The 57,052-nt window shown below is 59.7% G+C and carries 52 protein-coding genes (1 of these 52 running past the window's edge); 29 read left to right on the forward strand and 23 right to left on the reverse strand.

Annotation, left to right across the window (positions count from 1 at the left end):
* Positions 1 to 101: 101 nt before the first annotated feature.
* A complete protein-coding gene (locus tag IEX75_RS09205) occupies positions 102 to 653 on the reverse strand; it encodes a hypothetical protein (RefSeq protein WP_188793910.1) in 552 nt (183 codons plus the stop codon).
* A 441-nt stretch (positions 654 to 1,094) separates the two neighbouring features.
* On the opposite strand from IEX75_RS09205, the gene IEX75_RS09210 reads away from it, so the two are divergent.
* The 4 genes from IEX75_RS09210 (at position 1,095) to IEX75_RS09225 (ending at position 4,454) form a co-directional block, all read left to right on the forward strand.
* Positions 1,095 to 1,232, forward strand: coding sequence for a hypothetical protein (locus tag IEX75_RS09210; protein ID WP_188793911.1), 138 nt, complete (start codon positions 1,095 to 1,097; stop codon positions 1,230 to 1,232).
* Positions 1,233 to 1,268: 36 nt separating this feature from the next.
* Complete coding sequence (locus tag IEX75_RS09215; protein WP_188793912.1) at positions 1,269 to 1,529, forward strand: hypothetical protein; 261 nt, start codon at positions 1,269 to 1,271, stop codon at positions 1,527 to 1,529.
* Between the two features lie 124 nt (positions 1,530 to 1,653).
* On the forward strand, positions 1,654 to 3,450 hold the full coding sequence (locus tag IEX75_RS09220; RefSeq protein ID WP_188793913.1) for a chloride channel protein: 1,797 nt from the start codon (positions 1,654 to 1,656) through the stop codon (positions 3,448 to 3,450).
* A gap of 203 nt (positions 3,451 to 3,653) precedes the next feature.
* On the forward strand, positions 3,654 to 4,454 hold the full coding sequence (locus tag IEX75_RS09225) for an AIM24 family protein (RefSeq protein WP_188793914.1): 801 nt from the start codon (positions 3,654 to 3,656) through the stop codon (positions 4,452 to 4,454).
* 74 nt (positions 4,455 to 4,528) lie between these two features.
* Here IEX75_RS09225 and IEX75_RS09230 read toward each other — a convergent pair whose 3' ends face one another.
* Positions 4,529 to 7,639 (reverse strand): efflux RND transporter permease subunit, encoded by a 3,111-nt coding sequence (locus IEX75_RS09230; protein ID WP_188793915.1) that lies wholly within the window; start codon positions 7,637 to 7,639, stop codon positions 4,529 to 4,531.
* Between the two features lie 595 nt (positions 7,640 to 8,234).
* A complete protein-coding gene (locus IEX75_RS09235; RefSeq protein WP_188793916.1) occupies positions 8,235 to 10,406 on the reverse strand; it encodes a prolyl oligopeptidase family serine peptidase in 2,172 nt (723 codons plus the stop codon).
* Positions 10,407 to 10,581: 175 nt separating this feature from the next.
* On the opposite strand from IEX75_RS09235, the gene IEX75_RS09240 reads away from it, so the two are divergent.
* The gene (locus IEX75_RS09240) at positions 10,582 to 10,872 is read left to right on the forward strand and encodes a hypothetical protein (RefSeq protein ID WP_188793917.1); all 291 of its coding nucleotides are present in this window, start codon (positions 10,582 to 10,584) and stop codon (positions 10,870 to 10,872) included.
* A gap of 382 nt (positions 10,873 to 11,254) precedes the next feature.
* Here IEX75_RS09240 and IEX75_RS09245 read toward each other — a convergent pair whose 3' ends face one another.
* From IEX75_RS09245 to IEX75_RS09255, 3 genes are all read right to left on the reverse strand, one after another.
* Positions 11,255 to 11,644, reverse strand: a complete 390-nt coding sequence (locus IEX75_RS09245; RefSeq protein ID WP_188793918.1) for a DUF1801 domain-containing protein — start codon at positions 11,642 to 11,644, stop codon at positions 11,255 to 11,257.
* A 62-nt stretch (positions 11,645 to 11,706) separates the two neighbouring features.
* Positions 11,707 to 12,030 (reverse strand): carboxymuconolactone decarboxylase family protein, encoded by a 324-nt coding sequence (locus IEX75_RS09250; RefSeq protein ID WP_188793919.1) that lies wholly within the window; start codon positions 12,028 to 12,030, stop codon positions 11,707 to 11,709.
* Positions 12,030 to 12,440 carry a (R)-mandelonitrile lyase gene (locus tag IEX75_RS09255; protein ID WP_188793920.1) on the reverse strand — a complete coding sequence of 137 codons (411 nt, stop codon included), beginning with the start codon at positions 12,438 to 12,440 and terminating at the stop codon, positions 12,030 to 12,032. Before IEX75_RS09255 ends, IEX75_RS09250 begins: the two co-directional genes overlap by 1 nt.
* Before the next feature lie 202 nt (positions 12,441 to 12,642).
* Between IEX75_RS09255 and IEX75_RS09260 the strand changes: the two genes are divergently transcribed.
* The 7 genes from IEX75_RS09260 (at position 12,643) to IEX75_RS09290 (ending at position 19,683) form a co-directional block, all read left to right on the forward strand.
* Complete coding sequence (locus IEX75_RS09260) at positions 12,643 to 13,482, forward strand: SAM-dependent methyltransferase (protein ID WP_188793921.1); 840 nt, start codon at positions 12,643 to 12,645, stop codon at positions 13,480 to 13,482.
* A gap of 189 nt (positions 13,483 to 13,671) precedes the next feature.
* Entirely contained in the window at positions 13,672 to 13,956 is a 285-nt protein-coding gene (locus tag IEX75_RS09265; RefSeq protein ID WP_188793922.1) for a hypothetical protein, read from the forward strand.
* Between the two features lie 10 nt (positions 13,957 to 13,966).
* Positions 13,967 to 15,766, forward strand: coding sequence for a diguanylate cyclase (locus IEX75_RS09270; RefSeq protein WP_188793923.1), 1,800 nt, complete (start codon positions 13,967 to 13,969; stop codon positions 15,764 to 15,766).
* Between the two features lie 25 nt (positions 15,767 to 15,791).
* A complete protein-coding gene (locus IEX75_RS09275) occupies positions 15,792 to 17,546 on the forward strand; it encodes a sensor domain-containing diguanylate cyclase (protein WP_229720711.1) in 1,755 nt (584 codons plus the stop codon).
* Positions 17,547 to 17,766: 220 nt separating this feature from the next.
* Positions 17,767 to 18,171 (forward strand): ketosteroid isomerase-related protein, encoded by a 405-nt coding sequence (locus IEX75_RS09280; protein ID WP_188793925.1) that lies wholly within the window; start codon positions 17,767 to 17,769, stop codon positions 18,169 to 18,171.
* A 16-nt stretch (positions 18,172 to 18,187) separates the two neighbouring features.
* Positions 18,188 to 18,781, forward strand: coding sequence for a GNAT family N-acetyltransferase (locus IEX75_RS09285; protein WP_188793926.1), 594 nt, complete (start codon positions 18,188 to 18,190; stop codon positions 18,779 to 18,781).
* A 5-nt stretch (positions 18,782 to 18,786) separates the two neighbouring features.
* Complete coding sequence (locus tag IEX75_RS09290) at positions 18,787 to 19,683, forward strand: carbon-nitrogen hydrolase family protein (RefSeq protein WP_188793927.1); 897 nt, start codon at positions 18,787 to 18,789, stop codon at positions 19,681 to 19,683.
* Positions 19,684 to 19,757: 74 nt separating this feature from the next.
* Here the strand turns inward: IEX75_RS09290 and IEX75_RS09295 are convergent, their stop codons facing one another.
* From IEX75_RS09295 to IEX75_RS09305, 3 genes are read right to left on the reverse strand one after another with little or no spacing between them, the layout of a single operon-like run.
* Positions 19,758 to 19,949, reverse strand: a complete 192-nt coding sequence (locus tag IEX75_RS09295; protein WP_188793928.1) for a DUF1737 domain-containing protein — start codon at positions 19,947 to 19,949, stop codon at positions 19,758 to 19,760.
* 55 nt (positions 19,950 to 20,004) lie between these two features.
* A complete protein-coding gene (locus IEX75_RS09300) occupies positions 20,005 to 20,544 on the reverse strand; it encodes an RNA 2'-phosphotransferase (RefSeq protein WP_188793929.1) in 540 nt (179 codons plus the stop codon).
* A 60-nt stretch (positions 20,545 to 20,604) separates the two neighbouring features.
* Positions 20,605 to 20,964, reverse strand: coding sequence for a hypothetical protein (locus IEX75_RS09305; RefSeq protein WP_188793930.1), 360 nt, complete (start codon positions 20,962 to 20,964; stop codon positions 20,605 to 20,607).
* A gap of 297 nt (positions 20,965 to 21,261) precedes the next feature.
* On the opposite strand from IEX75_RS09305, the gene IEX75_RS09310 reads away from it, so the two are divergent.
* Together IEX75_RS09310 and IEX75_RS09315 are read left to right on the forward strand one after the other, a co-directional pair.
* A complete protein-coding gene (locus IEX75_RS09310) occupies positions 21,262 to 21,570 on the forward strand; it encodes a hypothetical protein (protein WP_188793931.1) in 309 nt (102 codons plus the stop codon).
* A gap of 74 nt (positions 21,571 to 21,644) precedes the next feature.
* Positions 21,645 to 21,914 carry a hypothetical protein gene (locus IEX75_RS09315; protein WP_188793932.1) on the forward strand — a complete coding sequence of 90 codons (270 nt, stop codon included), beginning with the start codon at positions 21,645 to 21,647 and terminating at the stop codon, positions 21,912 to 21,914.
* A gap of 260 nt (positions 21,915 to 22,174) precedes the next feature.
* On the opposite strand, the gene IEX75_RS09320 is transcribed toward IEX75_RS09315, so the two are convergent.
* Together IEX75_RS09320 and IEX75_RS09325 are read right to left on the reverse strand one after the other, a co-directional pair.
* Positions 22,175 to 24,184 (reverse strand): SPFH domain-containing protein, encoded by a 2,010-nt coding sequence (locus tag IEX75_RS09320; RefSeq protein WP_188793933.1) that lies wholly within the window; start codon positions 24,182 to 24,184, stop codon positions 22,175 to 22,177.
* Positions 24,185 to 24,929: 745 nt separating this feature from the next.
* Positions 24,930 to 25,718 (reverse strand): M15 family metallopeptidase, encoded by a 789-nt coding sequence (locus tag IEX75_RS09325; protein WP_188794399.1) that lies wholly within the window; start codon positions 25,716 to 25,718, stop codon positions 24,930 to 24,932.
* A 98-nt stretch (positions 25,719 to 25,816) separates the two neighbouring features.
* Between IEX75_RS09325 and IEX75_RS09330 the strand changes: the two genes are divergently transcribed.
* Complete coding sequence (locus IEX75_RS09330) at positions 25,817 to 26,710, forward strand: LysR family transcriptional regulator (protein ID WP_188793934.1); 894 nt, start codon at positions 25,817 to 25,819, stop codon at positions 26,708 to 26,710.
* A 66-nt stretch (positions 26,711 to 26,776) separates the two neighbouring features.
* Here the strand turns inward: IEX75_RS09330 and IEX75_RS09335 are convergent, their stop codons facing one another.
* Positions 26,777 to 27,445, reverse strand: a complete 669-nt coding sequence (locus IEX75_RS09335; protein ID WP_188793935.1) for a peroxiredoxin-like family protein — start codon at positions 27,443 to 27,445, stop codon at positions 26,777 to 26,779.
* Positions 27,446 to 27,591: 146 nt separating this feature from the next.
* The gene (locus IEX75_RS09340; RefSeq protein WP_188793936.1) at positions 27,592 to 28,083 is read right to left on the reverse strand and encodes a YkgB family protein; all 492 of its coding nucleotides are present in this window, start codon (positions 28,081 to 28,083) and stop codon (positions 27,592 to 27,594) included.
* A 123-nt stretch (positions 28,084 to 28,206) separates the two neighbouring features.
* Here IEX75_RS09340 and IEX75_RS09345 point away from each other — a divergent pair, with 123 nt between their 5' ends.
* A complete protein-coding gene (locus IEX75_RS09345; RefSeq protein WP_188793937.1) occupies positions 28,207 to 29,148 on the forward strand; it encodes an AraC family transcriptional regulator in 942 nt (313 codons plus the stop codon).
* A 506-nt stretch (positions 29,149 to 29,654) separates the two neighbouring features.
* On the opposite strand, the gene IEX75_RS09350 is transcribed toward IEX75_RS09345, so the two are convergent.
* Positions 29,655 to 30,197, reverse strand: a complete 543-nt coding sequence (locus tag IEX75_RS09350) for a carboxymuconolactone decarboxylase family protein (RefSeq protein ID WP_188793938.1) — start codon at positions 30,195 to 30,197, stop codon at positions 29,655 to 29,657.
* A 225-nt stretch (positions 30,198 to 30,422) separates the two neighbouring features.
* Between IEX75_RS09350 and IEX75_RS09355 the strand changes: the two genes are divergently transcribed.
* The 7 genes from IEX75_RS09355 to IEX75_RS09385 all read left to right on the forward strand — a co-directional run bounded on the left by IEX75_RS09355 (position 30,423) and on the right by IEX75_RS09385 (position 36,310).
* Positions 30,423 to 31,172, forward strand: a complete 750-nt coding sequence (locus IEX75_RS09355; RefSeq protein ID WP_188793939.1) for an SDR family NAD(P)-dependent oxidoreductase — start codon at positions 30,423 to 30,425, stop codon at positions 31,170 to 31,172.
* Positions 31,173 to 31,295: 123 nt separating this feature from the next.
* On the forward strand, positions 31,296 to 31,922 hold the full coding sequence (locus IEX75_RS09360) for an RNA polymerase sigma factor (RefSeq protein ID WP_229720712.1): 627 nt from the start codon (positions 31,296 to 31,298) through the stop codon (positions 31,920 to 31,922).
* Positions 31,919 to 32,557 carry a zf-HC2 domain-containing protein gene (locus IEX75_RS09365; RefSeq protein ID WP_188793940.1) on the forward strand — a complete coding sequence of 213 codons (639 nt, stop codon included), beginning with the start codon at positions 31,919 to 31,921 and terminating at the stop codon, positions 32,555 to 32,557. Before IEX75_RS09360 ends, IEX75_RS09365 begins: the two co-directional genes overlap by 4 nt.
* Positions 32,554 to 33,801 carry a S8 family peptidase gene (locus IEX75_RS09370; protein ID WP_188793941.1) on the forward strand — a complete coding sequence of 416 codons (1,248 nt, stop codon included), beginning with the start codon at positions 32,554 to 32,556 and terminating at the stop codon, positions 33,799 to 33,801. Before IEX75_RS09365 ends, IEX75_RS09370 begins: the two co-directional genes overlap by 4 nt.
* A 24-nt stretch (positions 33,802 to 33,825) precedes the next feature.
* Positions 33,826 to 34,503 carry a TorF family putative porin gene (locus IEX75_RS09375; protein WP_188793942.1) on the forward strand — a complete coding sequence of 226 codons (678 nt, stop codon included), beginning with the start codon at positions 33,826 to 33,828 and terminating at the stop codon, positions 34,501 to 34,503.
* Positions 34,504 to 34,634: 131 nt separating this feature from the next.
* Positions 34,635 to 35,723, forward strand: a complete 1,089-nt coding sequence (locus IEX75_RS09380; protein ID WP_188793943.1) for an NHL repeat-containing protein — start codon at positions 34,635 to 34,637, stop codon at positions 35,721 to 35,723.
* Positions 35,724 to 35,905: 182 nt separating this feature from the next.
* Positions 35,906 to 36,310 carry an RcnB family protein gene (locus IEX75_RS09385; RefSeq protein WP_188793944.1) on the forward strand — a complete coding sequence of 135 codons (405 nt, stop codon included), beginning with the start codon at positions 35,906 to 35,908 and terminating at the stop codon, positions 36,308 to 36,310.
* Between the two features lie 229 nt (positions 36,311 to 36,539).
* Here IEX75_RS09385 and asnB read toward each other — a convergent pair whose 3' ends face one another.
* The 3 genes from asnB to IEX75_RS09400 all read right to left on the reverse strand — a co-directional run bounded on the left by asnB (position 36,540) and on the right by IEX75_RS09400 (position 41,318).
* Entirely contained in the window at positions 36,540 to 38,429 is a 1,890-nt protein-coding gene (gene asnB / locus IEX75_RS09390; protein WP_229720713.1) for an asparagine synthase (glutamine-hydrolyzing), read from the reverse strand.
* Positions 38,430 to 38,543: 114 nt separating this feature from the next.
* Entirely contained in the window at positions 38,544 to 40,064 is a 1,521-nt protein-coding gene (locus IEX75_RS09395) for an ArnT family glycosyltransferase (RefSeq protein ID WP_188793946.1), read from the reverse strand.
* 138 nt (positions 40,065 to 40,202) lie between these two features.
* Positions 40,203 to 41,318 (reverse strand): glycosyltransferase family 9 protein, encoded by a 1,116-nt coding sequence (locus tag IEX75_RS09400; RefSeq protein WP_188793947.1) that lies wholly within the window; start codon positions 41,316 to 41,318, stop codon positions 40,203 to 40,205.
* A gap of 280 nt (positions 41,319 to 41,598) precedes the next feature.
* On the opposite strand from IEX75_RS09400, the gene IEX75_RS09405 reads away from it, so the two are divergent.
* Entirely contained in the window at positions 41,599 to 42,336 is a 738-nt protein-coding gene (locus tag IEX75_RS09405; RefSeq protein WP_229720714.1) for a response regulator transcription factor, read from the forward strand.
* Between the two features lie 11 nt (positions 42,337 to 42,347).
* Positions 42,348 to 43,754 carry a histidine kinase dimerization/phospho-acceptor domain-containing protein gene (locus IEX75_RS09410; protein ID WP_188793948.1) on the forward strand — a complete coding sequence of 469 codons (1,407 nt, stop codon included), beginning with the start codon at positions 42,348 to 42,350 and terminating at the stop codon, positions 43,752 to 43,754.
* 10 nt (positions 43,755 to 43,764) lie between these two features.
* Here IEX75_RS09410 and IEX75_RS09415 read toward each other — a convergent pair whose 3' ends face one another.
* A complete protein-coding gene (locus IEX75_RS09415) occupies positions 43,765 to 44,370 on the reverse strand; it encodes a phosphatase PAP2 family protein (protein ID WP_188794402.1) in 606 nt (201 codons plus the stop codon).
* 295 nt (positions 44,371 to 44,665) lie between these two features.
* Here IEX75_RS09415 and IEX75_RS09420 point away from each other — a divergent pair, with 295 nt between their 5' ends.
* The 4 genes from IEX75_RS09420 (at position 44,666) to chrA (ending at position 48,824) form a co-directional block, all read left to right on the forward strand.
* Positions 44,666 to 45,448, forward strand: a complete 783-nt coding sequence (locus tag IEX75_RS09420; protein WP_188793949.1) for a hypothetical protein — start codon at positions 44,666 to 44,668, stop codon at positions 45,446 to 45,448.
* 71 nt (positions 45,449 to 45,519) lie between these two features.
* Complete coding sequence (locus IEX75_RS09425; protein ID WP_188793950.1) at positions 45,520 to 46,140, forward strand: class I SAM-dependent methyltransferase; 621 nt, start codon at positions 45,520 to 45,522, stop codon at positions 46,138 to 46,140.
* 15 nt (positions 46,141 to 46,155) lie between these two features.
* On the forward strand, positions 46,156 to 47,625 hold the full coding sequence (locus IEX75_RS09430; RefSeq protein WP_188793951.1) for a multicopper oxidase domain-containing protein: 1,470 nt from the start codon (positions 46,156 to 46,158) through the stop codon (positions 47,623 to 47,625).
* On the forward strand, positions 47,622 to 48,824 hold the full coding sequence (gene chrA, locus IEX75_RS09435) for a chromate efflux transporter (protein ID WP_188793952.1): 1,203 nt from the start codon (positions 47,622 to 47,624) through the stop codon (positions 48,822 to 48,824). Before IEX75_RS09430 ends, chrA begins: the two co-directional genes overlap by 4 nt.
* An 89-nt stretch (positions 48,825 to 48,913) precedes the next feature.
* Here the strand turns inward: chrA and IEX75_RS09440 are convergent, their stop codons facing one another.
* From IEX75_RS09440 to IEX75_RS09460, 5 genes are all read right to left on the reverse strand, one after another.
* Complete coding sequence (locus tag IEX75_RS09440) at positions 48,914 to 49,945, reverse strand: extracellular catalytic domain type 2 short-chain-length polyhydroxyalkanoate depolymerase (RefSeq protein WP_188793953.1); 1,032 nt, start codon at positions 49,943 to 49,945, stop codon at positions 48,914 to 48,916.
* Between the two features lie 269 nt (positions 49,946 to 50,214).
* A complete protein-coding gene (locus tag IEX75_RS09445) occupies positions 50,215 to 50,397 on the reverse strand; it encodes a CsbD family protein (RefSeq protein WP_188793954.1) in 183 nt (60 codons plus the stop codon).
* Positions 50,398 to 50,649: 252 nt separating this feature from the next.
* Positions 50,650 to 52,860 carry a sensor domain-containing diguanylate cyclase gene (locus IEX75_RS09450; protein ID WP_188793955.1) on the reverse strand — a complete coding sequence of 737 codons (2,211 nt, stop codon included), beginning with the start codon at positions 52,858 to 52,860 and terminating at the stop codon, positions 50,650 to 50,652.
* 168 nt (positions 52,861 to 53,028) lie between these two features.
* Complete coding sequence (locus IEX75_RS09455) at positions 53,029 to 54,540, reverse strand: CehA/McbA family metallohydrolase (protein WP_188793956.1); 1,512 nt, start codon at positions 54,538 to 54,540, stop codon at positions 53,029 to 53,031.
* 222 nt (positions 54,541 to 54,762) lie between these two features.
* Positions 54,763 to 57,052 carry the 3' portion of a TonB-dependent receptor gene (locus IEX75_RS09460; RefSeq protein ID WP_229720716.1) on the reverse strand. It continues 509 nt past the right edge of the window, so 2,290 of the gene's 2,799 nt are visible here — the last part of the coding sequence; its start codon lies off the right edge, out of view — the gene reads right to left on this strand; its stop codon occupies positions 54,763 to 54,765.

Here is a 57,052-nt window from a genome sequence, read left to right on the forward strand (position 1 = left end):
CTTCGCCGGAATGACGGTGAGGGAAGATGAGCATCATCGCTAAATTTGCCTCTCTCTCCGGAAGGAGTAGGGGATTATTTCAGCAGCTTTCTACTGCTCGCTCAGGCCCTCTTTGCCACGCCAACAAGCATAGCGACGACACGCAACAACCCCGCTCGAACAAAGCAATAGATCACCATGGTGATGATCGCCACGACGGAGCCGACGATGCTCGGCAGCACGCCGCCGAACGTATAGGCCATGCCCAGCACCAAACCTAGCAGGTATTCGGCACGATAAATGGGCGCTACCAGTGCGATCACAAACAGTGATTCGAACATGCTGTTGCTAACCGTATCATCACCAAGCGTGAAAAAGACGGATAGCAATACGCCGAACAGCAATGCACAGACAAAGCCGATCAAGGCGTATCGCTTGGCGGCATCGCCTTGCGTGGCAATGCGCTTCTGCACACGGCCAAGCAGAAACCACGTCATCAGAGGAAGCAGCAGGCCTCCCCACCCGTTGGAAATCGCCGGCATGTCGGCGCGGTCAAAGAAATGGTGGCTGGGCACACCGCCGTGAAAATATTGCCAGGCGAGCAACATCAAGTCGGCCACAGCAACAAGTGTGGTCGATGCGATACGTAGACGTAGAAATGGTCGATCGTCCATCACTTCCTCCTGTTGATGCATTGACGGCGCCTCTTTCGGCAGCCGCACAGTCACGCAAGGGAAATGCTCTCTCGGACAAATCATCACGGCTGCACTTGAGCAGGCATAGTGCCAGTCGTCACTCGCTAATCATCGACCGGCTCGTTCAAGCCGCCGATCGACAGGTGGCTGTCCGGACAACGCGGACAAACGTCCGCGGACACGCTGATGTGTTCTGCCGATTTTCGAGAAATGGCTTTACCATGCGGTTTTCCGTGGCTGTGAGTGCTTGGCACGGGCTTTGCCATATCTATCTCGCAAAGCTCATTCACTCACGGAGAACCGCCATGAAATTCGAAACGCTGATGCTGCACAGCCTGTTCGTCGCCTGCTTGCTGGTCTGTGTCTCGACATTGGGCGCCATGCTCGTCTGAACGCGTTCGGCTAGAACAAGGACTCTTCATGCAAATCGTTGCACGCGTTATCGGCAGTCTGGCTTTGGCCCCGGCATGCACGCACGCCTTCGCGCAAAACGCCACATTGCCGATACCGCCATCGGGAGTTATCGGCGTGCAGGAGGCGATGCTTTCGCCCGACTAGTGGATTGCCAAGCTGCGTGCGCCGGACACCGTGCTGATGAGTCGCGCGCAAATCGATGCGCATAACCAGCGCATGTTTGAAGCCGATCCGAGCATGTATGACTTGCGCTGCATCGGCCCCACCTTGAGCCACGCGCAGGTGGAAACCTGGATCAGAAAGGTTTCCAAGATGCCGGGCAAGACCTTGCTCGACGAGCATGATCAGCCCATACCGGCAGCGACGCTCGACGCCATGGCATCAAACGTTGCCTTCGACACGATTCCCGCACAAGCGACGGCCAGGTCGATCACTAAGTAGGAATACGCTATTCTGTTCACGCCGCATCCGTGCCCGCCACTGATGGCCCGCGCAAGCATGCGTTGACTCCGAGCGGGTCGTGCAATACCGGTCGGACCGTGGTTGACAGTCATTCGGGATTCCCATGACCAGCATCACGCACTTCACCCGGCGCATTTATGAGCAGTGGAAGCGCGACACGCTCAGTCAAAGCGACTTCCGCCCGAGTGTCAGCATTCTCCGGCTTTCGTTGATGGCGGTGTTCATTGGCATCGCCGCCGCGCTGGTGGCGGTCGCGCTTTACCGCATGATCGGTTTCGTTACCAACCTGGCGTTTCTGCAGCGCTTGTCGTTCGACTTCGTTTCGCCTTCACTCGGCCATTCAAGGCTGGCGATCGTGATTGCGCCGATCGTGGGCGGCTTGATCATCGGGCTGATGGCGCGCTTCGGCTCCGATCGCATCCGTGGCCACGGCATTCCCGAGGCGCTGGAAGCGATCCTGTTCCGCAAGAGCAAGATGATGCTGAAGGTGGCGATCCTGAAACCGTTGTCCGCGGCCATCGCCATCGGCACGGGCGGACCGTTCGGCGCCGAAGGACCGATCATCATGACCGGTGGTGCGGTCGGTTCCTTGTTCGGCCAGATGTTCTACCTGACGTCGATCGAACGTCGCACTTTGCTGGTGGCCGGTGCATCGGCGGGTATGGCCGCAACGTTCAGCACGCCGATTGCAGCGACGTTGCTGGCGGTGGAATTGTTGCTGTTCGAATGGCGCCCGCGCAGCATCATTCCGGTGGCGATCGCCTGCTTCGTGGCGGACACCCTGCGGCCATTCCTGCTCGGTTACGGTCCGTTGTTCCCGCTGGCGATGGCATTCCACCTGAGCCTGGTGGATATGTGCATGGCCGCGGTCTGCGGATTTCTCGCCGGCCTGCTGGCGACGGCGCTCACCGCTGCGGTGTACAAGGCCGAGGACGGCTTCACCAAACTGCCGATCCATTGGATGTGGTGGCCAGCGATCGGTGCCATCGCGGTAGGCATTGGGGGATTGTTCGAGCCGCAGGCGCTGGGTGTGGGTTACGACGTGATCGGCCAGTTGCTGACCGGCAAGCTGGTAGGCGGCGCCATTCTGGTGTTCATGGTCGCCAAGTCGCTGATGTGGGTGATCTATCTGGGCTCGGGCACTTCCGGCGGCGTGCTGGCGCCGCTGCTGGCACTCGGCGCGGGCCTTGGCGGATTGGAGTCGATGGTGTTTCCCGGGAGCAACCCATTGCTGTGGCCGCTGCTCAGCATGGGTGCGATGCTGGCTGGCGTGATGCGCTTGCCATTTACCTCGATCATGTTTGCCTTGGAACTCACCCGCAACGCCAGTGCATTGCCTGCATTGCTGGTCGCCTGCACGACGGCTTATGGCGTCAGCGTATTCCTGATGAAGCGCTCCATCCTCACGGAAAAGGTCGCTCGTCGAGGTTTCGATATTTTCCGCGAATACACGGTGGACCGGCTCGAGCACATGGCTGTGAAGGATGTGATGAGCACCGAAATCATGACGGTCTCCGGCAACATCAGTGTGCGCGAAGCGGCGCAAAAGTATTTCGGGATCGACCAAAAATATCGTGCCTATCCCGTCGTCGATAGCGAAGGCCGGCTGCTCAATGTCATCAATCGGGAAGAGATGGCTCGTTTGTCACATGCTGATCCTGACGGCACCAGCCAACTCGCCGACGTTCTTGGCAAGGACCCGGTTGTTTCCTATCCCGATGAAAGCTGCAAGACGGTGGCGATCCGCGCGGCGGTGGAGAAACTTGATCGCATACCGGTGGTGAGCGCAGAGCGACAATTGCTGCTCGGGATGGTGACTCGATACGACTTGCTGAAGCCATATACGCACCATCATGAGGAAGAGCGGGTGCGGGAGCGGTTTTTTGGCAATAGTAAGTAGTATTGCGGAGAGTCCATGTGTGCGCCGTTGTCATTCCTTCGCCGCCCATTGCCACATAGCTTCTCCATTCCCGTCAATTGACGAGACCTTTCAGAACAGCAGGTTACAAAGGTCACTCGCTAAGCGGACAAACAATGCATAAAAATGTCCGCGGATCTGGGCCACGCGAGCGTGCCCGGCACACATAGAGGGGATGGGCAGCCATGAAGACTCGTACGGTGGGAACGACCTTGCCGGTTCTGGAAATTGGTCTGGAACAAGGTGACAGAATTATTTCGGAGCCAGGCCGATTTTCCTGGATGACACGCAACATCGTGCTGCAGACGTCCGCGCGGACGGCTGGTGCCAGCAGCTTTCTCGGTGTCATTGGACGCGCCCTTTCGGGCGGTGGCTTGTTCATGAATGAATATGCGACGTCGGGGTCGCCAGGCATGGTCGCGTTCGCGGCGAAAGTGCCCGGCTCGATCGTGGAGGTCCAGGTCAATCACGGACAGACCTACTTCATCCATCGCCACGGTTTTCTCTGCGGCACGGAGGGTGTGGAGCTGTCGATCGGTTTCCAGCGTTCGCTCGGTGCCGGCATCTTTGGCGGCGATGGCTTCGTGCTCGAAAAGCTGACCGGCAATGCGCGGGCCTGGGTGGAACTGGGCGGCGAAATTGTCACCTACACCCTTGCTCCCGGCGAAACGCTGCAGGTGCATCCCGGGCACATCGGCATGTTCGAAGGCACGGTCAATTTCGACATCACCATGATTCCCGGATTGAAGAACAAGCTCTTCGGTGGGGATGGTTTGTTCATTGCCCAGCTCACCGGGCCGGGCCAGGTATGGCTGCAAACGCTCACCATGCCGAATCTTGCGCACGCGCTGGAGCCCTATCTTGCCCGCGAAGGTGGATCGAGTTCGCCTGTCTTGAGTGGTGACTCGGGCAATTCGATCGGCGGTGCCATCGCTGGTGGCGTGATCGGTTCGGTGCTTGGCGGGCTATTTGGCAAGGACGATTAACCGCCTGTAGAACCCTGGGCGTTCATCTGCATGGGAAGCCCCTCTTCCGATAGGAAAGGGGCGTCACGCATCGATCACGAGTCGGCGGTGTCCGCACTTACCAGCACCTTCGCGCGACGCTGCGCCAAATAGTTCCTGGCGCGATCAAGGAACAGATAGATAATGGGTGTCGTGTAAAGCGTCAGCAGCTGCGAAATCAGCAAGCCGCCCACGATCGTGATACCCAATGGACGGCGCAATTCCGCGCCTGCTCCCGAACCGAACGCCAACGGCAACGCACCCAGCAAGGCGGCAAGTGTCGTCATCATGATGGGGCGGAAGCGCAACAGCGAAGCTTCATAAATGGCATCCACCGGAGCCAGACCACGCTCCTTCTCTGCGCTTATCGCGAAATCGACCATCATGATGCCGTTCTTCTTGACGATACCGATGAGCAAGATCACGCCAATCAGTGCGATCAACGAAAACTCGTCATGAAGCAACATCAAAGCGCCGAGCGCGCCGATGCCAGCAGACGGCAGCGTGGACAAGATGGTCAAGGGGTGGATGTAGCTCTCGTAGAGCATGCCAAGAATGATGTAGATCGCCAGGATGGCGGCGGCAATAAGCATGGGCTGCGTCGCCAGCGACGTCTTGAAGGCCTTGGCAGAGCCCTGAAATGTCGCTGTCAAACCAGGCGGCTGGCCCACTTCCGTGCCCTTGGCCTCAATCGCTTCGACGGCTTCGCTGAGGGAGTGCCCGGATGCAAGGTTGAATGAAAGCGTGACCGCCGGGAATTGCCCATCATGATTGACGGTAAGCGGTGCTACGCCGTGCTTGAGCGTAATGAACGTCGATAACGGCACCTGCTTTCCATCGTTGCCGGTCAGGTAGATCTGGCTGAGCGCGTTTTCATCCAACTGGTACGTCGGGTCAACCTCGAGTACGACACGATACTCATTGAGTTGCGTGTAATAGCTCGCAACCTGGCGCTGTCCGAAGGCGTCATTGAGCGTATCGTCCACCAGCTGAGACGTGATGCCGAGGCGGCTCATGGTGTCGCGATCGAACACCAGCGTCAGGCGTGGTGCTACCGGTTCGAGATCAGCCTCCACGTCCTGGATGACAGGAATCTCGCGCAGCGCCTTGAGCATGACAGGTGCCCATTGGTGCAATTCATCGACGTTCGTATCGCGCAGCGTATATTGGAACTGCGACTTGCTGACGCGAGCGCCGATCTGCAAGTCCTGCCGCGCCTGCAGCGACAATGAGATGCCCGGCACCTGAGCCACCCTGGGGCGCAGCCGGTTTATGACGTCGTATACCGATGCCTTGCGCTCGCCGAACGGCTTCAAGTCGATGGACATGCGACCGATATTGATCGACGGATCGCCCTCCACCCAGTAATACACATGCTCGATCGCCGGATCTTGCTCAACGACCTCAGCCAGCGCATGCATGCGCTCGACCATCGCCGGGTAGGAAATGTCCTGGGATGCCTCGGTCACGCCTGCAATGAGGCCATTGTCTTGCTGAGGAAAAAATCCCTTGGGAATGACTACATACATGATGATGGTGCCGGCCAAGGTCGCTGCAGCGACGGCCAACATCACATTCGGGTGACGCAAGGCACGGCGAAGCCCTTTGGCATAGACGTTTTGAACCGCATTGAAAAAAGCCTCGGCTGCCTGGTGGAAGCGCCCGCGCCCGTGAGCAGTCTGGCGGTTGAGCAGGAGCGCACACAGCGTCGGCGTCAAGCTCAGCGATACCGCGCCGGAGATGAGGATGGCCACGCCGGCGGTGACCGAAAATTCCCTGAAGAGACGCCCCACGACGCCGCCCATGAACAGCAGAGGGATGAACACCGCCACGAGTGAAAACGTCATCGACAGGATCGTAAACGCGATTTCGCCTGATCCTGAGAGCGCTGCCGTCCTGGGATCCTGGCCCTCTTCGATGTGCCGAAGAATGTTCTCCAGCATCACGATCGCATCGTCCACGACAAAGCCGATGACCACGGTCAGCGCCATCAGCGACACGTTGTCCAGGCTATAGTCGAGCAATGCCATCACGGCGAAGGTGCCGAGAATCGAAATCGGTATCGTGATCGCAGGAATGAGCGTGGCACGCGCGTCGCGCAGAAAGGCGTACACCACTGCCACGACCAGCGCGATGCTTAGCAGCAGTGTGAATTGCAGGTCGATCACCGATGCCCTGATCGTCTGCGTCCGGTCACCCAGTACGGTGACGTGAATCGTGGCAGGAAGATCGTGCGACAGGCGAGGCAGTTCAGCCTTGATCCGGTCGACGGTCTCGTCGATGTTGAAGCCTATCTGCTTATGCACATCAACGATGATGACCTGGCGACCGTCGTACCAGGCGCCCTGCCGCACATCCTCGACGCTTGCCACGACATTCGCGATATCGCGCAAATGAACGGGCGCACCGTTGCGATAAGCAACAATCAAATGCGAGTAAGTTGCCGCATCAACGACTTGATCGGTGGCATCCAGCGTCACGGCCTGGCGCACGCCGTTGAGGGTTCCCTTGGGCGAGTTCGATGTGGCATTGGCAATCGCAGCGCGAATGTCTTCCAGGCTTATGCCAAGCGAAGCGATCACCCCCGGGTTGACGCGTACGCGCACGGCAGGTTTCTGCTGCCCGTGGAAATCGACCACGCCCACGCCCTGGATACGGGCCATTTCGGGGGCGAGATAGTTCTCGACATAGTCGTCGACTTTGTCGATGGGCATCTGATCGGAGTACACCGCCACACTCATCAGCAGCGCATCCGCCGGATTGGCCTTTTCAAAGGTCGGCGGATGCGGGAGTGTCTTGGGCAGGTCGCCGGCCGCCGCGTTGATCGCCGACTGCACGTCCAGCGCCGCCCCGTCGATGCTGCGCGAGAGATCGAATTGAACGTCGATGGAACTCGAACCCAGCGAGCTCGTCGACGTCATTTCGGTGACGCCCGGCATGTTTACCAGGGCCCGCTCCAGCGGCGCGGTCACTGCCGTCGCCATCGTCTCCGCACTGGCTCCCGGAAGATAAGTGCTGATACTTATCGTCGGGATGTCGACCTGCGGTACGCCTGCGATAGGCAATGCCATGTAGCTGGCCATGCCCAGGAACACAATGCCCAGCATCAGCAGCGATGTGGCAACGGGGCGCTCAATGAAAATCGCCGAGATGTGGAAGGATCTCATGGGCTTGGCCTGTCAGCGCCCTTGGCGCGAGTCATCGACCACGCTCACAGGAGTGCCATCGTCAAGCCACTGCATCGGCGAGACAACGACAACCGTTAGTAATAGAAGCCACTTGCCCACTGTGCATGCCGCCCGCAAGAACCCACGGCAGCGTATAGAGGGAACCTTACGGCGTGATTAGGGACGGTGCCTGAGGTATCCCCACGTTTTCTGCTTGATGATCTGAAAAAAATCAGCAAGCTAGCCAGAATCTATTAAATGACCTCGGCGTCATTCCGGCGAAGGCCGGAATCCATGCTACGCATTCACCATGGATTCCGGCCTTCGCCGGAATGACGCCGAGGTAAAAATGCTAAGTATTGGCCGCGAAAAGCCCATCCTTGAACAGCTCGAAAAACGTGGGGATATCTCCAGGGACGGTGCTTGATCGAATATCAACGCTTGCAGCTGTTTTTTTGCCTGAAATATGAAGAACTGATTACTTTTATATGACTGGAGATTGACACTTTGGCGGCGATGCCAGGCCATTGAATTCCAGATCCATCGCCGCTCGATATTCGATTGATGTCATGCATATGCAAAGTGGATTGCTAGGCTAATGGCTCTTTGCTATCGCGATTCGGCCCGGTAGTTGTGTATCGAGAAATGCGTACATGTCGGTGCTGAGAGAGGCAGCAGCGGCTTCGGACCCCGCACCATGCCCTGCATTGTCATCCAGGCGAATCCAGACCGGCTTGCCGCTGCGTGAGGCCGCCCGCAGTCGCGCAGCGAACTTGCCGGTTTCCCATGGCTCTACCCGACTGTCGTTGAGCCCAACCATGAGCAGCACGGATGGATAGTTCACGCCATCACGGATGTGCTGATAGGCGTCCATCGCCGCAAGAATGTGCAAGCCCTCGGCGGTACGCGGATCGCCCGTTTCACCGATCTGATTCGCTCCGTTCTGCTGTTCAAGCAGCCTGACCGGGTTGAGCATCCCTACGTCGATCACGGCGGCACCAAATGACTGCGGCGATTGCGTCAGTGCATTTCCAGCCAGTATTCCACCAAAACTCTGGCCATACAGGGCCGTGCGATCAGAGGTCGTATAACCGAGCTTGACGAGTGTCTCGCCACAGGCGATCACGTCGTCGATACTTTTTCCCTTGTTTGCACCTTGCCCGGCCCGATGCCAGGCATCGCCTTTTTCTCCACCACCGCGAACATGGGCTATGGCGTAGACTCCGCCCTCTTTCGCCCATTCCAGCCGCCGTGGACTGAAGAACGGTTGCAGGCTGACGCCATATCCGCCGTAGCCTTCGAGAATGGAGCGGTTTTCCCGGTCCAGCACCACATCTCGACGATGAAGAATGGTCAACGGTACACGCGTACCATCCTTGCTCACGGCCTCTGTCTCCACGGCAACCACATCGCTGAAATCCAGAGGACTGATTGCTGTAAGTCCCGTATCTTGAAAACGGGATTGGCCAGGCTTGTACAGGAAAATAGCCGGCGAACGGACCCATCCTTCCAGCGTCGTTACAAAGCCATCACCCCGAGGGTCTGTGCTGAATTCCCAGGCACTACCCGCAAAAGGCGTGGTGCTCGCGGTAAGCACGCCCGTCTTGTAGTCAACGCGGTCAAAACTGTCGATGCCATCCGTCATGTGCTTTGCATACAGGGCATCGCATGCCGCCTGGATATTGGTCAATACCGAGCCGGACGCTTCGGGGATCACTTCACGGGCCTGCGCCAGCGATATCTCCGGCGCGGAGAGATCCATCGCCAATAGCCGGCCGTTCGGGTGATTCTGCATGGACATCACATACAACGTGTTTTTGTGCAGCGCTGCACCTTGCACGTTGTCCGCGTAATCGACGACGCAATGCCAATGAGTAGCACCTCTTACAACCCCGGCACGTGGGGCGTAACACAGGCGTTGTTCCTGGCGGGCTCCTCCTATCTCCGCAAGTGCCCAGGATGAATCTTCCTGCACATCAATCACGGGAAATTCGTTGCTTGCCAAGCGGAGACCATCGTTGCGGCCACGCTCTGCCAAAACCATGTCTTGTACCGACGGCGCTCCAAGGCGATGTAGCCGGGCATGCATATTCTGCATGGGGTCGCCCTTTACTTGCTCCGCAGGCGGTGCCAGTTGCGTGTAGGTAAATCCGGTCCCATCCGGTAACCAGAGCGCCGAAAATTCACCCCACACGGGTTCGACCACATCGGGCAACCAGGTGACATGGTCTACATCGAGGAGCTGGATACGGCTTATTTCGTTGCCTTCGTGATCGATATTGACGGCGATCCGCTTTCCGTCCGGCGAAGGCATGAACGTGGTGATGCCAGCTGCCCCCTTGCCATCCTTGATATCTGCCGCATCGACCAGCAACCGTTGTGAACCATCCGGCTCACGCACCATCAATTTTCCTCGACTGTTGCCTTCCCGCCGCAAATAGAAAAGACGCCCAGCCGCAAGTACGGGATGGTTGTTGAATTGATAGTCGTTGGCGGCGGCCCGCATGCGGTCCCGCCACAGTCCCATGGTTGGCATGGCATCCAGCCGCGAACGCGTGTATCCACCTTGTGCCTGCAACCAAGCTTGAAACTCGGCATTGTTCTTGCCCTCCATCCAGCGGTATGGATCGGGCAAGGTCAGCCCAAAGGCATGATCGACCACGTTGACCGTACGAGCGCTTGGCGGCGCCTGTGTCTGTGCGAAAACCATCCATGACATGCAAACACAAGTCAGCATGGCGCTCAGGCACACCCGTCGACTGTTCATGACGAAGCCCTCCAGAAGCGAGACACTTCCGAATCGGTGAATCGTTCGAGATCGCCTGGATGCCCCTGCCCAAGCTTCGGCGATGCTACGTCGAACCCATCACCGAAGTCGTCAAGATTCGTCCACAAAAGCGTGAATAACCTATTAAACAGGCGTACTTGAAGGGAGAGTGCTTATGAGCCGCAGCCTATTTTCACGCCCGAGTGCCTGGGTTCCTCTCGCGATGTCGTTCACGGCGCTGTGCATCGTCGTTGGCCACCTTGGCTTCTTTGGCACCGCTCGTGAGGCAGATGAAGGCGCCGCTGCACATCTGTTCCAGCTTTTCATGGCTGGACAAATTCCCATCATCGCGTTCTTTGCCATCCGATGGCTGAGGCGTAGGCCCAAGCCTGCCTTGCTGGTTCTGGCCTCGCAGGCTTTGGCGGGTGTGGCGGCATGTGTCCCTGTTTGGTATTTCAATTTGTAGTGCCGCCATGTGATTCGGATGGATGGTTTTCGCAGCGACGCGAACAACGTGTTCAAGGCGCTGCATATGCGCGTGCAGCGCGAGAACCGGGAGTTGTATCCGCTGGCGGAGCAGGTCTAGGGACTGAGATTTTCCCGCATTTTTGGCCCGCTATTCTGACGAAATCCAGGATTACTTCGACCCCGTTTCGAAGCGAATCGTCATTCCGGCGAAGGCCGGAATCCATAGCCAGTGCGAAGCATGGATTCCGGCGTTCGCCGGAATGACGACTCGCGCTGAAACAGCATTGTCGTGAACTTCGATTTTCCTGCCGGAATGACGGCAAACAACGAGAGAGAGGCTCATCTCATACGCTGATTTAGCCAATGAATGCTGGCATGGTTTATTTCTTGGCTTTGGACTTGTTCAATGCCACCGCCGCGCGAACAAGCGCCTTCAACGCCTTCTCGTTGATTTTCTCGCCTTCATGAAAATCGATGGCGCGTCGCGTATTGCCATCGAGACTGGCGTTGAAGAGGCGCGAAGGGTCCGGCAAGAAAGCCCCTTTGGCGAAGGTCATCTTCACGGCGCTCTTGTAGGTTTCGCCGGTGCAGATCATGCCTTCGTGGTACCACACCGGAACCCCTCGCCACTTCCATTCCTCGACGACGTTGGGCTCGGCTTCCTTGATCAAGGCACGGAGTCGACCGAGCGTCTCGCCGCGCCAATCGCCCAGCTCTTCGATTCTCGCGTCGATCTGTTGAGAAGGCGACTGCGGTGCGCTTTTTGCCATGTCCGTTTCTCCTTGTATCGACGGACTTTAATCCACACGAGGCCGGGATGCGCACGCAACCTCTAGGTCGTTTCCGCGAAGACTTTCCGAGCCACTTCGATAGCGGTATTGGCGCAGGGCCACCCGGCATAGAAAGCCAGATGCGTGATGAGCTCGATCAGCTCTTCTTGCGTCACCCCGTTCTGTTGCGCGAACTTCAAATGAAACGGCAGCTCGTTGAAGCGGTAGAGCGCCACCAAGGTGGCCACCGTGATCAGGCTCCGATCCCTCTTCGGCAGTTCGGCGCGCTCCCACACTTGCCCGAACAACACCTGCCGGGTGTAGTCGTTGAGCGCAGGCGCCATGTCCGCATAAGGACCGGCGCTGGGGTTGGTGTCGTTGCTCATCACAGGGCTCCTTGACCTGACGAATACTGTTCATCAGTGACGTGTTCCATCCATTCGACGGCTTTGCCATCCAGGTATTCCTGCACGGCGATGTGCGTCATCGAGGTGGTGGGCGTTGCACCGTGCCAATGGCGATGCCCCGGCGGGCACCAGATCACGTCGCCGGCGCGGATGACCTCAACGGGTCCACCTTCGCACTGCGTCCAACCACAACCAGCTATAACGATCAGGATCTGGCCGAGTGGATGGGTGTGCCATGCCGAGCGCGCGCCGGGTTCAAAGGTCACGCTGGCGCAGCCTACCCGCGCAGGTTCGGGGGCATTGAAGAGCGGGTCGATCCGCACGCTGCCGGTGAAGTAGTCGGCCGGACCTTTTGCCGAGGCCTGCGTGCCGCCGCGGATGAGATGCATGAGCTTGCTCCAAACATGAGAGAACCTCGCCAGTTTGTCTCAAGCACCGGTTGCTGATTAGATGGGAATGGGTGATTGCACCTATGACCGGTATCGATAAATCGGCTTGTAGGCCATAGGCACATAAGTTGCTTTGCTCTTGGGTTGCGTCGGCATGCAAAGCTAGGGCATGCAAAGTTTCAGGTCACTGCAAGACATCGCTATGAACACATTGACTCTTCGTGCATCCAGTAGTCGCCGCGGCAGCCTCGCCTGTGTCGGCATGGGCATGACCCTCGGCTCCCACCTCACACCGCTTGCCCGCAGCCATATCGAGCGTGCCGACGTGGTGTTTGCGGCACTTTCCGATGGGGTGGTGGAAAAGTGGCTGCAGCGCATGCACCCGGATGTGCGCAGCCTCCAGCCCTACTACAAGGAGGGCAAGTCGCGACTGAAAACTTATAAAGAGTGGGTCGCGCTGATGATGGCCGAAGTGCGTGCCAGCAAGCGTGTGTGCGGGGTGTTTTACGGCCACCCGGGCATTTTTGCCTGGTCGCCGCATAAGGCGATCGAGATGGCTCGCGCCGAAGGTTTCGAAGCGCATATGGAACCGGGCATTTCGGCCGAAGACTGCCTTTATGCGGACTTGGGCATCGATCCGGGCCGATTTGGGTGCCAGCACTCCGAGGCCAGCCAGCTGCTTTTTTATGAGCGGCGCATCGACCCTACCGGTTATCTGGTGCTGTGGCAGGTGGGCCTGGTCGGCGATTGGTCGCTGGGGCGCTTCCAGACGGGGCCGGCGTACCGGCAGGTATTGGTGGAACGATTGGGCGAAGACTATCCGCTCGACCACGAGGTGATCGTCTACCGGGGCGCGACGCTGCCGATCGAGAAGCCGCGCGTACGGCGGGTTGCCCTGCGCGATCTGCCCCATATCGCGTTGACTGCCGAGGAAACGGTAGTACTGCCGCCAGCAGCGCCACTGAAGTTGAACCAGGCGATGCGGGAGCGGCTGAATGCCTTGGACAAGCTGGAAAAGGCTGGCATGGAGACGCAAACCTAGAAACATCCAGCCGGGGAACAATCTTTGCTTAGGGCACCTATGCCGATGAAATCAGCCCGCAGGTGTACGCAGTGCCATAATCAAGCGTAATAATGCTTGGATTGTGGGGTTTTAAATCATGAGAAAAGGCACCTGAGTGCCGCTTTTCAGCGCAGAACCAGTACCACATAAAAAGCAGGGGAGGAAAACATGATTGACACACTCGACTTATTGGAAGCCATCGGCCGCGATGCATCGTTGCGCCACGCTTCGACGGAGGAGCTCACCAGCGCGCTTGTACAAGCGCAGGCGTCCGAGGCGCTCACTGCCGCGGTAGCGTCCGGTGATAGCTCACGGTTATTTGAGGAATTCGGACACATGCAGAACGAACCGCCTCAATCCGGCAACCACCCCTTTCACGAAGAAGAGCCGGATGAAGAGCAGCCGCTCGAAGTCCCGGTTCCCGAAAAAACGCCACCACCATCCGAGAATTAGGCATCCTCACATGTCCGGGCTACCAAGCCACATCCGCTTTTGGTCTGCCTTAGCAGCCATGGCGTGGTGCTTGTTTGCGCAGCCCGGATACGCTGCCACGCCCATAGCAAGTCCTGCCAGGTTCCTCGACCAAGCTGAAAGCTTGCGCCTGAAAGATCATTCGCGATTCGTGCAGATGTTGGAGCAAATCCACCAGGAGTCTTCTTCCCTTTCCGAGAGCGAGCAATGGCATCTGCGTTACCTCGATGCGTGGGAAGCTCAATCCGACGGAAACTACGCCCAGTCTGAACTGCAGTTTCGCCAAGTCATCGATCATTCGGGCGACCCGGAACTGATTGGCAAAGCGTCGGCACGTCTCTTGAAAATCCTGTCGCTCAATCGGCACTACGACGAAGCCTTTGTTCTGGCCAATCACCTAGCGTCCACCCTGCCTCAGGTCAAGGATGCTCAAGTGCGTTTTGACCTGCTGACGGAACTGTCGGAGATGCTGGATTTTGCCGACCAAACCGATCTGGCGCTCCAGTACGCACGTATGGCAGAAGATGCCATTCCTCCTGGCGAGACTTCGTGTTTCCCGCTCATGCTACAAGCTGCGGCACTCTACAACGGCAAACGGTTGACATCAGCCAGCCCTGAGCCACGTCAAGCCATCGATGCCTGCACAACCGCCGGAGACCTTGTCTCCGCCAACGCGATATGGTTGGTGCTGGGTAGTATGTACATCGACGGCAATCAACCACTCAAAGCCCTGGACCTTCTCGATCAAATCGGCCCCTCTATCCGTACTGCTGGTTATTACCCTCACCTGCTGTCCTCGCAGGTAGAGCGCGCGCAGGCCTATCTCAAATCAGGCAATGACGACGAAGCAAAAAAGGCTGCCTTGGCAGCCCTGGCCATCAGCCATCCCGATGACACCGGCGACTGGGTGATGACCGATTACCAAGTGCTCTACCAGATCGAGAAGAAGCAGCGCCATGACGCTGCCGCACTGGCCTATCACGAACGCTTCTCTACTCTGGAGAAGAACCATCTCGACGACGTCCATGCCCGGGCACTGGCCTATGACATGGCCGAGCAGCACTTGCTGGTTCAAAAGATGCAGACGGAAGGACTCAGCAAGCAGAACAGTATTCTGAAATTGCAGCAGGCATTGACCGGCAAAGCCGTCGAGACCAGCCGGCTGTATATCGCGTTGCTGTTATTGATGCTCGTATCGGTCGTCTTTTGGCTGTTTCGGCTCAAGCGCTCGCAGCTTCGTTTCAAAGAACTATCCAGCCTGGATGGGCTCACCGGCATCTTCAACTATCAGCACTTCATCAGCGAAGCGAGCCGCACCCTGCAGATACTGGAAAAAAGACGCAGCACGGCCTGCGTGATCGCCATCGACCTCGATCATTTCAAGCAGATCAATGACACCTACGGTCATGCACTCGGCGATACCGTGCTCAAACGCACCGTTGCCATCTGCCGGCATCAGTTGCGCCCCGACGATTTGTTCGGCCGCCTGGGCGGCGAGGAATTCTGCGTGCTGCTGTCAGGTTGCCACCGCAACCAGGGCATGGCGATTGCCGACTGCATTCGCAAGGCTTTGGCAGCCACGCTGGTTGATGTAGAGGGGGGAGTCGTGTCGTTTTCCGCCAGCTTCGGCTTGGCGTGCACCGATACGTCGGGTTATGAGCTGCAGCGCTTATGCAAAGATGCGGATGCAGCGCTTTACAAGGCCAAGCGGACTGGTCGCAATCAGGTTGTTGCCAGTGGCGAACATATCGATCAAGTCCAAGCCCAGCACGCCGAGAAGTGGGCGAGCTAGTTTTGAGTGGCCAAGCTGTCTTCGCTTGTGGCCCGCCATGGCGGCCATGGCGTGGTGCCTGCTCGTGCAGCCCGGTTACGCCGCCACCTCGATCACGAATCCCGGCCAGTTCCTCGACCAGGCTGAAAGCCTGCGCCTTAAAGACCACGCGCAATTCGCGCAGATGCTGGCGCAGATCCACCCTGAAGCACCGCGCCTGTCCGAAGCCGAGCAATGGCATCTGCGTTACCTCGACGCATGGGAGGACATGTTCAACGGGAACTACATCAAGTCCGAGACGGAGTTTCACCAGATCATCGATCGCTCCGGCGATCCGGTCCTGATCGCCAAGGCATCGGGCTTGTTGCTGAGCAATCTGGCGTTCAATCGTCGCTACGAGGAAGCCTTTGCACTGGCCAATCACCTGGCATCGAGCCTGCCCGAGGTCAAGAATCCGGAGAGCCGCTATACGCTGCTGACGAATCTCTCGCAGATGCTGGATTTCGGCGAGCAGACCGATCTGGCCGTCCAGTATGCACGCATGGCGGAAGATGCCGTTCCTCCTGGCGAGAGTTTGTGCCGGCCGTTCTATCTGGAAGCCGCGGCGCTTTATAACGGCAAGCGGCTGACATCGGCCAGCTCTGAATTGCGTCGCGCCATCGATGTTTGTACCGCTGCAAAGGAACCGGTCTTCGCCAATGGCATGTGGCTCGTCCTGGCCAGCCTGCATATCGACGAAAACCAGCCAGCCAAGGCGCTGGCCCTGCTCGATCAGGTCGCCGCCTCGGTTCGTACCGCGCATTATTACCCGCATAGGCTGTCCTCCCGCGTGGAGCGCGCACAGGCCTATCTCAAGTTGGGCAATGACGGGGAGGCGAAAAAAGCCGCTCTGGATGCGCTAGCCATAAGCCAGCCCGACGACACCAGCGAATGGCTGATGGACGACTACCAGGTGCTCTATCAGATCGAGAAGCAGCAGGGCCACAACGCCGCCGCGCTCAACTATTACGAACACTATTCCAACCAGGAAAAAAGCCATCTCGACGATATCCGCTCCCGCGCACTGGCCTACGACATGGCCGAGCAGCATTTGCTGATGCAAAAGATGGAGACGGAGCGCCTTAGCAAGCAGAACAGCATCTTGACCTTGCAGCAGACGTTGACCGCCAAAGCGATCGAGACCGGCCGGCTTTATATCGTTCTGTTGGTATTGGTGCTGGTATCGGTGATCCTGTGGCTGTTCCGGCTCAAGCGTTCGCAGCTTCGCTTCAAACAGCTTTCCTGCCTGGACGGGTTGACGGGCATCTCCCATTACCAGCACTTCACCAGCGAGGCCGGCCGCGCCCTGCAACTGCTCGAGAAAAAACACGGCATCGCTTGCCTGATTGCCATCGATCTCGATCACTTCAAGCAGATCAACGATACCCATGGCCATGCCCTGGGCGATGCGGTGCTGAAGTGCACCGTTGCTGTCTGCCAGCAGCATCTGCGTTCGGAGGATTTGTTCGGCCGGCTCGGCGGCGAGGAATTCTGCGTGCTGCTGCTTGATTGCCACCGCGAGCAAGGCATGGCGATTGCCGACCGCATCCGCGCAACCATCGAGGCGACACTGGTTGATGTCGAAGGGGGCGTCATGTCGTTTTCCGCCAGCCTCGGTGTGGCGTGTACCGATCGATCCGGTTATGAACTGCAGCGCTTGTGCAAGGATGCGGATGCAGCGCTTTATCGAGCGAAACGGCATGGACGCAATCGCGTCATCGCAGATACCGGGAGCGACGATCTGCAAGACGCTACCGCGTAGGCAGCGTTGCCGTAGCAATGGTTCCAAACGTCAGGGGACCCGATCGCCTCATAAACTTAAGGTATGCTCGCCGACGAGCAGGGTGCATCAACCCAACCTGCAACTGGCATCCGGCTTCTGCATGCCTTCCCCCTCGGCGTGTAAATTGGCATACATTCACGCGCTATATGCAGTGCACGGTGCTCTAAGCTAGTCAGCATCTTTCCGCGGAAGCTCGCCGATGTCCGACGCCGTCGCCTTGATCGAACGCTACTACGCCGCCTTCAATCGTGGTCATTGGCAAGCCATGCTCGATTGCCTGGCCGATGACGTGGCGCATGACACCAACCAAGGCTCGCGCGAGTTGGGGCGGGAGGCGTTCCGTGCCTTTCTTGCGCGCATGGAGCGCAGTTATCGCGAGCAGCTGACGGATATCGTGGTGATGGCCACGGCCGACGGTAGCCGCGCCGCAACGGAATACGTGGTGCACGGCGAATATCTGGCCGATGATGAAGGCCTGCCGCCGGCACGTGGGCAGCGCTACGTGCTGCCGGGCGGTGCGTTCTTCGACGTGCGCGATGGCAAGATCACGCGCGTAACCAATTACTACAACCTCAACGACTGGATCGCCCAGGTGTCCGCCTGAGCACAGGAACGCGACGATGACGCTGCATATTCTCAGCTGCAACGGCGAAGCGGTGGCGCCTTATCTGGAGGATCTGGCCCGGCTGCGCACCACGGTGTTCCGCGATTACCCTTATCTGTATGAGGGCAGCACGGACTATGAGAGCGACTATCTCATGGCGTACGCACGCTCACCGCGCAGCGTGTTCGTACTGGCGCTGGATGATCAGGAGGTCGTGGGCGCGGCAACCGGCATTCCGTTGATCGACGACCAGACAGCTTTTCAGTTGCCCTTCCGCAAGAAGGGTTACGCGCTGGAACCGATTTTCTATTTCGGCGAATCGGTGTTGCTGCACACCTATCGCGGCAAAGGCATCGGTCATCGTTTTTTTGACGAGCGCGAAACACACGCACGGCGCAGCGGCTTCAAGCTGGCGGCGTTCTGTGCGGTGGAGCGTGACGAGCACGATCCACGCCGCCCACCGGAATACCGCTCCAATGACGCGTTCTGGGCCAAGCGCGGTTATCAGCGCCAGCATGATTTGTTTTGCGAACTGTCATGGCGCGAACTTGGCCAACAGGAAGCCAGCCCCCATCTGCTGCGTTTCTGGTTGCGCTCGCTGGAGTTTTGAACGCGATGAAAGTGACGTTTGCCGTCGGTCAATGGCTGATCGGCGCCCCTCGGCATGTCGATGATTTCGCTGCCCGCGTCGAACGCGAGCTCGCGGCGGTGGCCGCGCAAGGCGCGCAGTTGGCGCTGCTGCCGGAATACCTGGCGCTGGAACTGGCCTATACGTTCGGGCCAGAGGTGCACGGCGACCTGCACCGCTCGCTGGCGGCGGTGGATACGCTGTATGCGTCGTGGCTGGCGCTATTCGGCGAGATCGCACAACGGCACGGCATCTACGTGTTGGCTGGCAGCTTTCTGCGCCGCCAGGACGATGGCAGCTATCGCAACCGCAGCCTGCTGTTCGATCCACAAGGGCGCCATGTCTGGCAGGAAAAGCTGCGCCTTACCGGCTTTGAGAAAGAGGCCAAGGTGATCACACCCGGCAATGCGCTCAAGGTGTTCGACACCGAGCTCGGACGCGTAGGCATCAACATCTGCTACGACGTGGAATTCCCCCTCTACGCACGCGCCCAGGCCGAAGCCGGCGCTGTCCTGCTGCTGGTGCCTAGTTGCACCGATACCCTGGCCGGAGCAGCGCGCGTGCGCATCGGCTGCCAGGCACGTGCACTGGAAAATCAGATTCCCGTGTTGTGTGCGGTAACGGCCGGCGAAAGCGAATGGAGTGCGGCACTGGATACGAATACCGGGCACGCGGCGATTTATGTGCAGCCGGATCGCGGTCTGCCGGATGGTGGCGTGCTGGCGGAGCTCGCAGCCGAATCGGGCTGGCTGGTGACCGAGATGGATGTTGCGGGCGTGCAAGCCGCACGTGCCAATGGGCAGGTAGGCGTTGCTGGTGATTGGCAGGGGCAGCTGTTGCCAGGGGTGCAGCGGGCACGGGTTGCGGGGTTTGAAAGCGCTTAGATTGTCTGGCTTGGCACGCGCGCGCCGCCCTGGCGAATGCCAGCGTCTGGCGGCTTTGACTGGGAGTGAGTGAGCTACGTGTTGCGATCCGGCCAAACTATCGCCTGAGCGACAACGACATGCTCGCCATTGAACGTTGCGGCCGGGGAACCATGCAGCGCATAGCCAAGATTCAGCGCTTCCGAAACACGGTGACAAAACGTTGCATCGTCTTTCCCGGTCAGCAATCGATATCGTGGAAGGCCATCTGGGGGTAAGTCGGGCATGGGAGTTCCTAGTGGTTGTGCCAAGAATCGTCGGAAAGTTCGATGATCCGGTGATTCAATCGGGAAAACTTATGAAGCTCGCCGGCACACTGTCAGTGAGCCATACACCATTCTTGGATTTATAGAACCGGTGCCCTTCGCTGCACATCTTTCCCGCTTGAACCGTAAGCACGAGGGGATGGCCATGGCGCTGGCCAACAAGAACAGCTGTGGCTTCCTGCTCTGAAAGATGGACATGCTGCCGCTGCCTCTTTTGCAAGCCTTGGGTACGAATCGATTCGACAAACCGTGTGGCTGTGCCGTGAAAGAGCACGCTTGGCGGCGTAAGCGGCTGCAGTTCCAGGTCCACACTGATCGAATGCCCCTGATTTGCACGTATCCGCACTCCCGCATCGTCGAGGGTAAAGCGCTGCTTATCACTGCTGGCGACGATGTCGGTAATGATCCGGCGATCCAGCTTGCGTCCACGAGCGTTGGCCAACCGGATGAGATCGTCAACATTGGCCCAACCGTTCTTATCCAGTTGAAGGCCGATCGCCTCCGGATCATGCCGGAGTACCAAGCTTAGAAATTTGCTTATCGTGACGTGGTCCATATCTCTATTCTAGGGCTTGGAGGCTTTCGCCAGATACTTGACCGCGCGTACGGCAAACAGCTATCTATCCCCTAATAAAGGAAAATGCCGATCCCCTTCCAGCCGTGAAACGTCCAGCCGGCTGCACATCTCCGCGGTGTCGATGCGGAATTTGAAATAGGCAACGATCTCTTCGTCATCGCCAAGGTGAAGCCATCCACGCATGCCCCGGCCGTCGCGATCGACGTGCTCGATGGTGGTGAAGTACATCATGCCGACGTGGTCACGCGAAAATTGATGGAAGCCTCGTCGCTTGCCGTTGTCGAACAGCTTGGCCGAAGCGGTGAAGCAAGTCAGCCACGTGAGTTTGTCGCCCACCTGCAAAGCGGAGATCGCTTTGTGGACGGTGGGATGTAAGCCTGCCTCCAAATCGATGTCCATACAGACGACTCGCAGCAAAGGAAGGTCAACCTTGCAGATGCCTGACAACATCCGATATCAGTGCAGAGCTCCTGAAAATGGCGCGATAGTTCAGTGATGAGTACCTTTACGTGTGCTGCGTCGTAACGACGTGATCATTCACGTTTGTCGAACAAATTTGCTTTGCTCGATCGAGCTCTCTTCATTTATGTGAACGTTCCGCTACTCGCCTCACGCTGATTAATCTGCGTGTAAACATCGTCACGGTATTCTCGACAGACCGAGAACAAGAAGACGCGAGGTGCACGAATGACAGTCATGCATTTAACAAACGTGCTGCGTTTCGATGAATTTCTTAGCAAAGGCGGCCGGCATCTTTTCGAAATCACGGCGGACGAAGTGCCTGAATTGCAGAACGTCCAAGGCGTACACCAAGGCATCAAGATCGCCTGCAAGGTGTCTAGCACATCGGTGAAGAAGGGCACCTGGACCAGGATCGTGGATCAGCTGGCTGCGCGTAATGGCAGCTGCCTCTACAGGCAAGTCGCTTCGAACACTTATCGTGTCGTCTGCACCATCCCGCAAGAACCTGGCTTAGCCGAGAATTCCTGCGCCATCCCGCCATAACGCGGGATGGTTCGGTTCGTTCGCTTGAACGAAACGTCAAATTCACGAAAGCTGGATAGCGTCATTGCAAGAGTATGGGCTGGGTTCAGCACCGGGTGTTGCAGCCGTTGCCTAAGTTTTATCTTCCCTACTCCGGCATTGATTCCGCAGACAGCGTTCTTATGCATGGCGACAGGGCCATGCGCTTTCCGTCGCGAAAAGCTGCGCTTGCGTTCGTCATGGAGCACTATCGCGACGAAAGAACGGCAGTGAATGCGAACCAGGCCGTCATCAGTATCGAGGGGCAGGATGGTATGTGGCGCTCGTTCGATACGCGCCTGCTGCCGGCTAGGGAACATAGCTAGTTTTGTGCGCGAGGCTTGCCGTCTCTTACCGCAAGATATTTTTTGCCGGCAAATTCAACGCTCCCGATTCGTCGCCCCGGCGAAAGCCGGGATCCAATGATGTTGACGCTTTTCAAGTCGCTGGGCCCCGGCTTTCGCCGGGGCGACGGACTATCCGAGAGCGCGTCCAAGCTTGCTTCACCTCCCACCTCAACCCTCCCCTGCTGCACACAGGGGAGGGAATTGTTCACTGCACGTATGAGCGTTGCACGCGATCGGTATCACTCGTGCGGTTGCTGATCGTTGATCCAGCTTTGCCAATTTTCCGGAGCACCTCCGTCAAGCTTCTCAGCCATGAAAGCATTTGCCAGCTGAGCAAGCGTAGAGAGCGCATTCCCACCGTCCGTACCCAGCGCAATCTTCGGCACGATCGCAATCTGACCTTCACGCAGGGCATCGGCAAACTGCTTGCCGAGATCGTTGACCAATTGCATGCGAGCGCCTTCGCCGGTCAGCGCCTCGGCCTTGGCGCGAATGGCATTGGCTTCGGCCTTGCCCACCGCTTCCGTGGCAGCAGCCTTGCCTTCACCCACTGCAATCTGGCGTTTGCGTTCAGCATCGGCGTTGATGTTGATTACCTGCGCTTCCTTGGTGGCGGCCGCAATGGCGGCATCGCCTTCGTTGGTCTTGATCTTCACGTTGATTTCGGACTTGGTCAGCTCGGCCTGGATCTGGTTTCTGGCTTGCGCTTCGCGCAAGGTGCGCTCCTTGATCGCCGCTTGTTGTTGTTGGTCGAAGGTATCCATTTGCTCCTTGGCCACCTGACGATCACGCAGCTGGTTGAGGATGGTGTCGATGCGCTGGCCGGAGGTAGCGCCAGGGCTGCCGTGCGGCGTGCCGATCAGCACTTCCTGCAAGTCGAGGTTGTAAGCAGCAAAGCGTTCTTTCATATCGGTGCTGGCTCTTTCCTGGATCGCCGAACGTTCCTGCAGCAATTCAATCAGTGTCTTGGTTTGGCCGATGTTCTTGAAATACGCGGAAACCATGGGATCGAGCGTCTGGTCGACCAAGCGCTTGATGTCACCGAAACGCTGCACCACCAGCGGCGCCTTGCGATAGTCGATATGCACCACGACCGACAATGGCATCAGCGGTTCAAACGCATCCTTGGTAATCAGCGAGACTTCCGTGAGGTTCTCATCGTATTTGTGCGCGTTGGTCACTTCCGGCGACCATTTCAGGATGAAGTTGGTGGTCGGCACCAATTGAATCTTGCCTGCATACGTATTGAACGCATACTTGCCCGGCAATAGCGGTTCTTTCCACACACCGCGGCAACCGGTATCGACCAGCTCACCATGTGAGTAACCATCACCGGAACGGTCGGTACCCGCCTGGCCAAAATACGAAACCACCACGCCCACGCTGCCTACCGGCACAATCGTTTTCCTGATGAACTCCACCGTGGCAAACAAGCGGTTGAGGTAGTACGTGCCTTCCACCAGCACCTGGTGTTGGCGGCCACGGCGGCCACCTGCACGCAGGAATGCATTGATGTTCTGGAAGTTGTTATGGAAGGTCGCCTTGTTGGCAGGATCTTCGCCCACGCGCGGTGCTACGATTTCATCGGGCGGCAGCACCGGGCCATCGTGGATGGTCACGACACCGAGCAAATCGCGCGGATCATCATCCGGACGGTCGGATCGATCCGCACCGGTCGTCGAGGCTAGGCCGCCGATGACCACGGGTGTGAAACCACCGCGCTCACGCAGCACTTGTCCCATGTGCTCGACGGTGTCCTTTTCCTCATCCGAGAGCAGCAGACCGTGGACGCGGGCGGCTGTAATGATGGCGAACTGCGCCACGTTGATGGCATGGGTGCCCTCACGCAGGATCATGCGCTGGGGACCTTTCTGGCCACCCGCTTTCAGGAAGGCCGAGGCGTCTTCAATACCGGTGTCGACGATCGCACCCAAGGTTTGGCCGTCCACCAGCTCATGGCCGTCACGCGCAAAGATATAACCAAGCTCGCCTTGGGGAATCGTCACCAATTCGACCTTGTGTACGCGGTATTGGAATGGAGCGAAGTAGTGCAGGCCACCGCGCAACACGTGCGGTTGAAAGCCCACTTCGCCGTTCAAGGCAATCAGGCCGCGGGTGAGCGACGAGGCACCCCATAACCGCTCCACGATACCGACACGGTCATTGGGAATGTAGACGACGACGTTGGAAATAAAGATCAGCACTACCAGTGCTACGACAGCTACGGCAATTGCGATTAACAGAGTCATTGCTGCTTGTCCTTGATGAAAAGAAACCTGACACGTAGTCAGGACCGTTTTTTGGCTGCAAAGAGCTGCAACCGCGGCGTTACCCGCGGGTTGTTGGTGATTAGGGTTGAGCGGCGACGCTAAGCGCCGGGAGTGCTCGTCAAGCGGCTATAGGTGCCGTCGTCGGCCGATAGGCCGGCGAGGCAAACACCATCCGTTCGGCATTTGCCGAGTCGTTATGAGAAACGCAAGAAAGGGAATGAACATGGCGATGACCATGAGCGAGCGAACGCTCTCAGTCGTACATGCTTCAAGTGGGAGGAATGAAAGTTTGCCCCTGTTGAACAGGACGCTAAGTCCTGTTTGTCTTTCGCGATGCGTCCAAGTGGGGAGGACACTGAAAGATGCGGTTCATGTCGGCCAGTCGGTTGACCTTGAATGGCGCGCATTCTACGCCGAAATTTTGGGAGTGGGGGTGACGTTATAACAGTCGGTATCTCTACCGCGTGCGGCAATGACAACCCGCCAAGGTGTCATTCCGGCGAAGACCGGAATCCAGTCTAAATATGCGTCCGAAGGACACAATATTAATTATTTATGTTGAGTGCTTCGCACGACATGTTTGTACTGGATGATTCGCTTCGCTCACCCCTTTGGGGCCGTCCTTCGGACGTTCTCCGCGCTTCGCGCTCCGTCCGGCCTTCGCCGGAATGACGGTGAGGCACAACAAGCAGCTCGAATAAATGCATCACCTCAGAACTGGTTACTACGGCGAAATAGGCTTCACCGGAAAATCAAAATACGTCTCCGGATAAGGCTCATCCTTCAACGTGAAATGCCACCACTCCGTTTCCAGCGGCACAAAGCCCGCCTCCACCATCAAGGTTTGCAATAACAAGCGATTGGCCTTCGCCTGTGGCGAAATTGCCTGGTACGAAGGATGCGACACTGGACTGAAACAATCGAAGCCCGTGCCGAAATCCAGGCTGTTGTCAGGCGCTCGCTGCGCCTTCGGGGCCGCGCAATCCACCAGCGGCATATCCGTCGTAAAACGCGGAACATTGCTATTCACCGGAACAATGGTGAGATCGATCGTGCTGCCACGACTATGGCCGGAATGCGCGGCGATATAGCCCTCATCAAACAGACGATTTTTAGGCACGGAAGGATAGAACTCCGCCTGCATCCGCGTTTCCTCCATATCAGCTGCCCAACTGACGAAATCGTCGACAGCGCGCTGGGGGCGATAACAGTCGTACGCCTTGAGAGTAAGACCTCTTGGCAGCAGCTTGGCTTCTACTTTCTTGAGTGCATCAACGGCAGGCCCGGTAAGTAGACATGCAGGTTCTTCGTAGCCATGGACCTTGCGGCCAACGAAATTGTGGCTGGAGACATAGCGGATATCGAACTGCATCTGCGGGATTGCCTTGCCGACATCCACGATATTCGCCGGCCGCTGCGCGACGACCTTGAAAGCCTGATCGGCAGCGATCGACGCAACTGGCACCAGTCCCATCATCATGCTGACCAAGACGGCCACGTGCTTGGCAATCATTTTGCTCACCGGGAATGTCGTTGCTCTACTCATAGCACAGCGGCCGGTTTTCAGTATGCTCCGGCACTATCATCCCTTGCGCCTGGGAACGAGACACTATGGATCGATTCGCATCGATGGAAACCTTTGTGTGCGTGGTGGAAGCCGGTTCCTTTTCGGCAGCGGCGCGGCGGCTCAACGTGGGTCAGCCGGCCGTGTCCAAGTCGATCGCGCAACTGGAAGATCATCTAGGCGTGCGCTTGCTGCTGCGCTCTACACGCGGACTCACCCCCACCGAAGCGGGGCAGCATTATTACGAGCGTGCCAAGCGCTCGATCGAAGAAGCGAACGAAGCCGAGTTGGTGGCTCGTGGCGCCGGCAAAGGGCTTTCGGGCCGGCTACGTGTCTGCGGCGCGGTGACGTTTGCACGCCTGCATGTGCTGCCGCGACTGAAAACCTTTCTGGACGCACATCCCGATCTGAACATCGACATCGTGCTGGACGATCGGCAGATCGATCTGCTGGAGCATGGCATCGACGTCGCCTTGCGCATGGGCGCGTTGAACGATTCCAGCATGACGGCTCGCCGCCTTGCGCAGTCGCGTCGTTTCGCCGTCGCCACACCGGCTTATTTGAAAGCGCATGGCGAACCGAAAACGCCCGCGGATCTCGCGCAACACCAGGCAGTGGTCTACAACCCTGGCGGGAGCCAAACGGCGTGGAATTTCCGGCGTGGCGAAAGCGAAGTTTCAGTCGCCGTTTCTGGGCGCATCCAGGTCAGTGCCGCGGAAGGTGTGCGTGCGGTGGTGTTGGCGGACATGGGTATCGCTATTGCGTCGGAATGGATGTTCGTGGACGAAATCAGGAAAGGTAAGGTGAAAACGCTGCTCAAAGGCTGGGAGTTGCCGACCATTGATCTATGGGCAGTGTTTCCTACCGGGCGGATGGTGAGTGCCAAGGCGCGTGCGTTTGCGGATTTTGTCGAGGGGATGTTGAAGGAATCCACCACGTGATCTGCGCTTGCTGTAACGGCGTGAGATGCCGTTCCCTCCCCTGCCTGCAGGGGAGGGAGTACATACTCACGCTACGCTGTACTGATGCAGCACCGGCAACACATCTTCCGGCTCCGGACGATGGGTGTAATCCGGATTCACCTCGGCATACACGATGATGCCATTCGGTGCGACCACGTAGCGAGCCGGAATCGGCAAGGTCCAGCTGTCATCGCCATTGAACGCCGGCAGATGGTTCTTCAGCTTCTTGTAGAGCTCAACCAAGTAATTCGGCAGCGCATGACGAATACCGAAAGCGGCAGCGACATCGTTATTCGTATCGCTCAGGATGGGAAAAGTGAGCTTGTTATTGCGCTCGGACTTGAGGCTGTTCACCGCGATCTGCGGCGATATCGCGACCAGATTGGCACCCGCTTCGCGAATCGCCGGTAGCGCGGCTTCCAGTGCCTGCAATTCAAAATTGCAGTATGGGCACCACACGCCGCGATAGAAGCTGATCACCAATGGACCCTGCGCGAGCAGTTCCCGGGAGGAAACGGGTTGGCCATGTGCATGGTTCAAGATGAAATGCGGCATCTGGTCGCCTGCCTTGAGCGCGCGAGTCGCCTGGCCGGAGGAGATCAGTTCCTGCGTGGCGCGATCCATGATGGGATGAATGTCGGCCGGTGCGTTGTACGGCGGTTTGCCTGCGCGAAAATCAGCTTTGAAGGCGTCGAGAGTGGCTTGCAGAGACATGACATGGACTCCTATGCGTTTGGGTGTGTCCATGTTTGCGATGGTTGGCCGAAAGCAGAACGCAGGAGGCACGCATATCTGCCATTCCTGCGGGGAATCCCCACGTGACGTTGCCGGAGCGCGTTTGATGCTCCGGCTATCGATGTTCACGCCTTGGGAAGTGCACGTACCCGCACCACATCCTCCTTGAGCAGATAGATCGATACGGCAAGCAACACGACATCTTTCATCAGGAAGGGAACATTGCCGACCATCGCCGGGAAACCGCCAGCGGAAGCGGCCCAGCCGTTCGGCATGAACGGAATGATCGTGACCGTCATGACGAAGGTGGCGACCGAACCGGCTGCGCCGAGAATGCCCAGGCGCTTGTTCCAGAAACCGGCCAGGATCAGCGCGCCGAAGGTCCATTCCGAAACACCCAGGAATGTGCTGGCGCCGCGAATACCGAATACCGGATACATCCAGGAAATAAGCGGCCCGTTGCTGATGAAGGGAATCAGTACCTGTGCCTCGTAGTTGAACCACTTCTGGTAACCGAAGAAGAAAAAGATGATCACCATGGAAGTACGCAGCAGGTGGTAATCGAGATCTTTCTTGAGCAGGCCAGAGCTGGCCAGGATGCGGGTGAGCGAGTTCATGACGGTGGTCCTCGGTGGTGAGCAAGCCATGCTTGCGACGGAGCCACTTTACGCAGCCATGTCGAGCCGATTAATGTTACAAAAGCTCAGATATATGCCCATTCGTCTCAAATAGGTTCCCACATGTCACCACCGCTGGATTGGCTGAGCCGCCTGCTCGAGATCACGCCCGTGCGTGGGCAACTTGACCTGCGCTGCATGTACGGCGCGCCCTGGCGTATCGACCAGAGCGAATCGGCGCCGGGCGAAATTCCGTATCACGTGGTGCTGGGTGGAACCGCCATGCTGGAAGATCCTGCGGGTGGGGAACCACGACAGCTGGTGGCAGGCGACATCGTGATACTTGCCGATGGCGATGCGCACACCTTGCACGATGGTGGCGGTAAGCGCGCCAAGCCGGCACGCGAGCGGGCCGTTGCGAATCTGGTGTGGAGTGAAAACACCGGCGCCGGTGCGCGGCTGGACATGTTGTGCGGACGCTTCGTACTCAGTCCCGCGCATGCGCACTTGCTGCGTGGTTATCTACCCACGCGTTTGATTGCACATTCGGCGGTGCGGCCGGAAGATGCCACGGATACCGGCTTGCACCTGTCGAACCTGCTCGGCCTGATGCGCGTGGAAACGGGAGGCGACAGTCTCGGTGGGCGCGCCATGCTCAATGCGCTGTCGACGGCGCTGTTCGCGTTGACCTTGCGGTTTGCGAGCGAATCACAGGAAGCACCTTCGGGATTGCTGGCGCTGGCGGGTTATCCGCGTCTGGCGCCGGCCTTGGATGCGTTGTTCCACCATCCAGGGCATCCGTGGACGCTGCCTGCGCTGGCGGAGTTGTGCAACATGTCGCGCGCCACGTTCGTGCGTTTGTTTCAGGAGAAGTTGGGGCGTTCGGCGAGTGATCTGTTGACGGATGTTCGCATGACGATGGCGGCGAATGAGTTGCGTACGTCGTCGGCGTCGACGGGAGCGATTGCGGAGATGGTGGGGTATCAGTCGGAGGCGGCGTTTCAGCGGGCTTTTAAGCTGCATATGGGAGTGACGCCAGCCAGTTGGCGGCGTGCCGCGGATTGACGCTCCCTCCCCTGCTAGCAGGGGAGGGTTGGGGTGGGGTTGGGCAATCTGCGGCAATGCTTGGACTCACCTTGTCGTCATTCCGGCGAAAGCCCACTGCTGTCCGGGAAACTTTTAGCTTGCCGGATCGCCCCCTCCCCTACGTGTAGTAGGGGAGGGTTGGGGTGGGGTGAAGCAACCTCGCGAGAGGTTCCGTTGATGTCTCACGCTCATGCCCGCGTAGCCGGAAGCGAGCTTCGCTCGCCTTACCCCACCCCAACCCTCCCCTGCACGCAGGGGAGGGGGCCGTTTCCGGTTCACTCGTGGATATCGCGTTGAGCAAACTTTTTAAGTCGCTTGCTGTGCGAATCATGCAAACGTGTTGTCCCTCAAGTGCTCGTTACTTTTTTCGCAAAATTTCCCCGGACAGCAGGGGGCAAAGGCCGGAATGACAGTGAGGGGGATGAACATCGCCGAGAACCCTGCCCCTCTCCCCTTAGGGAGAGGGAGTCGAAGAGCAGCTCGCCTCACACCCGCTCAACCGCCGGAAAATCCACCGTCGTGTCATTGATGCGATTGAACGTGTTGGTAAACGTAATCGCGGCAATCGCCAGGCTGATATCCACCAGCTGTGCATCCGTATAACCCGCTTGCTTGATCGCGGCGAAATCCGCATCGCTGACCGTGCCGCTGCTCTTCACCAGCTTGAGCACGAACTCCACCAGCGTATCGCGCCTGGCATCGCCGGTGGTTTCGCCCTTGCGGATCTGCTTGAGTTCATCGGGCTTCAAGCCAGCCATCTTGCCTAGCAGGCTATGGGCCGCCTCACAGTAATCACAGCCGGTAGCAGCGCTGACGGCCAGCTTGATGGTTTCAATGTCTTGCTTGGCCAGCGTGCCGGCCGCCAACACGGCGTCGGCTTGCAGCATGGCTTTCAAGGCGGTTGGGTTTAGTGCACCCATCGCGGCATACAGGTTGGGTACTTTGCCGCCGGCCTTCTTGATTTGTGCGTAGACCTCGGCGGTGGCGCCGGTGGCAGTGTCGAGTGCGGGAACGTTGATGCGAGACATGATCGTGACTCCGTTGTGGTTGGGACGGTGATCACTTTAGGGAAGATGCATCAGACGCTTAATGCTTCACCGGCTCAGAAACATGCTCGTTCGTCTCAACCTTGCGCTGGGGGTATTCCTGCCAGGACTGGGTGATATCTCCACGTGCCTGCTACTGGCGTCCACGCGGCGCGCGCAAAGTTCGCTCCAGCAACAAACCCACTCACTTGTTTCAGGAGCACACTCATGAATACCCCCGTCGTTCTGATCACCGGCGCACTGACTGGCATCGGCCGCGCCACCGCCATCGCCTTCGCCAAGGAAGGCGCACGCCTCGCCGTCAGCGGCCGCCGCGAAGAGGAAGGCCAAGCCCTTGCTGCCCAATTACGTGGCATGGGTGTGCAAGCCGCATTTATTCGCGCCGACGTGCGTTTCGAGGAGGACGTGCGCAAGCTGGTGGAACAGACCATGGCGCACTACGGCCGTCTCGACGTCGCTGTCAACAATGCCGGCACCGAAGGTGGCCTTGGACCCATCGTCGACCAGACCGTCGAGAACTACGAAAGCACCTTCGCCACCAACGTGCTCGGTACGCTGCTGTCGGTAAAGCACCAAATGCGTGTGATGTTGCCGCAGGGTTCCGGCTCGATCGTGAATGTTTCCTCCGTCGCTGGGAAGGTCGGTTTTGCGGGCGCTTCGGTGTATGTCGCCAGCAAACATGCCGTGGAAGGCATCACCAAGAGCGCCGCGCTCGAAGGTGCTGCGGTGGGCGTGCGTGTCAACGCGGTGGCGCCCGGCCCGGTGGCAACCAATATGCTCGATCGCTTCACCGGCGGCAGTGATGAGATGAAAGCCGGTTTTCTCGGCTCGATCCCGGCCAAGCGCGCGGCGGATGTGGATGAGATTGCGCAGACCATCGTGTTTCTGGCGAGCGGCAAGGCGCGGTATCTCACGGGTCAGGCGATCGCGGTGGATGGCGGGTATGTAGCGCAGTAAATACCTGCGCAAGACCAACTCCCTCTCCCCTGCGGAGAGGGTTGGGCTTTTGAGCCGCTCCGGCCCACCCCCACAGGGAGAAAGTGAGCGGATGCCGATTGAACCGAACCACCCTCGCGAGGTATGAACACCTCAAACACCGATGCTTGGGGCACGGCCATGCGCAAGAAGCAGGCGGATCCGGCAGGGGGGTGGGAAGGCACGTCAGTGGACGAGGAGGCCGCCTTGCTCAGCCGCGTGGCGGCTGAGGAAAAGGATGCCTTCGAGGCGTTGTACCGCCTTTATAGCCCGCGTCTGCAACGCTTCGTACGTGGTGTCACCAAGCAGCCCGCGCTGGTCGAGGAGATTCTCGACGACACCATGATGGTCGTGTGGCGCAAGGCCTATACCTTCAACCATAGCGCGAAGGTATCCACCTGGATTCTCGCCATTGCCTATCGCCAATCGCTGAAAGCGCTCAAGCGCCTGGGCCAACGGCAGGATACCGAACCCTACGAGGGCGCCGATGCTTCCACGCCCGGCCCCGACGATGCCTTGCAGCAGCAGGAAGTGCGCAAGCATCTGGACGATGCGCTTGCTGCGCTTTCACCCGAACAGCGCGCGGTGATGGAACTCACCTACTACTTCGGTTACGCCTGCCGCGAAATTGCGCAGATCATGGGCTGCCCGGTGGATACGGTGAAGACGCGCATGTTCTACGCGCGGCGCAAATTGAAGGCATCGCTGGCATCCCAGCGGGAGGCCATATGAATGGTCGAGTCATCAAGTTCGAAGGTTCGGTGCACGCGGAAACCGATCGGCTGTTGCCGTGGTATGTGAACGGAACGCTGGATGATGCCGAACGTCTGCACGTGGAGCAGCATCTGGTGGAATGCGTGCATTGCCAACGGGAAGTAGCGTGGCTGCGCGACGTGCATGAAGAATTCGCGGTTCAGGCGGAGCAGGATGATGTGTCGCCGAAGATGCAGCACCTGCATCGCCGCATGGAAAAGCGGCGCCGTGTCCCGCCCGCATCGCTCGTATGGCGACGTCGCGAACGGCGGCTGGCCTGGCTGGTGGCGGTGCAAGCGGCCGTCATTCTGGGCTTGGGCATCACTTTGCTCCACCAACAGCACGCGCCTTATCACACCTTGAGCGCGCCGGGCGACAAGGGTGTATTGGACAAAGGTGCCTTGCTGGTGGTCGTGTTCAACGCGCAAACGCGTGAGGCGCAGATGCGCGAGCTGGTGCGTGAAAGCGGCGCCCGCATCGTGGGCGGCCCCACCGCGCAGGGTGCCTACGTACTGCGTGTGCCGGATGCGCACGAGACGACGGCGCGCCAGATGCTGGCAGCTTCGCCGCAAGTCACGCTGGTGGAAGATCTCAGCTCGGGTGGCAATCCATGATGCGCATCTGGCTGCTCGCTGCCGCACTCTGCGTACTTGGTCCTTGGGCCGCGGTGCGCGCGGAAACGCAGCCGCCAACACAGGTGCTGGTGATGTTGCGCGCTGCTGCACCCCATCTTCGCGCAGCCGATGGCTATGCCGTCGGTTATACCGCGTCTCCCGATGAAAACGCGCGCATGCACACGGCGCGCGAGATTGCGCAGCATTACGGCTTGCACATCGTCGACAGCTGGCCGATGCCGGCGTTGGGGCTCGATTGCTTTGTGATGCGTCTTGCACCCGGCATGTCCGCGAGCGATGTCACGCAACAGCTTGCGCAGGATGCACGGGTGGAATCGGCCGAGCCGCGGCAGGCGTTTCATACCCTTGCCAAGGATGATCCGCTCTATGCGCTGCAACCTGTCGCCAAGCCTTGGCATCTCGCCGAACTGCATGCCGTGGCGTCGGGGCGTCATGTGACCATCGCGGAGGTGGACAGCGGCGTCGATACCAGCAATCCGGATCTGACCGGCCAGGTGCTCGAGCAACGGAATTTCGTGGACGACGGCGACTATCGCGCCGAACTGCACGGCACCGAAGTGGCCGGCATCATCGTCGCACGCGAAGGCAATGGCGTCGGTATCGCGGGCGTGGCGCCGCAAGCGCAGCTGCTCGCCTTGCGCGCCTGCTGGCAGTTGGCGCAAGGCAGCGCTGCATCGGCATGCGACAGCTTCACCCTGGCCAAGGCGTTGCAGTACGCGCTGGAAAAGCACGTGCAAATCATCAATCTCAGCCTGACCGGGCCTGATGACCGCTTGTTGCAACGTTTGCTGGATGCTGCCCTGGCGCAGCGCGTTGCCGTGGTGGTTGCGGTGGACGACAGCGCTGCAGACGGCGGTTTTCCGGCCTCCTACAAAGGCGTGCTGGCCGTGGCGGGAGAACGTTCTCCCGCGCAGGCACGCGATGTATTGCTGGCACCGGCGGAAGATATCCCCACCACCCAGCCCGGCGCACGCTGGAACCTGGTGAACGGATCGTCCTTCGCGGCAGCGGAAGTCAGCGGCCTGGTCGCCTTGCTGCACGAACTCTCACCTGACATCACGCTGACGCAGCTGCATGACGCTTTGCACGCGCGAACTGCGCTAGGCTTGGTCTCAATGCGGCCGAAGACGATCGATGCATGCGCGGCCGTGGCGCAGGTGAGTCAGCGCTGCATCTGCGACTGCGCCGCGACGCATGCTTCCCTGGGAGAGCCGCGCCGATGAGCATGCCTCGTGTTCCGGATCGTCGTGGCAGTCCTTGTCGCTCTGTTGGCAGTACAGGCCCGCGCGCAGGTGACGGGCAGCGCCACCTTCGTTTCCGATTACCGCTTTCGCGGCACGTCACTCAGCGACGACCGGCCCGCTGCGCAACTGGCGTTCGATGCCGACTGGCCGTCTACCGGCTGGTACGCGGGAGGCATGATGTCCAACGTACGGCTTGATTCAAGTCATGCGGCACAACTGCTCGGCTATGCCGGCTACGTGCGCCGTTTGAATGCGGATCTGAGCTGGGAAGGCGGCGTGCGTTATACGCGCTTCACCGGCGGTGAATCGTATGCGTATGCGGAAGCGTATACGGGACTTACCTTTCGGCAACTGGTCGGCCGCATCTACTACGCGCCGAATTACTTCAACGCCGGTTATGCAACCTGGTATGCCGAACTCAACGACAGTATTGCGCTGTCCGGCAAATGGTATGCGTTTGCGCACGCGGGCTACCTGCGTCGCGCAGGCGACGTGGCGGAGTATCACGTCAGCCGTTTTCGTTCCGATGTCAGAGCCGGTATCGGGCTCACTTTGCAGCCGTGGGATATCCAGTTGAGCTGGACCACGGCGCACGGCGCACCTGATGTCGCGCTTGGTTATCCCTCCGCTGCGGGTACCAGCCGCAACGCCTGGGTCTTCAGCGTCGCATATGCGTGGTGATGCTATGGGCGTACCTATCTCACTGATCTGAATTCATCGCCAGCGTTTGCACGGTACTTCTCATGGAGCCCATGAGAAGCGGGGGCTTTTACGCCTTCGACCAACACCTTCACCCCAAAGGAGGACACGCAATGACCCCCATTCTGCGCAACAAGAAACTCGTCCATGCCGTGCTTGCGAGCCTGGTCGTGGCCGGTGTCGCAAGCGGCACGCTGTATGCCGGACCCGCCCACGCACAGAACGACAACGGCCACGTGCTGATCGCCGACCAGTTCAACAACCGCGTGATCGAAGTCGACCGCAGGACGCACCAGGTGGTGTGGCACTTCGGCAATGGTTCGGATCTGCCCGGTCCGCATAGCGTCGTCGGTACCAATGATGCGGAGCGCTTCGGACCATTCACGCTGATTTCCGGCACCGGTACGCCGCCTGGTTTGCCAGGATGCTCCGATACGGTGAACGGTTGTCCGGACAATCGCGTGTTCATCGTGGATCCGAACGGCAACATCATCTGGCAGTACGGCCAGGCCGGCATCGGCGGTTCGGGGCCCGATCAGTTGAATACGCCGGTGCAGTCATTGTTTCTGATCAGTTTCCCCGGGCACCTCGGTCCGCACGTGCTGATCACCGACCAAGTCAATGAGCGGGTCATCCTGGTCAATCTGGATCACCAGATCGAATGGCAGTACGGCACCACTGGCGTGAGCGGCAATGGCGCAAACCAACTCAACAACCCGAACAGTGCGGAGGTGTTGGAGAACGGGCACATTCTGATTGCCGATGAAAATAATAATCGCGTGATCGAGATCAGACCCAATGGACAGATCGTCAAGCAATTCACTGCAGGCGGCACGGTCAGCGGCGCCGCGTTCGCGAGCCGGCTGCCGAACGGCGATACCTTGATCACCGATTCCAACAACAATCGCATTGTGGAAGTAAACGGCAACGATCAGGTGGTGTGGCAGTACATCACCAATTTGCAGCCAGGCAGTAATCCGACGCCGCTGCCGACACGCGCTGTGCGGCTGCACAATGGCGATACGCTGATCAGTGATCAGTTCAATGATCGCGTATTCGAAATCACTCCAGCCGGCAAGATCGTGTTCAACCAGGGCGATCTCAATATGCCGGGCGATGGCTTCAACCAGCTCAACGGCCCATACGACGCCAAGCAGATCGGCGACTTTACCGGTTTGACGCCGCCGTTTGATCTGTTCTGACGCATCAACTCGACAAGCCGCACGCCCTCCCCTGTTTCGCAGGGGAGGGCTGTTTTTTTCATAGCTGAAGATTGCGAAACCGTTCGCAATCTTCGCCACGATGAGGAAGGAGTGCGTTCAGGTAACCAAGGTAGTCTTTGCCTTGCGGCACTACAGCCGAATCACCCACACGGATTATCCGTATGAAACGACATCTTTTAGCACTGGCCTTGCTGTCCTCGTTGCCGCTTGTCATGACTACGACGGCTGCGGCCGCACAGGACTATCAGGATCATGACCATGGGGACCATGACCACGGCTGGGATCAACATGATCATGACCGCGATCACCATGACGACCGTGACCATCACGACGATCATGGCTGGCACGATGATCACGGCCGCCACGAAGGCTGGGACAGGCATTACCGCCGCGGCGAGTATCTGCCGGACCGCTATCGCGGACGGGAGTATTACGTCGATGACTATGCGCGGTACCACTTGTATGCCCCGCCGCGCGGCTACGTGTGGATTCACGGCGATGAAGGGCAGTTTGTGCTCGTTGCGGTGGCAACCGGCTTGATCGTCAATGAGTTGATCGGGAATTGAATTACTTACTTTCCCGTCGCGAAATGCGGTTCCCTCCCCTGCGTGCAGGGGAGGGTTAGGGTGGGGTGACGCGAGCGAAGCTCGCGTCCGGCTACACCGGCAGGATCTAATATCATCGCAAGATTGCTTCACCCCACCCCAGCCCTCCCCTACTACACGTAGGGGAGGGAGCGCATTCTGGTGAACTGAGATTCGAGGTCAATCAAACCAAGGGAAGTTCAGCATCACATCAAGACTGCCGCACCAGCACCTGCTCTTCTTTCACCGCAACGGCCACCCGCTCGCTGTTGAGCCACTGCAACCACTCGCTCAATACAACCAGCGTCCAGATCGCCCTGGCATGATCGCTGATGCGTGCCTGGTGTTCGGCAAACAAAGCTTGCGCGACACGCGTGTCGATACCCACCGCAGCAAGCTCGCCGCTTGCAAGATGCGCCTGCGCCCATTCGCGCAACGGCCCGCGCAACCATGCCGCCAACGGCACTGACAAACCGCGCTTGCGGCGCGTCACCACGTCCTTGGGCAGGTAATCCAGCGCGTAGCGCTTGAGGAACACCTTGGTGGTAAGACCGCGCACGCGTGCTTCCACCGGTAGCGTGGCAGCAAATTCGATCACGCTTTGATCGAGGAACGGTGCGCGGATTTCCACGCCATGCAGCATCGCGCCGCGATCGGCTTTCGCCATCAGCGCATCAGGCAGCGAATGGTCGAAGTCGTAGCGCTGGATGGTGTCGATCAGGCGTGTTGCATCATGCCTGGTATCGTCGATGGGCGGCTTGATGCCGAGCTTGTGCTGCCACAACGGCGGAATGCTCGCGGTCCACAGCATATGCCGCGCCAGGCCGTCCAGTTCCTGCCCGCGAATGAACCGCTTGAGCAGAAACGACAGCGTGACCTTCTTGTCGCTGGTGGGCAGTGCTTCGATCGCACGCTGCGCCAGCGCTTTCACCGGCGGCGCCAGGTTCGCGTAATGACTCGCCCAGCGCGCGCCAAGATAAGTGGGATAGCCGCCGAACAGTTCGTCCGCACCTTCGCCTGCAAGCAACAGCCGTACATCTTGCGAGGCACGCTTGGTAACCAGCGACAGCGGAATCCACGCGGGATCGGCAAGCGGTTCGCCATTGGCGCGAATCAGTTCGCGCAGCGTGCGCGGTACGTCCTGGGCGGAGACGTTCACCTCGATGAAGTTGCAGCCGAGCTGGCCGGCAAGCTGAGCCGCATGCTGCCCTTCGTCGAAAGATTCTTCCGCGAAGCGGATGCAATACGCCGAGAGTGGCTTCTCCGGCCGCACGCTGCGCGCTACTGCCGTCATCAGTGCCGAATCGATACCGCCGCTGAGCAGCACGCCGTAATCCACGTCGATATCGCTCTGCCGCCGTACGGCTTCGCGGAAGATCGGATCGAAACTGCGCAAAGGCGGCACCGTGGTGGCCTTTTCCGTTGGAAAATCCCAGTAGCGCACACGCCGGATGCCGGCGGGATCGATCACGATCATCTCGCCGGGGCTCACTTTGTGAATGTGCTTGAGCGGGCTGTTCGGCGCGGGGCAATAACCGGAGCGCAGATAGTGCGCCAGACCCTCGGTATCGATCTCGATGTCCGGCTTGCATGCTTTCACCAGCGCAGCCAGTTCGGAGGCGAAGTACACCGTTTGACCGATGACGGCGTAATACAGATGCCGCTCACCGGCGCGATCACGCGCCAGGACCAGCCGCTGATGACGGCCGTCCCACAGCGCCAGCGCGAACACACCCTGCACGTGTTCCAGGAACGAGAGCCCCTTTTCCAGATACAACGGCGCCAGCACGGCGACGTCGGTGGTCTGCGGAATGTCATGCCCGGCGTCGGCGAGCGAGCGGCGCAATTCCTGGTGATTGTCGATCTCGCCGTTGCAGGCAACGATCACACCGGCCTCGTACTCCAGCAGCGGCGGCTGATGCTGATCCACCCCGCGGATCGCCAGGCGGTTGGTGGCCATGGCGAGATTGGGCCGCGAAATGAAGGCATCCCCATGCGGCCCGCGATGGGCCAGGGCCTGCAGCATGGTGCTCGCTTTGTGCTCAAGGTGTGGCGGCGGGTGCCCTGCATCCCGGCTCAAGATTCCGCAAATTCCACACATGTAAGGGTGCTCTGGTCGATTCCGCGGGCGTGTGCCGCCCAGTTGAGCAATTGTAAAGGAAGGGGGTGGAAGCCGGGCTCGACGCGGTGTGAAGCCCCTATACCGAAAGGGGGCTCAAAGCTGCACCAGCTTCAGCACATTCCCCCGCCACGTGCCCAGCTCGCTGACATGCCCCGGGCAGCGCGCCAGCGCCGGCTTGATCGCCTCCGGCCCCAGGTCCGGATCGATCACCACCAACGCCCTGCCCTCGTTGTGCAAGGCATGGCACAGCGCGTCAGAACCCTCCGGCGCCAACCACGGGATACCGTAGACCGCCTTGCTCAGGTACATGCGCAGGCCCCAGGGAGTGGCCTCTTCAATGGTGTAACTCTCTGCCGTGTTCTCGATAAAAATCAGCGCCTTGTACTGCTCGACCGGCGTCGCTGCACGCAGCTCGCCGGCCATCTGGCGGTTGTCGTCCTTGGAATGCCAGCCGTACGCAGCGCCAGCCTTCACTCCCAGCAGGATCACCACCCACACCGCCAGCAGGACCTGCTGCCTGGCCTGGCGAAGATCGACGCGATCACGCAGCTCCAGCCCGATCAGCAGGGCCAAGGGCACGAACAGCGGCAGCATGTACAGCGGCAGGCGCGATTGCACCAGGCAGAAGATCACAAACGGCACCAGGAACCACAGCACCAGGAACAACTCGATGCCCGGGCTGCTTTTTGCACCCCAGCGTTCGGCGGACACCCAACGCCTGATCACCCGGCCGACCGCCGGCCACCACGGCAACAACCCGATGCCCAGCACCGGCAGGTAGATCTTGATCCAGCCAAACCATCCCGCATTGCGCTTGTGCGCGGCCGTAAAGATGCGGTTGTACACCTCCTGGTGCAGGAAGTAGTGCAGCAGGCCCGCATAGCGGATCACCACCACCGCGTACCAGGACAGGCCGATGGCCAGGAACAGCACGATGCCGCGCCACGGGAAAAACCGCCGCAGCCCATGCCAGCCGTCGCGGCGCACGATAAAGGGAATCGCCGCCAGCAGCGGCATCAACCCGGGCGGTCCCTTGGTCAGAAACGCCAATCCCCAACCCGCCCACATCAACAACACATAGCGCTGGCGCCCGCGTTCGTTGTCGTCAAACGCGGCGCGCACAAAGCCCAGCATGGCCAGCGCTTCGCACAAGGTCAGAAAGGCATCGGTACTGACGATGTTGCTGGCCATTAACGGCGCCGCCGCACAGGCGTACACCAATCCGGGCAGCCAGGGCTTTTCCGGCACCACGCAGCGGCCCATCGCGTACAGAATCCACAGCGTCAGCACGAAGGCCAGCGCATAAGGCGCGCGCGCCGCCCAGCTGTTGCGGCCGAACATCTGGATGGACCCGGCGATCACCCAGTAGGTGGTCGGCGGCTTGGAGAAGTTGACCTCGTCGGGGCTGTAGGCCGGCGCCAGGTAATTGCCGGTATCCAGCATCTGCAGCGCCGCGACGGTGTAGCGCCCTTCGTCGGGGCTCCACAGGCCGCGCGTGCCCTGGAACGCAAACCCGAGCAGCAGGCCGAGGCAGATCAGGGCGACAAGCGGCCATCGCGAGGCGTGCGTGGTGCTGGGCCGCAGGCGGTGTTCCATGGTGCGGTCGTTGGGCATGGGGAATTCCGGATAAAGCACCGCTTGCCGTCGACGGTGGCGGCACAAAGTCGGTGGGAAGCTCAGATTCGTCGCGACCTTGCGCCCGGATGGCGCAAGACCCAGGAAGACGATTGTAAGCGACGAGGAGTGCGGGTATCAGGACCCCAACGCTGACTGGATGCGCCCAGCCAGCTCAACGACATCCGCAAGCGTTGTCGCGGGACTTGCCTCTTTCAACGGCAGTCCGGGCGCGGCGAACAAATCCGGAAACGTCCTCATGACATGCCGGGCGACTTCCTGCCCCGACATATTGCGGGTGCGCAGCGAACTGTTGCGCGACCCGTACGGCCCGTAGGTCTTTGCGTCGGTCACGCTGAACAGGCCCATGGTCGGCACCTGCGATGCCACGGCCAGATGCATCACCCCGCAGTCGGCGCTGATCATCAGGTCGACCGCCGACATGACCGCGCCCATGCGCCGGATGCTGGTGGAGTAGTAGCTGGGCCAGCGTGAGCCGAGCATGGAACGGCCCTGCATGGGCACGATTTCCACCAGGGCGCATTCCGGTGACTGCTCCTCCAGCGTGGCAAGAAATTCGTCCCACCATGCCTGCGGATAGCGTTTGTTGCCGGTCGCGTCGGCGAAGATGCCGATGGTGCAGCGTGCTTGATGTTGCAGCTGTTCGGCCAGCAGTTCGCGCAGCACAGCCTTGCCGCAAGCCCGTTCGCCATCAGTAAGCCGGATATCCATCATGGGAAAGCCCTGGCCTTCCTGCTGCGCCGGCGATGCATGCCAGCGCACCAACGCCACCGGCCGCTGCGCCATGTGACTGGGTGCCATCGTCTGCGGCACCAGGTGGGTGAAACTCGCCGAGGCTTCAGGCTCCCCAAAACCAAGCTTGTAACGCCCTTTGAAAATGCGCGCGAGCGTACGGCTGAAACCGGAGCCGAAACAGGGATCGATGATCAGGTCGTAATGAGTCCGGCGAATGCGTGAGATCAAGCCAAGAAAACTCACCGGGTGCTTGAAGCCACGGCGCGGCAGGCAATAGATGTTCTTGACGCTGAAGAACGTGGCGAACACGTCGGCCGCCAGCGTGCCCTCCGCCACGATGTCGATTTCCGCGCCCTTGTACAGACGTTCCAGTTCGGCGATCAGCGGCGTCATCAGCAGCATGTTGCCCAGCCGATGATTCGGCCGGCACACCAGGATGCGATGAATCCCCTGCCGGGGGATGCCGTTGAGAAGTGGATTGCTAGCGATTGCGCTCAAAGCTCACCCGACGCACTGATTGTTTGAATGGCGTTTCGGCATGATCGGACCCCGCATGAAACGGCTTGGTTCAACCACGCGCCAGCACGTCCTTGGGCCTGGATGGCAAGTGTGGAAGGGCAAACTTAGGCGAGACTTACATGCGTGTTACGAGTTTGTAATCTGTTCAAAAACGCATGTTTTCACTGACTTTGCATCGCTCGTTGTTATAGTCGCCGCGACGTTGCAGCGAACGGGAAAAATACGCTGTCAGGCCCGACAGATTACCGAAAGGAACCGGATGCATACGACGCTTGTCTGGAACGACGCGGGTAACCGTGGCATCGCCTGCGAAAGGGGAACTGCTCTGAACGTTCTTATTGTCGAAGACTCCGCACGTTTGCGCGATTCGCTGGGGCGTGGCCTGACGGCATCCGGGTTCACCGTGGATAACGCGGTCAACGGCGTGGCGGCCTGCCAGCATCTGGACACGTATGAATATGAACTGGTCGTGCTGGACTTGGGGCTGCCCGGCATGGATGGATTCGGCGTGCTGCGTCATATACAGGGGCATACAACGCGTCCGCGCGTGCTGGTGCTGTCGGCACGCGATCAGATCGCCGACCGCGTCGATGCGCTTAATCGCGGCGCGGATGACTATCTGGTCAAGCCTTTTGCCTTCGACGAGCTGGTGGCGCGATTGCATGCGCTCGCCCGCCGCTCGCAAGATGCGCAGACACCGCAACTGATCATCGGCACGCTGACGCTCGATCCCGCAGGACGCACGGTGCGTGTGCAAGACCAATGGTTGACGCTGACACCGCGCGAATTTTCCTTGCTTGAACTGCTGATGAGGCATCGCGGCCGTGCGTTCTCACGCAGCGACATTCTCGAACGCCTGGCCGGCTGCGAATCCACCGCCTCCGACCGCAGCGTGGAAGTGCTGGTGTTCGGCCTGCGGCGCAAGCTGGAGCAAGCCGGCATCAGCGAGCTGGTGCACACGCGCCGCGGTTTCGGCTATCTGATTCCCAAGAGCTGATGGCGCGGTCCATGGCGGCAAGCCCACGCGCAACCTCGCTGCGCCTTCGCACCACCCTGCTGGTGATTGCGGCGATCGTGGTGGTGCTTGGAACAGCCATGATCGTGATCGACATTCGCGTGGATAACGAAGTCGCGCAACGCGCCGATGCCGACCTGCTGGAACACGCGCAGGCGCTGGCGGATATTTTCACGGCGCGCACCAAGGCATCCACGCAGCCCTTTCCCTCGTATTGGACGCCCTCGTTCCTGGCGGATGACGGGACCAACTATTTCCGCATCGACTGCCGTGGCCAGCACGTCGTATCGTCCGATGACGTCAGGTCGCTAGCGTGGCCAACGCCTGCGCCGAACCAGTCGATGGACTTCAGCGATATGACCGATCATCGCGGCACCCGGCTGCGCGCCATCGTCTTGCGCTTTTTCCCCGACCTCAACGCCATGCATGACGCGCCATCCGGCCCCGATGCTGCGAATGAAGCGGCAGATGCGACGGAGTGCATGCTGGGATTGGCGGTAGATCACAGCGAAGTGCTGGACTTCCAACACTCCATGGATCGGATCGAATTTGGCGGCGTGGTGCTGGGCTTCCTGATCGTAGCCATTCTTACGCCGTTGCTGGTCATGCGCAGCCTGCGTCCTCTCGCAGGCCTGGCCGAAGCGATGGACAAGATCGGTCCGGAAACGCCGAGCATGCGGTTGCAAGGTACCAATATCCGCGAACTTGCACCGCTGATCGCACGCTTCAATGCGGTGCTCTCGCGCATGGAGGAAGGCCTGTTGCGCGAGCGCCAGTTCGCCAGCAGCGTGGCGCATGAACTGCGCACGCCCTTGGCGGAATTGCGCACCGCCATCGAAGTGGAATTGCGCTATCCCAGTGGCCGCGATCCACACGTGTTGCTGGCGGACATCGGCGAGATCGGCGCCAAGATGGAACGTATCGTGACAGCCCTGTTGCTGCTCACCCGTATCGAGGCGGGTATCGAGCAACTTTCCTTGCAACGCGTGGATGTCACCGCGCTGACGGATGCACTGGTCATTCGGCATCAGCATCGCTTGCGCGAACGTGCCTTGAACCTGAGGCTGGACATCGAGCCCTCCGTTGCCTGGATGGCAGACAGCACGCTGCTGGACGTGCTACTTGGCAACCTGCTGAGCAACGCGATCGCCTACGCACCGTCCGGCAGCACCATCGTGCTATGCAGTGCGCAATCCAATTGGTCCGTCACGAACGCCGCCCCGGATCTTACCGACGAGGATATCGCCCGCATGAAGCAGCGATTCTGGCGCAAAGGCAAGGACGCCGGCGTGCATACCGGGCTTGGTCTGGCGCTGGCTGCGTCGGCGGCGCACGCGCAGTCATTACGGCTGGAGCTGGTGTTGCGCGAGGGGAATTTGCAGGCGAGTGTGATGCCTTGAATAAACCGGGCTACGGGTTGAAACGATGGATGAATCCAATCTTGAACCCGCCCGGCAGCCAGCTGATGATCAATGGCGAATGCCGCCGCGACGCATAAATTCCGAATCCTACGCCTACCCCCGCGCCCACTAGCACATCGCTTTGCCAGTGGCCGCGCGTTTTCACGCGCGCTACCGCGTCATAAGCCGGCAGCAAGGCCAGTGCGTATACCGCTGGATGATCTTCGCCGTAGGCGGCCATGAAGGGCGTCACCGCCGCGGAAATCGCCGACACCTCGCCGCTGGGAAAGCTCTGCGCATGCGTGCCGCGGAAAAACAGATTGGGATTGGACGTCTGCGAAGGGCGTTCGCGCTGGAACGAGTATTTCATCACTTCCGTGGTGACGCCCGTGAACACCATGGCATCCACCGATCGCCACAAGGTGTCGCCAAACTTGTCCTGGTCACCGAATGCCAGGGCACCGAGGCCGACGAAAGCGACGGTTCCATCCAGCACGCCGCTCTGGATGTTGCGATTCCAGATGCCGCGATTGTCGTAAGCCACCCGATGATCGATGCCAAGAAAACCGCCACCCGCCCATGCGCTGCTGGGCAGCAAGCACGCCACGCATAGCATCGCCTGCAAAAAGAAATGAGAACGAGAACGTAATGCAGCCATGACACGACGCTCGTTGTCCGGACAAATCCTCACGCAAACCCATTTGACCCTATGCCTTTCATCTTTGCATTGGCTTAGTGCGCGGTGAAGTTTGCGCTATGTTTCGACCACGACGATGTGTACTGTCAAAACGGCTCGCTCACGTCACACACTCGTCATTCAAGACATGAATCCTTCGTCATGAAGAACACGTGCCACCGCAAAAGATGGCAGCGTTTTTCGCGTGCAACATTCCTCCCCCACGAGCCTTTGTATGCAGCTTCGACGTGCCCTGCCGTATGCCGCGCTTTTCGCCGCATCCCTGATGTCTCCCTACGCACACGCAGATCTCACCGACGAGATCCAGGTGTATGACGACAGCATCAACCGTCAAGGCCAGTTCGGCCTCGAACTGCATTTGAACACCACGCTGGAAGGCCGATCGATGCCGGATTATCCCGGTGAGATTCCACCCGATCGCGGCTTTCGCACCACCATGGAATGGTCCTACGGCATCACCAATAGCCTGGAAGCGGGGCTTTATCTGCCATTTCTGCACGATGCAACGGGTACCAATTACTTCGCCGGTCCGCGCATTCGCCTGAAATGGATTCCGGTCAAGCCGGCAGAAGGCGGCTCCGGTCCGTTCCTGGGCTTGAATGTGGAAGTGTCGGCGGTGAACGAACGGCTGGAACAAGGCCGCCCTGCCGTCGAGCTGCGGCCGATCATCGGTTATCACAGTCCGTTGTGGTTGATCTCCTTCAACCCTGTGGTCGATGGCACGTTTCATCCGCGCTACGGCAGCAGCTATGGCGATTTCGCTCCGGCGCTGAAAGTGGCGCGGACGATATGGCCTGGTACTGCGCTGGGCTTCGAGTACTACAACGATTTCGGCCGCATCGGGAATTTCGATCCGGCGCGCAAGCAGTTCCAGCAGCTGTTCGCGGCCGTGGACGTCACGCGGGGACTCATTCCCTTCAACTTCGGCATTGGAAGAGGTTTGAATGGCGCCACAGACAAATGGACGGTGAAGGCGATTCTGGAGATCCCGATTTGATGCGCTAGCCATCGACGTGCGCGCGCGGTGTAATGTTTCGCTCCTAAAGGCAAGCAGGATGGACGACAGCCATGGCTGACACCCGACACCATTGGGAGCAGGTCTACGAAACCAAATCCGCCGATGCGGTGAGCTGGTACCAGACCCATCCGGATACCTCGCTGACGTTCATCGCAGCCAGCCAGCTACCGCTCGACGCGCCGCTGCTGGACGTAGGTGGCGGCGCTTCCACCCTCGTCGATCATTTGCTGGAACTTGGCTATACCGACGTCAGCGTGCTCGACATCGCCTCGCACGCACTGTCCCAGTCACAGGCACGCCTTGGCGCCGCGAAGGCGCAGCGGGTGCATTGGCTGGTGGATGACGTCACGCGCTTCGCACCTTCCCGCCACTACGCGCTGTGGCACGATCGGGCCGTGTTCCATTTTCTGACCGATGATGCATTGAAGGCGGCGTATCTGGCTGCACTGCGCCGCAGCCTTGCACTGGGCGGCAGCGTGATCATGGCTACGTTTGCCGCCGACGGCCCGACTCGCTGCAGCGGATTGGACGTGGCGCGCTATGACGCTGACAGCTTGTATGCCTTGTTCGGCGATGATTTCGAACGCCTGGCGGACGGGCGCGACATGCATGTCACGCCGTGGGGATCCGACCAGGCTTTTACTTATCTGCACTTGCGCAGGCGTTCATGAAACGGGGGACGATGTATGTCGATTGACCGGCGCGAATTCCTGAAATGGAGCGGATTGGCCGCACTGGCAGGAGGCACACCAGGGTGGCTACACGCCGCCGCTCCCGCCATCGCACCCGCCGGCAATGCGGATTACACCCTGCATATCGCTCGTAGCCTGGTTGAGTTGGCACCGGACCATATCGTTTCCACCACCACGTACAACGGCCAGTTTCCCGGTCCATTGATCCGGCTGAAGGAAGGGCGGCGCGTGGTGGTGGATGTCTACAACGACACTGACGTGCCGGAGCAATTGCATTGGCATGGACAGTTCGTGCCGGTGGACGTCGACGGTTCCGCCGAGGAAGGCACGCCGTACATCCCGCCGCGCGGTATGCGCCGTTTGTCGTTCGTGCCGGGGCCGTCAGGATTCCGCTTCTATCACACGCATTTGGTGGCGGGCAGCGATCTCACCCAGGGACAGTACAGCGGCCAGGTGGGGCCTGTGTACATCGAAGCCCGCCATGCGCCGGGCGACTACGACCAGGAGGTGTTCCTGGTGCTGAAGGAGTTCGATCCGTTCTTCAGCCAGGGTGGCGACATGGCGCAGGACTTTCTCGTGCCGCGTGAACCTGAGCGTGCATTGAAAGAACGCGGCGAAACAGCCATGAATGCGTCCTTGGCAAAAGGACAGCCGCACGGTTACGAAGTGGGTTATCAGGCCTTCGCCATCAATGGTCGCATGCTTGGGGCTGGCGAACCGATTCGCGTCAAACCTGGCGAACGCGTGCTGCTGCACGTGCTCAACGGCAGCGCCACGGAAATACGCAGCCTGGCGCTGCCCGGCCACACGTTCAAAGTCATTGCGCTGGACGGCAACCCGGTACCGAATCCGGCCGAGGTGCCGGTGCTGTGGCTGGGAACGGCGGAGCGCGTCAGTGCCGTCGTCGAGATGAAGTATCCCGGCACGTGGATACTCGGCGATCTGGATGACGACGACCGCGGGCACGGCATGGGCATCGTGGTGGAGTACGCGGGGCATCGCGGCAAGCCGCAGTGGATCAAACCCACATCATCCAGCTGGGATTACCGGCGTTTCGCCTTGGCCCATGCCGAACCTGGCACGGCGGACGAGATCATCGAGATGACGTTCGCCAAGCAGAACGCCGCAGACAACGGTTTCAACCGCTGGACCATCAACGACGTGGCCTTCGACATGGCGGCGAGAAAACCGATATTCCCGTTGCACTACGGCAAGCGCTATCGCCTGCGCATGCACAACACCAGCGACGATATCCATCCCATCCACCTGCATCGGCATAATTTCGAGATCACGCGCATCGCCGGCCAACCGACGGCGGGCGTAATCAAGGATGTGGTGATGCTCAACGGCTACCAGACCATGGAGATCGACTTCACCGCCGATCAGCGCGGGCTTTCGCTGTTCCACTGCCATTCGCAACTGCATATGGATTTCGGCTTCATGGCGCTGTTCGATTGCGCATGAAGCAAACATCGCAGCCGCAAGGCAATGTCCGTGAAGTCGGTGCCGCGTTCCTGAAACTCGGGCTGATGTCGTTCGGCGGGCCCATTGCACATCTGGGCTATTTCCGTCGCGAATTCGTCGAACGCCGACGCTGGCTGGACGAAGCGCATTTCGGCCAGTTGCTGGCCTTGTGCCAATTCCTGCCCGGACCCGCCAGCAGCCAGCTGGGTTTCTCCCTTGGCCTGCTGCGCGCGGGATGGCTGGGAGCGCTGGCCGCATTTATTGGTTTTACGTTGCCTTCGGCCGTGCTGATGTTTGCGTTCGGCACCTGGAGCCATGATCTTGCCGGCGCGTGGGGACAAGGTGTCGTGCATGGGTTGAAGCTCGTCGCCGTCGCAGTCGTGGCGCACGGCGTATTGGGCATGGCACGCAACCTGACACCGGATGCGCCGCGTGCGCTGATGGCGGTGGCTGCAGCAGGGTTGATTGCGTTCAGTGCCAGCTCGGTGATGCAGCTTGGCGTGGTCACGGGTGGCGCTTTGCTGGGGCCATGGATTTGCAGGAGTGTCACAGCACGGCAAGGCGAAACGTTTCCGCTGCGATATAGCCGGCGCACCGGCGTGATGTTGTTGGGTGTTTATGCCGTCTTGCTCGTGCTTGCGTTGACGATCGCCACAGCGTTGCCGCAGCGGGCGCAAATGGCCGCCGCGTTTTATCGCACCGGTGCGCTGGTATTCGGTGGCGGCCATGTCGTGCTGCCGTTGCTCAAGCAGGCGGTCGTCGATCCGGGCTGGATCAATAACGATACGTTCCTCACCGGTTACGGTGCCGCGCAAGCGGTACCTGGACCCATGTTCACGCTGTCAGCGTTCCTGGGTGAGTGCCTGCCCGGCCATCAAGGCGGCGTGGTAGGTGCCATCGTCAGCCTGCTCGCCATTTTTCTGCCCGGCTTGCTGGCCGTATCAGGATGTTTGCCGTTCTGGCGTGCCTTGGCCGCACGGGACAACGCCGCACGCATGCTGGCCGGCGTGAACGCTGCGGTGGTAGGGATTCTGGCGGCCGCGCTGTACAACCCGGTGTGGGTGAGTGCGGTGCGCGATGGGAAGGATTTTGCGATTGCCTTGATCGGGTTTGCGTTGTTGGCGGCTGCGCGGCAATCGGCGTTGGTGATTGTGCTGTGGTGTGTGGTGGCGTCGGTGTTGCGCGTGGCGCTTTCGTAGGTTGGGGTGCAAACCCCAACATCGTCATCTCCCATGCATCACGATGTTGGGGTTTGCACCCCAACCTACATGCCCTCGCCATCACCGACTTACAGTTGCAGCGAGCCGCCCGCCAAGTGATTCACCTCCGCCATGATCGCCGTCATCTGCGGCCCGGACTTCAGCGCGTAATGGCTGTTGGTGTAACCCCACCAATCCCAGCAACCGTACGGGTTATAGGGCACCGACGCATCGATGGTCTGCGGATACAGCACGATGATGTTGTTGGTATCTGCCCATTCGTTGATGCCGGCGTACTGCACGAAGCTGGTGCCGATGGTTTCCTGGTTCTGCGAGCAGCCATGCAGTGCAACCAGCAGCCGGCACGATTGGCCTTGCGCGCAAGCCTTGGGCACATAGACCCAGCCGGTGCTGTCCATGGAAATCGCGGCACAATTGCCGTTCGGGCAGAACGCATTCTGGTTGAACTGAATAAAGCTGCCGCCAAGCGTGCCGTTGTTGCGCGCATTGAGCGGCCCATAGAACAGGCTGAGAAAAGTCTGTTCGGCGTCGAAGCCGCAGTTGTTCATGAACGGTGCTTCGAGATACGAGCAAGGCACCACCGAATCGGGCGTGATCCAGGCATGCTCGGCCGGGGTGTCGTTGTTGTAGGTGATGTTGGCGGTGGCAGTGAAGCTTTGGTAATAGCTGTACAAATCGTCCATCGTCGGCTGGTAGTTCACCGTATCCAGCGTGCCGCTGAACATGTAGATCGGTTTGCCGGCGATATTGCTGGTCGGATCGATCGTTCCCGCCACCGCTTGCTGGTTGGTGTAGCTCACCAGCGATGACACCGGTACGCCGTCGCCGGTGGCGCAGACGGCGCCCCAGTACGCTTCATTGTCCTGCGCACAGTCGTACGCGCCGCCGGCCATCACGGCGGTGCCGAAGATGGCCCTGGAATACGCCACCTGCAATTGCACCGCCATATAGCCGCCGGAAGAAATGCCGGCGACGGTGACCGAATGCGGCGCAATGGTGTAGGAGCCAAGCGTTGACGCACCCCACGCCCATGGTGAAAGCAGCAGCGCAACGCCAAGCAATACACATCGAAACGAAGACCTGGTGAATCTCGACAACATGATGAATGTCCTCCCAAGATCAGGTACGCATGTTGAATGCGCGCAGCCGTACGCATCCGGTGCCTTGGTGGCCGGAGTGTGAGCGGCAAGCGCATGCCGTTTGTTGCTGCTTTAAGAGAGCACCAATGCGTGATGCAGGAAATTGGACTTAGGGGCAAGGCCCAAATAAAGAGGGCGCCACATGCGCCCTCTTTTGGCTCAATCCTTTGCGAAGCCGCCTCAGCTTCGTGCGTCGCTCCTTTGAAACCTGCAGCCCAGTATCACAGCAATTACCGATCTTCGTGCTTGCGCGCCTGATCGTTGGCCTTACCGATTTCTTTTTGGACTTTGCCGGCGTTCTTTTCGAGATTGCCGGACATCTCGCGCGCATGATTGCCGGTGATTTTTCCGGCTGCTTCTTTCAGGTTGCCTTTGATTTCGTGCTTGGTGCCTTCAATGCGATGCTTGTCCATGGTTTCCTCCAACCGCTTGTCGTGAGGCGCATCATGCTTGCCGTCACCGCACAAGACAGTGCAATTGAAGTGAAGAGCATCGCGATCTTGCTGAGCAGGCCGTAAAAGACGCGCCTGTCTGCTGCGTGCCTTGAGCGTGCTCACGCTGCTTGCACGCGTTCTGGATGGGCCGCTCACATGGGCGTTTCAGGCCGATAAATGCTGCTTTTGCAGAGCTTGCCCGCTCCGCATGCGGCGCGGGGTGCAGGCGCCCTAGCGTGCCTGGCGCAGCTTGATTTCCGGGCTGCCGTGGTTGCCGCCATCGTCACCGCCACCGTTGCCGAGACCATGCGTAAGGAAACGATAGGTATCCCTGCCCGCTTCCTTGGCCTTGTACAGCGCATCGTCGGCCAGCTTCATCAGCGCGTCGTCCGACAGTTCGTTCCGGCAGATCGCCGCGCCGACGCTCATGTTGACCGTGACTTGCGCGACGCCTGCGTCGATCGTGATGTGCAGGCGCTCCCACAACGATTGCACGAACGCCTTGGCCTGCTTGAGGCTGGTGATGTCGTTGCACAGCACGACGAATTCGTCGCCACCGAGGCGCGCGACGATTTCGCCCTCCCGCACCAGCTTCTGCAGGCATTGACCTACCTCGGTCAATACCACGTCGCCAACCGCATGCCCGTAGGTATCGTTGATGGCTTTGAAGTTGTCGATGTCCACCAGCGCCAGCAAAATGATCGCGTTGCCTTGCTGCGCCTGCATGAGGAAGTTCGGCACGCGTTCACTGAAATAGCGCCGATTCGCCAGGCCGGTAAGCATGTCCTGATGCGCCAGGCGCAGCAGTTCACGCTCCGCGTTTTTGATGTGGGTGATCTCTGTGGTGAGTGCATAGACGCCACGCACCTTGCCGCGCGTATCACGATCGGGCACGTAGTGGCACTGGAAGTGCAGCGGCCTGCCGCGGTATTCGGCGGCGTATTCGAACATCACGGATTCGCCATCGTAGGCGCGATAGAGGTAGGGCTTTAGGCGTTCGTACAGGGCATTGCCACGTATTTCGCGCACCGTCTTGCCGATGATCTCCACCGGAATTTCGCCGGAGACCTGTTCGACGTAGCGGTTGACGTAGGTGTAGCGCTCGTTCATGTCGATACGCGCGATCACCGCGGGAATATTGTCCGTGACGGTGCGCAGTTGTCCCTGGCTCTCCATCAATGCATGCTCGATGAGCACCCGCTCGGTGACGTCGCGGCCGGTGTAAATGATGTCCATCGTGCCGTCGTCGTCGGGGCTCGGCACCAGGCGCGCGAACGCTTCGATCCACAGGTAATGACCATCCTTGTGCCGCAACCGGTAGGTGGCGTTGGTGGTGCCGCCTTCCATGCGCAGCTTCACGACCTCGGCCGCGATGCGCTCGCGGTCGTCAGGATGGATCAGGTCGGGCCGCGGCTTCTGGAAATCTTCCACTTCCCAGCCGAGCAGTTCTTTCACGGATGGCGACACATACATGCGGTCGCCATTGGGGCGAATGCGCATCACCAGGTCGCCGCTGTGATCGGCCAGCATGCGATAGCGCAGCTCGCTTTCCTGCATCTGCTTGCGCATGCGATCCTGCTCGGACAGCACCAGCGCTACCGGCAACGCCACGAAACACGTGACGCCGATGAAGACCTGCCCCATGACGATGCGAAACGCCGGCGTGGCCCCCACGACCAGGTTGAACGGACCGACATCCAGCGTGGTGGCAAGGCTGACGCCCAAGGCGATGATCACCATGCCGAACACCATGCCGGTGAAGCGATGACGGTATACCACCCACAAAAGGGGCAGATAGACCAGAAAGACGAGCGGCACGCGCGGCTCCATGCACACGCCTGCCGTCACGGCGACGAGCACGCCTAAATCGCGCACCAGCGCCCAGGCCTTGCCGGATAGCACGCGGCGCAAATGGTGGGTGAGCACCAGCGAAGCACTGCCGGCGATCACCATGCCGACGAAATGCGCTCGGAACTGGGTATTCAGCGCCATCAGCACGCCTACCTGCGTCCACAGGTGCAGGATGCACATCAAGCCCAGCGCACACAGCACGCTGCCGATCAGCGCGCCGATCATGCCCGTGCGCGCAAGATCGATAAAGCGTGTGTCCTGCGTGATTTGCGGAAAACGGCGGCGGATGGATTCACTGACAATCACCGTTTCCAGCGTGTGGAACGGGCCAATCAGCATGGTCTGTGCGATCGAGTCGCCCAGGCTCAGCTTGGCCACAAGGAAACCCAGGAAGGCTGCAACCAGCACTGGCCATGTTTGTGCAAGCGGCTTCTGCACCAGCCAGCCGATCAGGACGCCATTGGCCAGCCACAGCGCAACCGGGCTGTGATTCGCCCTTGCCAGCGCCAACGCATAGAACGAGAGGCCACCGGAAAGGGCGAACGCAGCGAACAGCGGCCATAGGCCATGCGGATCGCGCCTGGCGAGCATGGGTTTTGGATCCTTAGGTTGCGGGCTGCCCCTCTTGGTTCTAGGTGAAGCAAGAGTCCTGCCAGGCAGAAGCCGCCACCTCGCCGGATCCATCGTAGGTTGGGGTGCAAACCCCAACACCGCCATGCCTGTCACCACGCCATGTTGGGGTTTGCACCCCAACCTACACTAGTTATTGATGTAAATCGGGTTCCCCACCAGCAACAATTCCCCGGCACTGCCGCGTACATTGGCCCGTATCCAATGCCGCTTGCCATCGCTCGGCCAGTCAAACGACTGACTCAATTTGCCATGCACAACCAGATCGGCACCGGTCTGCCATGGCTTGCCGTCTACGAGGATCTCCGCGTGGGCACCTTCCGATGCAGTGGCGGTGACGGTAAAGCGCAGCTTCTGACCGGCTGCCGCGGCGATGGCATCACCCATCTCGGCCGTCTGCGACCCCACGCTGGCGGTGAGATCGAGCATGCGGTCACGCGTACCCTGCACATCGATAAAGACGTGCCCCGCCCGGATACCGGCAAGAATCGCCGGCATGGAAAGCTCGCTGGCATGTACCACCGTCGTGGGCGTGCCGACCAGCGTGCCTACCACCAGCTTGGCATCGTGGTTGTCGCTGCCGCCCACACCAGTCAGGCGATAGCCCTGGTCGAGCAGATGCTGCCAGAACGGAATACCTGAATCGGGCAGCATGGCGTCGACGCCGTTCACCGCTTCAATCGCCTGCACCCGATGCATGTCGACCGGTTTCGCAGGAGCCCAACCGCAACCCATGCAGGTTTCATCGTCAGGCCGGATCGGGTGATTGATGGAAACCAGTCCATGCAGCTTCGCAGCGGCGTGCAACAAGCTGTTCCAATCCGGCACCGTGGCGCTGCCGACGCGGAAATCCAGCGGTTCATCCGTACCGAACAGATTCGCGTGACCGGTAAACGTGGTGATCTCGCGCGCCGGAATCATCAGCAGTTGATCGTAGTAAGGCTGCAGCTCGCGAATGTCGTTGGTTTGCGAGACCGTGTTGTGATCGCTCAGCGCAATAAAGTCGAGCCCGCGCTGGAGTGCCGCATCGATGGTGAGAAATAGCGGGCACGGCACACGCTGGCGACCGCTCTGGCTGGTGCAGCTGCCGTCACTGTGCGCGCCATGCATGTGGAGATCTCCGCGATACCAACCTGCTTCTGTACGCAACGGCGGATTGAGCACTTCCGGCAGCCACGCGGGATCGCCCGGATGGCCAAACCAGACCTTGGCGGTGTATCCGGCGGTCACGTTGGGGCGGATGTTGGGAATGCCGAGCAGCAGCGTCCAGCGGCCAGGGCGAATCGCGCCGGGCAGAAACGATGGCGTGGCATCGGTGGCGCTGATGGTAAAGAGCTTCTTGCTGCCGCCGCTCCAGCCGCGGAAGCCATCCTGCCCGCGAAAACCATCCGGTCCGAGCAGGCCGAGGTCGATGGTGGTGCGTTTGTCGCGTTCCGTGTAGTCGAATTCGACCGTGATGCGATTGACGTTCGCGGGGACGGTGAAGGGAACGGGGTGATAGGTGTGGTTTTCGTTGGGATGGATTTGGCCTTGCAGCACCAGGTCGGGTGCGTTGCCGTCTGCATGGGCGGTGCAGGCGAGGCACATGAACAGGATCATCAGGACCAAAAGAAAAAGGTAGTTAGGTTGTAGCGTTTTCATGGCTTTGATCCGCTTCAAGGCACCAGCGTAAGCTCGCCGTAATGCCAGTTCTCGCCTCACCGTCATTCCGGCGAAAGCCGGAATCCAGTTTTAATACACCGTGCGAAGCACACAAAACCTTTTTATGTTGTGTGCTGCGCACGCCATGTTTGACTGGATTCCGGCTTTCGCCGGAATGACGGTGAGGCGATGTCAAGCATTGCGAGACAACATGCAGATCAATCAGAACTGATACATCACCGACGCCCTGAACGACCGCCCCAGCAACGGCCGCGCGATAAACACCGTCGCCCCCGCATCGCTGCTCTTCAACTCACCCGAACGCGGATTGCCCTCGGTCAGACCCAGCGAATTGTTGAGATTGTCCGCATACACGAAGAACGTCAGATTCGGCGAGGCCTGGTAGCGCGCACTGAAACCGAGCGTGTAGTACTGCGGCAGCTCCACGGAGTTGGCGGTGTCGGAGTAGCGCTTGCCTTCGTACTCGTAGGTCATCTGCAGGCGCAACTTGTTGTTGAGCAAGTTCACGCCAGGCACCAGGCGCAGGCTCTTTCTCGGCACGCGAATCAGCTGGTTGTCGTCGTAATCGAGCAGCACCGGCTCGCCAGCCTGGATCGTGGTGTAGCGCAGGCCCTTGTAGCGCGGATCCTGCAAGGTAGCGCTGTATTGCAGGTCGAACCACTTGCAAGGATAGATCGTACCTTCCAGCTCCAGGCCGAAGGTTTCCGTATCCGCGTAGCCCGTTTCCGCCGTCGACGCACCGGAGGTGGGATTGAACACGTAGTTGCTGAAGCCGACGTTGTTGTACTTGGTGTAGAACAGCGTCTCGTAGGTTTCGATGTAGCGATTGGCGAACTTGTAGCCGATTTCCGGCAACACCATCGTCTGCGTCACCGGTACGGCAGTCGGCGTGGTGATGTACGTGCTGAGGTTGGGCAGGCGGAAGGTGGAGGTGTAGCGCGCGAAGACACCTTGGTGATCGCTGAACTGGTAGTTCGCGCCGAGGGTCCAGCCAAGCTTGTTGAAGCTATGGTCGTAGCTTGCGTACTGGCCGCTGCCGGTAATGATGGCCGCACTCCACGGCGTACCCAGGTTCACCGTAGTCGGCAATTCCGTCCAGCCGGTGGTGTTGACACGCTCCCAACGCGCGCCGCCATCGATACGCAGCTTGTCGTTGATCTGCCACTCATCGGAGGCATAGAACGCATCGGTGTCGGACGTGCCATGCGCATGCGCCCATTCGTAACCGTTGTTGTAGATGCCGCCATCGGTCAGTGAACCAATCGTCTGGCCGGCCGCATTCACCGCCACCAGGTTCAGCAGCTTGGCGTTGTCGGAGGTATCCAGCAGCACGGTCGACGAATAGCGATCGAAACTCTGGTTGAAGTATGCGTGGTAGTAACCCAGCGTCACGTCATGCGTCTGGTCGCCGAATTCGAATTTGCGCAGCAGGCGTGTATCGCTGGTGATTTCGTTCACCGGCATGGTGATGCCGCGCAGGCCGCCGAGCATCACCAGGCCGTTGCCGTTTTGATTGGGGCCAAACGCGGCGCCTGAATCGACATATTGCAGCTGCATGCCCGCAGCGTTGGGGTAGTACTGCTTCAGGTGCGACTCTGCCGAGGCATAGAAGGCAGCGGCCGTCTCGATCGAGTTCGGATAGACACCGTTACGTATCGTGTTGGTGGCGCTGTAGCGTACGTCTTCGGCCAGCTTCCAGTCGTCCCACAGGTTGTAGTCGAACTTCAGCGTAAGCTGGGTGCGCTTCACGTCGGTGCCGAGGCTGTTGTCGAAGTTGTAGTAGCTGCCGTTGCCTTGCTGCAGCTCCATATGCTCGGTTTCCGGACCAGCCACGGTGCCGTAGTTGCCGTTGAAGCCCGGCACCGAAACCAGATCACCGCTCGTATTGCGGTACATCGGAATACCAAGATCAAAATAGACCCGGTCATCCAGGCGCTTCACGTCGAAGCTGATGTCGCCATTCTCGAATTGCTTGGACAAGGTGGCGCGCAACTGTCCGCCATTGTCGCCGTTGTACCCGGGGTTGCGGATGTTGTGGTCGATGCGGAAAAAGCCGCCGGTGCTGAATTTCCAGCCGTCGCCGATCGGCGTGCCGTACCAGAAGTCCAGGCGGCCCAGGCCATAGTTGCCGGCGGTGTACTTGATCAGGCCCTCGGCCATGTCATCGACCTGGCGCGGAATGAAGTTGATCGCGCCAGCCGGCGCATTCGAATAGAAAATCGAGGAAGGACCGCCGCGCACGACTTCGATGCGCTCGATCGTTTCATCCAGGCGAAACACCTGGTCGGCATTGAGATAGCCCAGCGCCGGATCGTGCTGCACGGGAATGCCGTCTTCCAGCAGGTTCACCGAGCCGTAGCCATCCACCGGAATGCCGCGCGCGCGGATATTGCCGCTCGCCTCGCCACCGGACGCTTCCACCCAGAAACCAGGCACGGATTTCAGCGCTTCGGTCACGCTGGTCGGGCCCTGCATGCGCAGGCGATCTTCG

Source organism: Dyella nitratireducens, assembly GCF_014642835.1.
Taxonomy (GTDB): domain Bacteria; phylum Pseudomonadota; class Gammaproteobacteria; order Xanthomonadales; family Rhodanobacteraceae; genus Dyella_B; species Dyella_B nitratireducens.

Excerpts from the sequence above, each read along its gene's own strand:
- IEX75_RS09205 (WP_188793910.1), bottom strand. The coding sequence starts at position 653 with ATGGACGATCGACCATTTCTACGTCTACGTATCGCATCGACCACACTT.
- IEX75_RS09210 (WP_188793911.1), top strand. The coding sequence starts at position 1,095 with ATGCAAATCGTTGCACGCGTTATCGGCAGTCTGGCTTTGGCCCCGGCA.
- IEX75_RS09215 (WP_188793912.1), top strand. The coding sequence starts at position 1,269 with ATGAGTCGCGCGCAAATCGATGCGCATAACCAGCGCATGTTTGAAGCC.
- IEX75_RS09220 (WP_188793913.1), top strand. The coding sequence starts at position 1,654 with ATGACCAGCATCACGCACTTCACCCGGCGCATTTATGAGCAGTGGAAG.
- IEX75_RS09225 (WP_188793914.1), top strand. The coding sequence starts at position 3,654 with ATGAAGACTCGTACGGTGGGAACGACCTTGCCGGTTCTGGAAATTGGT.
- IEX75_RS09230 (WP_188793915.1), bottom strand. The coding sequence starts at position 7,639 with ATGAGATCCTTCCACATCTCGGCGATTTTCATTGAGCGCCCCGTTGCC.
- IEX75_RS09235 (WP_188793916.1), bottom strand. The coding sequence starts at position 10,406 with ATGAACAGTCGACGGGTGTGCCTGAGCGCCATGCTGACTTGTGTTTGC.
- IEX75_RS09240 (WP_188793917.1), top strand. The coding sequence starts at position 10,582 with ATGAGCCGCAGCCTATTTTCACGCCCGAGTGCCTGGGTTCCTCTCGCG.
- IEX75_RS09245 (WP_188793918.1), bottom strand. The coding sequence starts at position 11,644 with ATGGCAAAAAGCGCACCGCAGTCGCCTTCTCAACAGATCGACGCGAGA.
- IEX75_RS09250 (WP_188793919.1), bottom strand. The coding sequence starts at position 12,030 with ATGAGCAACGACACCAACCCCAGCGCCGGTCCTTATGCGGACATGGCG.
- IEX75_RS09255 (WP_188793920.1), bottom strand. The coding sequence starts at position 12,440 with ATGCATCTCATCCGCGGCGGCACGCAGGCCTCGGCAAAAGGTCCGGCC.
- IEX75_RS09260 (WP_188793921.1), top strand. The coding sequence starts at position 12,643 with ATGAACACATTGACTCTTCGTGCATCCAGTAGTCGCCGCGGCAGCCTC.
- IEX75_RS09265 (WP_188793922.1), top strand. The coding sequence starts at position 13,672 with ATGATTGACACACTCGACTTATTGGAAGCCATCGGCCGCGATGCATCG.
- IEX75_RS09270 (WP_188793923.1), top strand. The coding sequence starts at position 13,967 with ATGTCCGGGCTACCAAGCCACATCCGCTTTTGGTCTGCCTTAGCAGCC.
- IEX75_RS09280 (WP_188793925.1), top strand. The coding sequence starts at position 17,767 with ATGTCCGACGCCGTCGCCTTGATCGAACGCTACTACGCCGCCTTCAAT.
- IEX75_RS09285 (WP_188793926.1), top strand. The coding sequence starts at position 18,188 with ATGACGCTGCATATTCTCAGCTGCAACGGCGAAGCGGTGGCGCCTTAT.
- IEX75_RS09290 (WP_188793927.1), top strand. The coding sequence starts at position 18,787 with ATGAAAGTGACGTTTGCCGTCGGTCAATGGCTGATCGGCGCCCCTCGG.
- IEX75_RS09295 (WP_188793928.1), bottom strand. The coding sequence starts at position 19,949 with ATGCCCGACTTACCCCCAGATGGCCTTCCACGATATCGATTGCTGACC.
- IEX75_RS09300 (WP_188793929.1), bottom strand. The coding sequence starts at position 20,544 with ATGGACCACGTCACGATAAGCAAATTTCTAAGCTTGGTACTCCGGCAT.
- IEX75_RS09305 (WP_188793930.1), bottom strand. The coding sequence starts at position 20,964 with ATGGACATCGATTTGGAGGCAGGCTTACATCCCACCGTCCACAAAGCG.
- IEX75_RS09310 (WP_188793931.1), top strand. The coding sequence starts at position 21,262 with ATGCATTTAACAAACGTGCTGCGTTTCGATGAATTTCTTAGCAAAGGC.
- IEX75_RS09315 (WP_188793932.1), top strand. The coding sequence starts at position 21,645 with ATGGGCTGGGTTCAGCACCGGGTGTTGCAGCCGTTGCCTAAGTTTTAT.
- IEX75_RS09320 (WP_188793933.1), bottom strand. The coding sequence starts at position 24,184 with ATGACTCTGTTAATCGCAATTGCCGTAGCTGTCGTAGCACTGGTAGTG.
- IEX75_RS09325 (WP_188794399.1), bottom strand. The coding sequence starts at position 25,718 with ATGATTGCCAAGCACGTGGCCGTCTTGGTCAGCATGATGATGGGACTG.
- IEX75_RS09330 (WP_188793934.1), top strand. The coding sequence starts at position 25,817 with ATGGATCGATTCGCATCGATGGAAACCTTTGTGTGCGTGGTGGAAGCC.
- IEX75_RS09335 (WP_188793935.1), bottom strand. The coding sequence starts at position 27,445 with ATGTCTCTGCAAGCCACTCTCGACGCCTTCAAAGCTGATTTTCGCGCA.
- IEX75_RS09340 (WP_188793936.1), bottom strand. The coding sequence starts at position 28,083 with ATGAACTCGCTCACCCGCATCCTGGCCAGCTCTGGCCTGCTCAAGAAA.
- IEX75_RS09345 (WP_188793937.1), top strand. The coding sequence starts at position 28,207 with ATGTCACCACCGCTGGATTGGCTGAGCCGCCTGCTCGAGATCACGCCC.
- IEX75_RS09350 (WP_188793938.1), bottom strand. The coding sequence starts at position 30,197 with ATGTCTCGCATCAACGTTCCCGCACTCGACACTGCCACCGGCGCCACC.
- IEX75_RS09355 (WP_188793939.1), top strand. The coding sequence starts at position 30,423 with ATGAATACCCCCGTCGTTCTGATCACCGGCGCACTGACTGGCATCGGC.
- IEX75_RS09360 (WP_229720712.1), top strand. The coding sequence starts at position 31,296 with ATGAACACCTCAAACACCGATGCTTGGGGCACGGCCATGCGCAAGAAG.
- IEX75_RS09365 (WP_188793940.1), top strand. The coding sequence starts at position 31,919 with ATGAATGGTCGAGTCATCAAGTTCGAAGGTTCGGTGCACGCGGAAACC.
- IEX75_RS09370 (WP_188793941.1), top strand. The coding sequence starts at position 32,554 with ATGATGCGCATCTGGCTGCTCGCTGCCGCACTCTGCGTACTTGGTCCT.
- IEX75_RS09380 (WP_188793943.1), top strand. The coding sequence starts at position 34,635 with ATGACCCCCATTCTGCGCAACAAGAAACTCGTCCATGCCGTGCTTGCG.
- IEX75_RS09385 (WP_188793944.1), top strand. The coding sequence starts at position 35,906 with ATGAAACGACATCTTTTAGCACTGGCCTTGCTGTCCTCGTTGCCGCTT.
- asnB (WP_229720713.1), bottom strand. The coding sequence starts at position 38,429 with ATGTGTGGAATTTGCGGAATCTTGAGCCGGGATGCAGGGCACCCGCCG.
- IEX75_RS09395 (WP_188793946.1), bottom strand. The coding sequence starts at position 40,064 with ATGCCCAACGACCGCACCATGGAACACCGCCTGCGGCCCAGCACCACG.
- IEX75_RS09405 (WP_229720714.1), top strand. The coding sequence starts at position 41,599 with ATGCATACGACGCTTGTCTGGAACGACGCGGGTAACCGTGGCATCGCC.
- IEX75_RS09410 (WP_188793948.1), top strand. The coding sequence starts at position 42,348 with ATGGCGGCAAGCCCACGCGCAACCTCGCTGCGCCTTCGCACCACCCTG.
- IEX75_RS09415 (WP_188794402.1), bottom strand. The coding sequence starts at position 44,370 with ATGCTATGCGTGGCGTGCTTGCTGCCCAGCAGCGCATGGGCGGGTGGC.
- IEX75_RS09420 (WP_188793949.1), top strand. The coding sequence starts at position 44,666 with ATGCAGCTTCGACGTGCCCTGCCGTATGCCGCGCTTTTCGCCGCATCC.
- IEX75_RS09425 (WP_188793950.1), top strand. The coding sequence starts at position 45,520 with ATGGCTGACACCCGACACCATTGGGAGCAGGTCTACGAAACCAAATCC.
- IEX75_RS09430 (WP_188793951.1), top strand. The coding sequence starts at position 46,156 with ATGTCGATTGACCGGCGCGAATTCCTGAAATGGAGCGGATTGGCCGCA.
- chrA (WP_188793952.1), top strand. The coding sequence starts at position 47,622 with ATGAAGCAAACATCGCAGCCGCAAGGCAATGTCCGTGAAGTCGGTGCC.
- IEX75_RS09440 (WP_188793953.1), bottom strand. The coding sequence starts at position 49,945 with ATGTTGTCGAGATTCACCAGGTCTTCGTTTCGATGTGTATTGCTTGGC.
- IEX75_RS09445 (WP_188793954.1), bottom strand. The coding sequence starts at position 50,397 with ATGGACAAGCATCGCATTGAAGGCACCAAGCACGAAATCAAAGGCAAC.
- IEX75_RS09450 (WP_188793955.1), bottom strand. The coding sequence starts at position 52,860 with ATGCTCGCCAGGCGCGATCCGCATGGCCTATGGCCGCTGTTCGCTGCG.
- IEX75_RS09455 (WP_188793956.1), bottom strand. The coding sequence starts at position 54,540 with ATGAAAACGCTACAACCTAACTACCTTTTTCTTTTGGTCCTGATGATC.